Below are 55,329 nucleotides of genomic sequence, written 5' to 3'. Positions count from 1 at the left end.
CTCGGACACCCTGCCTGCCGGCCCCTGGTATTACCCGGAAGACCAGATCTCCGATCTGCCGATGCGTCAGCTGGCGGCCGAGATCACACGCGAAAAGCTCTATCTCAGGCTGCATCAGGAACTGCCCTATTCCTCCCACATCGAGACCGAGAAATGGGAAGAGAAGAAGGACGGTTCGGTGCGCATCGACCAGACCATCTATGTCGAACGCGACAGCCAAAAGAAGATCGTGCTCGGCCACAAGGGCGAGACGATCCGTGCCATCGGCCAGGCGGCACGCATGGAGATATCAGGTATCCTCGATCAGAAGGTGCACCTTTTCCTGTTCGTCAAAGTGCGTGAGAACTGGGGCGACGACCCCGAGCGCTACCGCGAGATGGGGTTGGAGTTTCCGCATTAGAGCATATTCCCGAAAAGTGGGAACCGGTTTTCGGAAAAGATCGTGCTCAAACAAGAAGTCACTATCGACACAGCTATCGTGAGCCGGTTGGTCGCCACGCAATTTCCCCGATGGAAAGATCTTGCTGTCAGGCCGGTAGCATCAGGCGGATGGGACAACAGGACCTTTCGTCTCGGAGACGACATGCTCGTGCGGCTGCCGAGTGCGGCGGACTATTCCTTGCAGGTGGAAAAGGAACAACGCTGGCTGCCAAGGCTGGCACCCCTGCTGCCGCTGCCTGTCCCGGATCCCCTGGCAATGGGGAAACCGGCCGACAATTATCCCTGGCATTGGTCCGTCTACCGCTGGATCGAAGGCGAGACGGCGACGCGGGAGCGTATTGCCAGCCTGCCGCAATTCGCGGCCAGCTTGGCCCGGTTCCTGGTCGCCCTGCAACGGATCGATCCCGCCGGCGGACCGGCGCCGGGCCAGCACAACTTTTTTCGCGGCGGACCACTGACCGTCTATGACGGTGAAACCCGGCAAGCAATTGCGGCCCTCGACGGCAAGATCGACACGGGCGCCGCGAGCGCGGTGTGGGAAGCAGCGCTTGCCGCGACATGGCATGGCGCGCCCGTCTGGTTCCACGGTGACGTCAGTTGGGGAAACCTGTTGGTCAGGCAAGGCCGGTTGAGCGCCGTGATCGACTTCGGGACTTCCGGCGTCGGCGATCCCTCATGCGATTTGGCGATTGCGTGGACGCTATTCGAAGGGAACAGCCGAGAGGTGTTCCGCGCCGGACTTCCCGCCGATGAAGCAATGTGGGCGCGAGGCCGTGGCTGGACGCTGTGGAAGGCGCTGATTACGCTCGCAGGACACATAGACGTCAATCCGGTCGAAGTTGAAAAATCGCGACGCGTGATCGATGAAGTGCTTGCCGATCACCAGCGCGCGGCATGATGACGCCGAATGTTAGTTCCGGCGTTGGGCGACTTCGAACGGGACACCAAGCGGAAGGCGGGCAAGTTTGTTCTTGCTTTGTGCCATCAGTTATGCTACTGATTTGGGCATGGTGCTGATTTGCGCCAGCGACCGCCGCCGAGGCGGTTTTTTTATTTCAGGCTTCGCCATTCGTCGGCGTGGCTGCCCAGAGGCACTTGGGCAATCCGAGTTCGGAGCCCTGGCATCCAAGGCTCCAACCTTGATTTCGCCACCGAAGCGGTGACAAGCTCCATTCATGGAATGGCGCGACGAGGGAATCATTCTCGGCACCCGCAAGCATGGCGAAACCAGTGCCATTCTTGAGGTCATGACCCGTGCGCATGGCCGCCACCTCGGCCTTGTGCGCGGCGGCCGCTCGCGCAAGCAGCAGCCGGTTCTGCAGCCCGGCAATCGCGTCGACCTGTTGTGGCGGGCGCGGCTCGACGAGCATCTTGGCACCTTCCAGGCCGAGGCGATCGAGATGAACGCCGCGCGGCTGATGGACAGCGCCGTCGCCATTTATGGGCTGCAGACCATGGCCGCACATCTGCGCCTGCTGCCGGAGCGCGACGCCCATGGCGGCCTCTACGAGACGTTGGCCGTGATGATTGCCCACCTCGACGATGTGGACGCCGCCGGCGAGCTGGTGGCGCGCTTCGAGCTGCTGATTCTCGACGAACTCGGCTTCGGCCTCGATCTCAGCCAATGTGCCGCAACCGGCGCCAGGCAGGACCTTGCCTATGTCTCGCCGAAATCCGGCCGCTCCGTATCGCGCGCCGCTGGCGAACCGTGGCGCGACAAGATGCTGCCGCTGCCAGCCTTCCTGCAGCGATCTGGCCTGCGCGCCGATCCGCCGGCAATCGAGGACGCGTTCCGGCTAACCGGCTTCTTTTTTACCCGCCATGTCTACGAGCCGCGCGGCATCGAGGCGCCCGGCGCCCGCGCCGGCTTCCTCGCCGCCTTGCGCAAGCACCACGCGCCCGGCAAGGCCCTGATCGAAGAACCCGCCGGAGAAATCACCAGATGAGCGAAGTGGAGCTCTATCCCGGCCGGGTCTCGCCGCTCGGCCTCGGCACCATTCCGCACGGCGACATCCTCGAATATACCGGCCTGGAGTTGCTCCAGCGCATTATCGACAACAAATACCCGGCGCCGCCGATTTCGTTCCAGCTCAGTTTCGACCTGACCGAAGTGTCGGAAGGCCGCGCGGTGTTCCGCGGCATGCCGAATGAGCGCTATCTCAATCCGCTGGGCGGTGTTCATGGCGGCTGGGCCGCGACGCTGTTGGATTCGGCCCTTGCCTGCGCGGTGCAGACGCTGCTCGACAAGGGCGAGGCCTATACGACGGCGGAGTTCAAGGTGAACCTGACGCGGCCGATCACGCCGAAGACCGGCGAGGTGGTGTGTGAGGGCAGGGTGGTACACAAGGGCCGCACATTGGCTGTTTCGGAGGCAACGCTGAAGGATGCCAACGGCAAGCTGCTGGCGTTCGGCACCGAAACATGCTCGATCTTTCCGGCCGCCAATCTGGCGGCGCGCTGACTCGGCTGGCCGTCTGGCCGCCGCATTTGTCGGTAATTACTGGCCTGGTTTGGGGGAACCGCCATGTTCGAAAGCCTGATCGGCCTGGTCGCGATTATCGCGCTGTTCGTCATTATCTCGCGCCAGCAGAGCCGCATCGGCCTGATCGAGCGCGAGCTTGGTGCGCTGCGCAGCCTGGTGCTTTCAGGCGTGGCGCCGCCACAGGCCAAGCCGGTAGAACCGGCCGCAAACGACAGCAAGCCAGCCGACGCGGCGGCAGCGACTGACATTGCACCGTCATCGGCGGGTGAGGCCGCGGAAAAACCGCCCACAGAGGTTGAAGCCGGCGAGATTACATCCGGACCGTGGGCTGCGGGCGAAGCGGCGCCGGCTGGATCTGCACCTGCGCAAGCGGCCGCAGCGACGGCGAAAGCGGCCCAAAAACCCGACATTGAAACGGCGCTCGGCACCCGCTGGGCAGTCTGGGTCGGCGGTATCGCGCTGGCGCTGGGTGGCTTGTTCCTGATCCGCTACACCATTGAGGCGGGTATCTTCGGTCCCGGCGTGCGGCTGAGCATGGCAGCAATGCTCGGGCTGGTTCTGGTGGCCGTCGGCGAGTTCATCCGCCGCACCGGCTTCAGGGTGCCGGTGCAGGGCGTCGCCGGCGCCTATATTCCGGCGATCCTGACGGCGGCCGGTGCTTTCATCCTGTTCGGCACGGTTTATGCTGCGCATGGCGTTTACGGCTTCATCGGGCCGGCGCTCGCCTTCACGCTGCTCGGCGCCATCGGCGTGGCGACGATCGCAGCCGCGCTCGTCCACGGCCAGGCGTTGGCCGGCATCGGCCTGCTCGGAGCGGTGGTGACGCCGATGCTGGTCGCCGCGCAGGCGCCCAATCCTTGGGCGCTGTTCGGCTATCTCGCGATCGTGCTTGCCGCCACCGCCACCATCGCACGCCTGCGCGACTGGAAATTCCTGATGGCGGCGGCATTCGTCGGCACCGGCCTCTGGACCGTTCTTTACATGACCGATGCCCCAGGCGCCAACCTGCCCGTCATCCTCTTTATCAATGCGGTGACCCTGGCCGTGCTTGCCTTCGTTTGGCTCGGCCGTCGCGGTGGCGAAGCAGAACCCGCCAGGGGCTTCGACTGGCCGTCGATCGCACCTGGCTTTTTCGTCGGTCTTTCGGCCATGGCGCTGTTCGTCGACCCCGCATACGCTGCCACCAGCGATGCTCTGTCGGGAGCAGCCCTTATTGCAGCCCTGGTCGCGGTAGCGCTCTACCGGCCGCTGGCTCTGGCGCTTCTGCACGCCGCAGGGCTGGCGACGGTGCTGGTCTATCTCGGCATCATTCCGCCAACCTCGATTGCTTCCGACCTTGCCAGTGGCGGCCTGAGTGTCGATGGACTGCCCGCCGTGGCATCCGATGCCCGGATGCTCAGGATCGGCATCGCACTCGGGCTTGTCTTCATCGGCACCGGCTTCTGGGCAGCGCGCAGATTTGCCGCATCGGCACAAATCCGCGCCGCCTCATGGGCGGCGTGGGGCGTCGTCGCGCCGCTGGTCATTCTGTTGGCGCTCTGGTTTACCTTCGGCAATCTCGACCGCGATCTTGTCTACGCGGCGGTGGCAGCCCTTCTGGTCGTGGTCTTCGCCGCCGGCGGCGAGTGGATCGCGCGCGGTGAAGAGCCGCCGCTGCAGGGCGGGGCGGCCGTCTCGTTCGCGCTCGGCGGGGCAGCAATCGCCGCCTTGCTGATGCTCTACATGGCCTTCGGGTCCGGCTGGACAACAATGCTTCTGGGTGCCGCGGCCATCGTGCCGGCGTTTGCCACCCGCTGGCGCGCCTATCCGGTGCTTGGCTGGATTTCGGTTGGCGCGGTCGTCGCGGTGCTCGGCCGTGTTGCCTTCGATCCGACAATCGTCGGCGCCGAGTTTCTGTCGAGGACGCCTGTCTTCAACTGGCTGCTGCCGGGATACGGCGTGCCGGCGCTCGCCTTTGGCTTTGCAGCGTGGCAACTCGCCCGCACCACAAATGGCCGCCCGCGCCTCGCAATGGAGGCGGGCGCTGCGCTGTTTGCGCTGCTCACCATTGCCATATTGGTGCGCCACGCCATGCATGACGGCGTCATCGACACGGGTGCTGCGACGCTCGCCGAACAGGCGATCTACACGCTGATCGCCCTCGGCGCCGGCGCCATCCTGGTCGCCATCGACATGCGCTCGCCAAGCTCGGTGCTGCGCTATGGTTCGCTTGCCGCGGGCGTGGTCTCGGTCGCCTTCATCCTCGTCCAGCATTTCCTGGCGCTGAACCCGCTGTTTACGGACGAATCGACCGGCCGGATCCCGGTGTTCAACCTGCTGTTCCTTGCCTATCTCCTACCGGCCATCGCCGCCGGGGGGCTCGCGCTCTATAGCAGAGACAAGCGGCCGAAATGGTACGCCGCGATGCTGGCGCTGGTGGCGGCACTGCTTGCCTTCGTCTATGCGTCACTGTCGGTGAGGCGGCTGTTCAAGGGCGAGTTCATCGGCCTGTGGAGCGGCCTCGGCCAACTCGAGACCTACAGCTATTCGGCGCTGTGGCTGATCATCGGTGTGGCGCTGCTCACCGCCGGCGTCTGGCTGAAGTCACAGGTGCTGCGCATCGCGTCGGCCGCGCTGATCTCGGTCGCCGTGCTGAAGGTCTTCCTCTTCGACATGTCGGAACTGGAAGGCGTTCTGAGGGCGCTGTCCTTCATCGGCCTCGGCGCGGTGCTGATCGGCATCGGCCTGTTCTACCAGCGGCTGCTGACAAGGGCGGCCAAATCCGAGCCCGGATAGTATTCAGGCCAGATCGGTCTGCAAAAAATCATTGCCCTTGTAGAGCAGGGGTACCCGGTGGGCCTTGGCACATGCATAGCTGAAACAGTCGCCGAAATTTAACTTGGCGGGATGGCCGACGTATCGACCGTAGTCGCGCGCAGCCTTGACTGCGAGTTCGCGAATGGCGGCATCCAGCGGAACTTCCACGGCCTTGAGTTCGGCCAAGAAGCCGATGACGATCGTTTGGCATTGATCTATTAGGGCAGGCGGTGTCGGAGCTTGATCGCCGCTTTCAGCTACAGATTTCCTGCGGGCTATCCCCAGGATCGCTTCAAAAGCGGAACTCGGCGAGAAGTAGAGCGTCTCGGCAGTTTCAATTCTTCTCAGCAGACGATCCGCATCTGCCTCTCTCAAAATCACCGCAATAATAGCGGAAGCATCAAGAAACATCGGGTTCCCCCCAGGCCTCGTCCATGAATTTCTTCATATCGAAGGTGGGGTCATCGGGACCAAGTGCGCTCGCGGCATCCTGATATTTTTTGATACGCTCGCTTAGCGGAAGGACAGAGTTCGCTCGTTCAAGCTCGCGCTTGAGAGCGATCCGCACGGCTTCAGTCTTCGTAGGGGCCTTAATTGCGGACTGTAACTGACGAGCCAGGGCGTCGACCTCGTTATCGCGGATGTACAGAGACATATCGATTTCTCCGGGCGTATATTCAAAGCAGAATATACCAGATATATATGTTTGAATATACATCCTTTACGGTGCGTTTTCAACCTCAGGCTTCTCATTCATGGCGCGCGGAGCCTTGACAGGTAACTGTCCAGTCCTGACCGGGAATAAATCGCCCGCCGGCCGCGTTATTTCATTGCTTGGGTGACCGGGGCGGCGGACCGCTTCGCGCTGGCCGCTTGCGCCGCGCCGTGAAGGCGCGTTCAATCGGTGAACAGAGGCGACCTCAGAACCAGCGGTCATGGAAGAAAAGAAGGCAGCAATCCTTGGCGAAATACCGCGCCTGCGCCGTTATGCGCGCTCGCTGCTGCGCGACCGCGATTCCGCCGACGACCTAGTTCAGGATTGTCTCGAACGGGCGCTGGTGCGGCTCGACAATTGGCAGACTGGAGAAAGTCCCAGGAGGTGGCTGTTTACGATCATGCATCATTTGTTCGTCGACCAGATGCGCAAGGTGAACCGGCGCGGCGACGCAGCCCTGCTGCCGCTGGAAGCGGGCGAAGCGCAGGCAACGCCCGCCGAGCAGGTGGAGAGCATCGCCTCGCGCGAGATTATCGACGCATTGCAGGCGATCAGCCCCGACCGGCGCGCGGCACTCGTCATGGTCGCCATCGAAGGCTTTTCCTATGCCGAGGCCGCGAGCATCCTCGGCGTGCCGGCCGGCACGCTGATGTCGCGCATCGCGCGCGGGCGTGAGGAGTTGCGCGGGCTGCTGGACGACGCCGCGCGCCGCCGGGCGATAAGGATCGTCGAGAAATGACCCGGCGCGATTTTTCCGAACGTGACATTCACATGGAGCTCGATGACGAGTTGCCGGGCGACGAGCGCGTGGCTTATGACGCCTGGCTCGATGCTAATCCTGAAATGAAGGCGAGGAGCGCCCGTTATGTCGCCGACCGCGCAGCACTTCGTGCCGCCTTCGCTGGCGTGCTCGATGAGCCGGTGCCGGCGCGGTTGCAGAAGATCGTGTTCGGCGAGGCGCCAGTCAGGGCGGCGGCATCACGCTCGCGCTGGTGGCTGGCGGCTGCGGCAGCGGCCGTGCTGGCCATCGGCGGTGTTGGCGGTTATGTCGCCGGCCTCGACCATTTTGGTCTGAAAGACCCGGCCGAGGACCAACTCGCCGAGCAGGCGATCGCTGCCCATGTCATCTATGCCGCCGAAAAACGGCATGCGGTGGAAGTGCCCGCCAGCGACAAAGATCATCTGCAGACCTGGCTGTCCAATCGGGTCGGCCTGAAATTAGTCGCACCGGATCTTGGGGCGGAAGGGTTCCATCTCGTCGGCGGCCGGCTGCTGCCGGCGGGTGAGAGCAAGGCCGCGATGCTGCTTTATGAAGACGACAAGGGCGAGCGCATCTCGCTGTTCGTCACGGCTGAATCGGCCGAGAAGACCAAGGGCACCTATGGGTCGGAAGAGAACGGCCCCGAGGCGATCTACTGGCTGGACAAGGGCTATGGCTGCGCCGTCGTTGGCTCGCTGCCGCGCGCGCAGCTGACTGCGGTGGCGAAGAGCGCCTACAGCCAGCTTCTGGCCGGACTGGCCGGCTGAACCGCGGCTGTTTTCCGAAGCTGGCGCCACGGGCGAAACAGCGATCCTGTTCAAGTCCTTGCACTGATCAGCAGTGCCACGTACCCTTATGCGCCGGGCCCAAACTGTCACAATTCGGCCCGAATCGAGGTGCGATAGCGCTTGACGGATGCTGGCGCTTCGGCTGGTGTTATCGACGTTTAGACCAGGGCCTTCTCCACACCCAATCGAGGTTTTCTGAGCCCGCATGCCTGCCGAGATTCGCACGGCCCGCGCGTCCGACGTCGATGACCTCGCGGCCATCGAGAAGGCTGTTTTCTCAAGCGACCGCATTTCTCGCCGTTCCTTTCGCCAATTGATCGAACGCGAGACCGCCGAGATGCTAGTCGCCGAAAGCGAGGGCCGCATCGCCGGCTATGCGGTCGTGCTGTTTCGCAAGGGCAGCGGCGTTGCGCGGCTCTATTCCATCGCCATCGATCCGTCTTTCGGCGGGCTCGGCATTGGCCGCATGCTGCTGGGGCGAGCCGAGGAGGTCGCCTTCGAGCACAACCGCATGATGCTGCGTCTCGAGGTGCGCGAGGACAACGGCCGGGCCATCCGCATCTATGAGCAGAGCGGCTACCGCAAGATCGGCCGCGAGCCGGGCTATTACGAGGACGGCGCCACGGCGCTGCGCTACGAGAAGACCTTGCGCGGCGACATTCCTATCGCCACCAGGGTGCCGTTCTACCAGCAGACCTGCGAATTCACCTGCGGCCCGTGCTGCCTGATGATGGCAATGGCCAATTTCGATCGCGGCTTCGTGCCCGACCCGGTCATGGAAATCCGCTTGTGGCGCGAGGCGACCACCGTTTTCATGATGTCGGGGCCGGGGGGCTGCGAGCCGTTTGGTCTTGCCGTTGCGGGCCACGAAAGCGGGCTCTCTGCCGAGATCTATGTATCCTTCCATGGCGCGCTGTTCCTGCAGTCGGTGCGCAGCCATGACAAGCGCCGGGTGATGGAGCTGGCGCAGGTCGACTTTCGCCGGCGCGCGGAACGTTACGGCATCCCGGTGAATTACCGTCCATTCGCCATTGACGACATCCGCACGGCGATCGCAGAAGGAAAACTCGTGTTGGTCCTGATCAGCGGCTTCCTGATGTTCGGCAAGAAGGTTCCGCACTGGGTGCTGGCCATCGGCGACGATGGCGATCATATCCTGATCCACGATCCCTGGGTCGAAGACGAGAGACAGGAAACCATCCTTGATGCCGCCAACATTCCGGTACCTTACGGCATCTTCATGAATATGGCGCAGTTCGGCCGCGACGGATTGCGTGCCGCCATCACCCTCGGAAAGCGCGACAGCCAATGACTTGGGTCATCCTTACCGGCAGGCAGAACGACCTCGATCAGGTGGCGACACCGCACAAGATCATCACCAATCGCGACTATCTTGCGCATCCGGCGCTGTTTCGCGGCCAGCGGCCGAAGGTCATCAACCTGTCGAACAATTATGGCTACCAGAGCCGCGGCTACTATGCCTCGCTGCTCGCCGGCTCGCGCGGCCACAAGGTCATTCCGACGGTCGAGACGATGATCGACCTGTCCGAGCGCAAGCTCTACGAGCATGCGCTGCCGGAGCTGGAGTTGGCGCTGAACAAGTGCCGCAAGGATCTCGGCGGCGCCTTTCCGCAAAAAGTCTGCATCTTCTTTGGCATCGGCCCGTCGAAGATATGGGATCGTTTCGCCAAGCTTCTGTTCGACTGGTTCCGAGCGCCGGCGCTGGAAGTCCACATCACGGACAGCGCCGAATGGGCGTCGATCCGCAAGATCGGCTTCCATCCGCTGGCCAGGATGACCGAGGAGGAAGAAAAGCGCTTCCTTCAGTGCCTCGAGACTTACACCAACCGCGAATGGCGCGACACCAAGGGCCGCACGCCGTCACGCTACACCTTCGCCACGCTGGTCGATCCGCATGAGGAACTGCCGCCGTCAGAGATCTCGTCGCTGCGCTACTGGGCCAAGATCGCCGAAAAGATGGGTGTCGAAATCGAGCCGATTACCAAGAAGGATCTGGCCAAGCTCGCCAATTACGACGCACTGTTCATCCGCGAGACCACCTCGATCTCCAACCACACTTACCGCTTCGCCCGCCGCGCCCAGCAGGAAGGCATGCCGGTCATCGACGATCCGCTGTCGATGATCCGCTGCACCAACAAGGTCTATCTCAACGAGCTGATGACCTACAACAAGGTGCCGGTGCCGCCGACGGTGATGATCGCCGGCATCTCGGACCTTGAAGTGGCGGCGCAGACGCTGGGCTTTCCGCTGGTGCTGAAGATCCCGGACTCGTCGTTTTCGCGCGGCGTCAAGAAATGCGCCACCCTCGAGGAGCTGAAGACGCTTGCCACCGAATGGCTTGAGGATTCCGACCTCCTGATCGCGCAGAAATTCATTCCGACCGAATATGACTGGCGCGTCGGCGTGCTCGGCGGCCAGCCTCTGTTTGCCGTGCACTATCTGATGGCCAAGAAGCATTGGCAGATCGTCAACCACAAGGCGAACGGCAAGCCCGACCAGGGCGGCATAAAGACCTTCACCCTGAAGGAGGCGCCGGCCCATGTCGTCGAGACGGCGGTAAGGGCGGCGCGCTGCATTGGCGACGGCCTTTACGGCGTCGATCTCAAGGAGACCAAGGACGGTGTCTTCGTCATCGAGGTAAACGACAATCCCAATCTCGACCATGGCTGGGAGGATTCCGGCGAAAAGGACGAGGTCTGGGTACGGCTGACGCAGTGGTTCCTGGAGCGGCTCGACCGGCCGGGACGATAATCAGAGTAGGGGGCAGAGGTGCTGTTTTTCGTGACCGAGGATTTTCGCGGCTGTGACCGCAAGGAGATCTACCGTCGCTTCCGCGACCAGGGCCGCCTCAAGCCTGATGCGCTCGTCGTGCATCACAGCTGGATCGCAGCGGATATGAGCCGCTGCTTCCTGCTGGTGGAGGCCGATGACGTCACGCTCCTGCAGCGCTGGGTCGTCGAATGGGCGGATCTGGTCGAATTCGAGATCGTTCCCGTGGCGACGAACAGGGACATGGTAGAGGCATTGAGCGGCCACCTCTGAGCGAACAACCGCCGTCATCGGCTCTCGGATGGCCGAGCGATCAACGCCGGCGAACCCACCGAGCGCAGGCATTCCTCGACCAGCCACGCCTTGAACGCCGCCACCACGTCGCGCCTCAAGCTTCGTTGCGGGATCGTCAGGCAATAGGGTTGGCGCAACCCCAGCGCCTGTGCGACGGGCCTGACCAGCCTGCCTTCCTCCACCGCCTCGGCGCAGAAGACACCCTGCGCCAGCGCCACACCAAGGCCTGAGATGGCCAGATCGAGCGCCGCCCGCGACGAGTTCGCCGACAGACCGTGCTGGCTGGCGCGGCCGGGTTCGATGCCGGCCGTCTCGAACCAGTTGTGCCAGGACGGGAAGGAGGCGCCTGTCGGTCCCCAATCCGTGTGGATCAACGGCAGGCTGGCAAGGGCGGCGCCGTCAAGGCCGCCGATCCCCCTTGCCATCCCAGGTGCGCAAACGGGATAGACGGCATCGCTCACGATCTCTTCCGTTGACTGGTCGCGATAGTGGGAGCGCCCATAGGAAAGACGTATATCGATCAGGTCACGGTCGAACGACACCGGATCGTCTTCGCCTCTCAGCGATATGTCGACCGCGCCGTGGCTGGCGACAAAGCTCTTCAGACGCGTCGAGAGCCAGCCCATCGCCATCGACGGCGGCACCGAGACGACGAGCCGCGATCGAAACTCCGCGCCGCCGAGCTCGCGCGACACGCTGCCGATCTCCTCGAAGGCCGTTGTCAGTCGAGGCAGCATCTCCCGGCCCGCATCGGTCAGAACGGCGCGACGGTTGACCCGGTGGAACAACTTGCGGCCCATCTGGTCCTCGATGGTCCGGATCAACTGGCTGACCGCGGCCGCCGAAATCGATAGCTCTTCGGCTGCGGCGGCAAAGCTGCCGCAGCGCGCCGCGGCCTCGAAAGCCTGGAGTCCCCGCAAGGATGGAAGTGCGACCATGACGACCAATAGATAAGTTGACCTTATCTAAATCGCAGAAATCCTCGTTTTGCGAAAGCTGTTTTGGCGATTAGGCTCCTCTGATCGACAGTGCGGGATCAAACCAATGGACCATCGCGACGTGATCGCATCGCTGACGCAGCAACAGCGCGATCGGCTGACCGCCAAGTCGGATCGCCTCGGGCTGCTGCAGCTTGCCGGTCATTGGGGAGCGATCACCGTCATTGGTGCGCTGATCATCGCCAAGGTGCCGTACTGGCCGCTGCTGATGCTGCCGCAAGGCATCCTGATCGTTTTCCTGTTCACGCTTCTGCACGAGACGGTCCATCGCACGGCTTTCGAAACACAGCGGCTGAACGATTTCGTGGCGCGCGTCTGCAGTCTGGCGATCGCGCTGCCGGCCGACTGGTTCCGCTTTTTCCATTTCGCCCATCACCGCTTCACCCAGGATCCGGAAAACGATCCGGAACTGGCCTTTCCCAAGCCAGAAACCTGGCGTCAGTATCTGATCCACGTCTCAGGCATTCCGGTGTGGTGGGGTCACTTCAAGACGCTCTACACCAATGCCACCGGCCGATGCCGGGACAGTTACGTGCCGCCAAAGGGCCGGCCCAAGGTGCGCGCCGAGGCCCGCGCCATGATTGCCTTCTATGCCTTCCTGCTGGTGCTGGCCGTCTGGTTCCGGGCAACCACGCTGCTCTATGTCTGGATCGTGCCGGCGCTTCTCGGACAACCGTTCCTGCGCCTCTATCTGCTGGCCGAGCACGGCCGTTGTCCGCTTGTCGCCAACATGCTGGAAAACACCCGGACCACGCTGACCAACTGGTTTGTCCGCAAGCTCGCCTGGAACATGCCCTTCCACGCCGAGCATCATGCCTATCCGGGTGTGCCGTTCCATCAACTGCCGGCGTTTCACGCCCTGATCGAGCGTCATCTCAAGGAGATCGAAGCCGGTTACGTGCGTTTCCATGAAAAATACATCGAGACGCTGCGCTGATAGCAGATGTCTAGGGTTGACCCGATGTTTGGCTCAGTGGCCGTCGCATTCAGCTTGATCGCCCGATCGCAGCTCTTGTCTTCAGCAGGCGGTTGATGTCGGTCGCCTTCGACGGCACGCCGATCAAATAGCCCTGGGCCTCGACGCAGCCTTCGCTGCGCAGGAACTCAAGTTGTCCTTCGGTTTCGACGCCCTCGGCGGTGACGGTGATGCCAAGCTGCGCACCGAGCCCGATGACCGTCCGCACGATCGCGGCCGTGTCGCGGTTGTCGATGTCGCGGATAAAGGAGCGGTCGATCTTGATCTTGTCGACCGGAAAGCGGTGGAGATATCCAAGCGAGGAGTAACCGATGCCGAAATCGTCCAGTGCGATACGGATGCCAAGGTCGCGCAACTGCCTGAGCGTTCTGAGCACTGTCTCGCTCTCGTCCATCAGCACTGTTTCGGTGATTTCCAGTTCAAGCCGATCCGCCGGCACGCCGGAAAATGCCAGCGCCGAGATGACGCTGCGGGCAAAGGTGCCGCTTTTGATCTGCACTGCCGAGACGTTGACTGCGATACGCAGCCCATGCGGCCAGCCCGCTGCAACCGTGCAGGCTTTCCTCAGCGCCCATTCTCCCAGCGGCACGATCAGCCCAATTTCTTCGGCAACCGGGATGAAGTCGTCTGGCGGCACCAAGCCGCGTGCCGGCGAACGCCACCGCATCAAGGCTTCGGCGCCGACGATTTCGCTGGAAGCGATGTTCATGATGGGTTGGAAATCCAACTCGAATTCCCGCTGCTGCAGCGCTGTCTCCAGATCGGTTTCAAGTGCGCGGCGCGCCCGCACCATCGCATCCATGCCTGGCTCGAAGAAGCGATAGACATTGCGTCCTTCGCTTTTTGCCCTGTAGAGGGCCATGTCGGCATTTTTCAGCAGCGTGTCGGCATCCCTGCCGTCGTCGGGAAAAAGGGCGATGCCGAGGCTGATGCCGACATGCATATCGCGGCTTTTGTCGCGAAATGGATGATGACGAACTCGTCGCCGCCGAAACGAGCGACTACGTCCGTTTCGCTGCGTAAACACCGTTGCAGCCGTTCGGCCACGCATTTCAGCAGCCAGTCGCCGGCCGGATGCCCCCAGGTGTCGTTGACGGCCTTGAAGCGGTCGAGGTCGAGCGAGAATATCGCCAGGTCCGTGGCCTCGCCCAAGGCCCGGTCGAGCCGTTCGCGGAACATCGATCGATTGGGCAGGTTGGTCAGCGTGTCGTGGTGCGCAAGATGCGTCATGCGCTCTTCGACGCGCCTACGCTCGGTGACGTCGTCGAAGGTCGCCACCCAGCCTCCGCCACTCATCGGCCGCCGTACGACCAGAAGCGTTCTGCCGTCGCCAAGATGGCGGTCGGTCGATCGCATTTCCCCGGCTTGAAGGCTGGCCACGGTGTTCGAGATTTCATTGTCAATATCGATCCCCGTATAGATGGCCAGGCGTACGAGCTGCTCGAGCAGATCGCGGTGGCTCATGCCAAGCGGAAAGTCGGCCGGCGTCACGCGGTATAGTTCCAGAAAACGTCCGTTGCGCACGATCAGCCTGCCATCGGCATCGAACATCAAAAGCCCTTGCGACATGTTAGCCAATGCCGCGTCGAAGCGCCGATGCTGCTCCTTCAGCTCCTGCTCGGCACGCCGTTGCTCGGTGATGTCTTCATAGATCGATACCCAGCCACCCGAATCCAGCGGCCGGTGCGAGATGTTGATGATGCGGCCATCGGACAATGTTTCCTCGTAGGTCGAGGGTTTCGCCCGGTCGATATAGGGCTTGCGGATAGCGTAGAGTTCTTCGGCGCTGTGCGAGGCGACACCGATGTCGACGCTGTGCTGGAGAATGTCGAAAAACCGGATGCCCGGCTGCACGATCTCGGCGTCGAGGCAGAAGATGCTGATGTAATTGCCGTTGCATATGATCATGCGCTCGTCGGCATCGAACATGCCCAGGCCATGTGACATGTTCTCGACGGCGGCCGAGAAACGATCATTCTGTTTGCGCAGCTCGTCCTCGATCCGCGGCAGGCTCACGCCTTCGGCCCTCCGTCCGCGGACGGGCAAACCAGCCTTGGCATGAGCGACGGACATGAGGCGTGCCTGCAGACCGTGATCGAACACGGCACTGTTGCCCTTTCCGGTTAATTTAACGTTTTTCGGTCGGCGGGCTGCACCATTTAGCGCCGCGATTTCTCGATCGCCGCATAGCGTTCGAGGAACGCGTTTTGCGCCCAGGTCACCGAACGCGGGGTGAAATCGAAGCGGTCGGCATCGAAGCCGCATGGCCGGCCGAAGAATTCGGTCGCCTCGGCGGTCGAAAAGCCGGCAAGCAGCGTCGCCTCGAAATAGGCGGCGATCTGGTCGGCGCGCTTGATCTCTTTGCGCAGGCCAGCACCGAGCTCGACCGGCAGCGAAAAGCGCTGGTGGATGGCACGCTGGAGTCGAAGCTCGCAATCCTTGTAGCTGCCGCCCATCACCGATTTGAACGGTGAGATCATGTCGCCGATCACATATTCCGGCGCGTCGTGCAGCAAAGCGGCCAGCCGCGCGTCGGCCGGGGCGTCCGGTACCAGCTCGCCGAAAAGCGTCTCGACCAGCAGCGAATGCTGGGCGACGGAAAAGGCGTGGTCGCCGCTGGTCTGGCCGTTCCAGCGGGCGACGCGGGCAAGCCCATGCGCGATGTCTGAAATCTCGATGTCGAGCGGCGAGGGGTCGAGCAGATCGAGCCGCCGGCCCGACAGCATGCGCTGCCAGGCGCGCGGCGGCGCGCCGGCACGGTCGGCCGCCATCAGGCCTCCTCCGCGCCGACGGATTCCTGCGGGCCAACGGTTTCCAGCGGAAAAGTGAATTTCGCCCAGGCGGGGATGGTGAGCGAGACAGTGACGTCTTCCGCCATGATCGGCTGGCCGTCGTCGAGCGCCGCCTTGACGCGGTCGATACGGGCTATGGCCAAGCCTGTCGCGCCGGCGGTGGAGCCAAGCGTGCCGACCGGTCGCCCGGCCACGGTCAGTTCGGTGCCGGGAGCCGGCAGGGGCCGTTCGGCCGAAGCGATCAGCACCCGCCGTCTGGCAGTACCGCGATGCTGCATGCGCGAGACCACCTCCTGGCCGACATAGCAGCCCTTCCTGAAGCCAACGCCGGCAATCTCATCGAGCAGCACATCATGCGGGAAGGCCTCACCAAGCTGATAGTCGCTGCCACTTTCGGCAATACCATGGGCGATGCGCAGGGTCTCCCATGCCGCCGGGTCGCCGCCCGCGGTAGTGGCGCCATAAAAGCGGCTGACGGCTGCGTCGAGGAACCGTGCATCGGCAACCCCGTTTGCCTCAAATTGTGAAGCCGCTGAATCATCTCCCCATGCAACAGTGACAAGACCCTGATCGGCCTCGACAATCTCGACTTTGGCGCGCAATTTGTAGAGCATCAGCCGGCGCATGAAATCGCTTGATATATCGGCTCGGCATTCGAGCCGGAAGGAATTCTCGCCAGCCCGCGAGATCAGGAAGTCGAACAGAATCTTGCCTTGCGGCGTCAGCAAGGCGCCGGGCTTTGCTTCGCCGGCAGCCAGTGCGTCGACTTCGGTGGTCAGAATGTTCTGCAAAAAGCCCTCCGCATCCGGGCCTGACACGGAAACGAGTGCGCGGTCTTTCAATTGGGCAAAGGGCATGGGTGGAAAGAACCTGATCTTGCAAAACGGTCGGCCATTACGTAAGCCGCTGGCACTCCCCCCGCAAGAGACCGGATCAGCATGGCCATGACCTACGACCTCATCCTGACAGGCGGAATGGTGGTCAACCACGATGGCGAGGGCCGGCGCGACATCGGCATCAACGGCGGGCGCATCGCCGCCATTGGCGATCTAGGCCGGGCTTCCGCCGGCGAGACGGTCGACTGCCGCGGCCTGCACGTCCTGCCGGGCGTCGTCGACAGCCAGGTGCATTTCCGCGAGCCGGGGCTGGAGCACAAGGAAGATTTGGAGACAGGCTCGCGGGCAGCGGTGCTAGGCGGCGTCACCGCAGTCTTCGAGATGCCCAACACCAACCCGCTGACCACCAGCGAGGCAGCCCTTGCCGACAAAGTGCGGCGCGCTTCCGGCCGCATGCATTGCGACTTCGCCTTCTGGGTCGGCGGCACCCGCGAAAATGCCAGGGATGTTGGCGACCTCGAACGGCTGCCGGGAACGGCCGGCATAAAAGTTTTCATGGGCTCGTCCACCGGCGACCTTTTGGTCGAGGACGATGAGGGCGTCGCCTCGATCCTGAGGAACACCCGCCGCCGCGCCGCTTTCCATTCCGAGGACGAATTCCGGCTGCGCGAGCGGCTTGGCGAACGTATCGAGGGCGACCCGTCCTCGCATCCGGTCTGGCGCGACGAGATCGCGGCACTTCGCTGCACCGAGCGACTGGTGCGCATCGCGCGACAGGCCCGCGCGCGCATCCATGTCCTGCACATCTCGACCGCCGAGGAAATCGCCTTCCTCGAGCAGCATAAGGATGTCGCGACCTGCGAGGCGACGCCGCATCATCTGACGCTGAGCGCGGATGATTACGCACGGCTTGGCACGCTGATCCAGATGAACCCGCCGGTGCGCGCATCGCGCCATCGCGACGGCATCTGGCACGGCATTCAGCAAGGTATCGTCGATGTGCTGGGTTCCGACCATGCCCCGCACACGCTGGGCGAGAAGGCAAAACCCTATCCGGCCTCGCCATCGGGCATGACTGGCGTGCAGACGCTGGTGCCGATCATGCTCGATCACGTCAATGCCGGGCGGCTGACGTTGCAACGTTTCGTCGATCTGTCGAGTCACGGCCCGCAGCGCATCTTCGGCATGGCCAGGAAAGGCCGCATCGCCGCTGGCTACGACGCCGACTTCACGATTGTCGATCTGAAGCGTCGCGAGATCATCACCATCGCGCAGGCAGGCTCGAAGTCCGGCTGGACCCCGTATGACGGAAGGAAGGTGACCGGCTGGCCTGTCGGCACAGTTGTGCGCGGCCGGCGCGTGATGTGGGAAGGCGAGATCGTCACGTCAGGACAGGGCAGGGCGGTGGAATTTTCCGAGGCTCTGTCGGTCTAGCCGGGCTTGTGAGCCAGGAAGGGTAATGCAGCTCAATCCCCGGCGACGAAGAAAGTCCACTGTCCCGCGGGCGTGATGCCGACGCGGTAGAAGATGTAGGCGCCGAACTGCTTCATGCTGTCATAGTCGCCGGCGGTGACGATCTTGAACAGCTCGACCCGCTGTCTGGCGTCGAGCTTGTCCAGCGGCAGCGCGAAGAAATAGGGCCAGACATAGAGCTCCTGCGGCGTGCCGACATCGACATGGACGTAGCCGGCACTGAGCACCTCTTCCAGGATGGCGAGGATCTCCTGGCCTTCCGTGTCGCCCGAAAGACCTTTTAGGAAGGTGATCGGGTCGCCTTCGATCTCGCTCAGCGACAATTGGGTCATCGTGTCGCCTTTGCCGATCAGCGGCCGGAGCCTTTCGATGTCGCCGCTCTTGCAGGCCTCGATCATCAGATTGTGCATGCGCCTGACCGGCTCCGGCAGCTTGCCGAGATCGTAGAGGACTTCGGGCAAGGGTTCATCCGGATCGACATGCGGATTGGCCAGGCCGCCATCGTCCGCTGGGCCCTTTGGTTCGACCTGTTCCGGCTCATCGGGCGTCGTTGGCTGACTGGCCGCGGGCGGCGTCGTGCCGAGCGGGTCGGGCATCGGCACTGTAGTTTCGTCGTCGGCGGGTGGCGCGACCGGTGAAGGAAGATCCTCGCGCTTGATCTCACTCAGCGCGTAAGCGGGGTTGAGGCAGAGCGCCAGCGGAACCGCGGCGAAAAAAGCGGCGAGCCAGATGCTGAGGACCAAGCCACGCGGCTGGCCTGACATCAAAGAATTCACCGCCTGCCTCTCCATGACTTTCTGGACCCTTGCCGGCCCAGGCCTTTACAGATGCCAAGCCCCGTAGGTGCCCTGGGCATGATGCCCAAGCGGCACGTCGTCGTCAAAGAGCTTGATGCCGGTTTAGTGCCGCAGACGTTCTGGTTCGAAAGCTCCGGCTATCACCTTTTCACGCATGCGGTCGAGCAGGGCAAGGGCCGAGGTCTCGCCATTGGCGCGCAGCATTTCACCGAACGCGGTTTCAAGGGCGGCCTCCGCGATGATTTCCGGCTCGATTCCGGCCGAAAGCCCTTCCGCCCAGGCCTCGCTGTGGCTTTCCACGGCGGTCAGGCGCTTTTCTTCCCTGACCAGCGCGTCGATGTCGTTGACGCCATGTTCCATTTGCGATGTCCACCCTTTTCAAGCGGCGATCCGACAGATGCGGATCAGGCTTGGGCTGTCCCTTTGTTACATGCAGGTCAAGTAAGTACTTGTAAATACGACATTTCTAGGGTCGCCTCTGACAAATCTCGTCGCGTCTCGTAAACCTGCGTTCGATCCGATTCAAAACTTAGCCGATTAGGCCGGCGAGCGGGATGAAAACCTTCAGTTTGAGTTAATTCCACATCCACGCGGTAACGTTTCGTTAATACCGTTGCAGAAGTGCAACACAAGGATTGCACTAAGATGCCGCCGGACACAAGCAGGGAGATGTCAAGGTCAGTTGCCGTAGCGTGAGGCGATGTCGCGCGACAGCGTCTCGCCTTCCTTCATGTAGCGGCTGATCGCTTCGGTCGCCGAGGCGGTGCATTGCGTGTAGGTGCCGCCGAAGGAGCGATAGCCGCGGTTGAAGCTGGCAATGAAGCGGGCGCGCCGCTCCGGGTCCGGGTTTTCCGAAGCAATCAGCTTCTCCATCTCGACCCGCCACTGGTCGCCCTTCTCGCCGCACAGATTACGCAGGAAATGCAGCGATCCAAGCACCTCCGCCAGTCGCATCAGCCCAGGCTCGAATGGGGCTTCGGCTGCCAGCGCCGGCCGCATCGCCGTGCTGGCGGCGAGGCATACGGCAAGGAACAGCGAGGCACGGGTCATAAGGCTTTGTGGCGAAACAATTTGCCGTCTGCAAGGCGATTTTGAAGGTTTACGCCCCCGCATTCCTGAGCAATTCGTCGGCAACGGCAAACACCGAGCCGGCAAGCGGCATCGCCGTCATTTCGCTGAGCGTATAGAAGGCGGCAGTCTCGGCGTCGTCGCTGGCCAGCGCCTCGCCATCGGCATAGGTCGCGCCGAACACCGTCAACCGGTAATCGACCGGATGGTTCTCGTCGCTTCCGTCGATGTGGATTTCGCGCAGCGGCCGATAGCCGTCCGCGCGCAGGCCGGTTTCCTCCAGCAGTTCGCGGGCCGCTGCTTCCTCCAGCGTCTCGCCGGCCTCGACCTTGCCGCCTGGGAAAGCATAGAGGCCTTGCGAGGGCGGCCTTGCCCGCTTGACCAGCAGCACAGTGTTCCCACGCACGACGGCGACCGAGACTGCCGGAATGATCCTGCGTGTTTCCATGAGTTCCCGCTTGATAGACATAGCCCATTGTGGACCGGCCGTCGGTGAACAGCTTTAGCGGTTGCGAAAGGCATGTTCCATCGCCACTTTCACATGTCATCAGTCGAAAGTTGATTTCATGTGCGGACGCTTTGCCCTGACCGCCACCCCGGACCAGACCGCTGCCTTCCTCGGGCTGACGGAACTGGAGGACTTTCCGGCCCGCTACAACATCGCGCCGACGCAGCCGGTGCTGATGACGCTCGCCGGCCCACCACTTGCGCCGGGTTCGAACCTGCCCGACCGACAGGCGATGCTGGTGCGTTGGGGGCTGATCCCCACTTGGGTGAAAGACACCAGGGAGTTTCCGCTGCTGTTCAACGCGCGCTCGGAAGGAGCGGTGGAAAAGGCCTCGTTTCGCACCGCCATGCGCCATCGTCGCGCTTTGGTGCCGGCCTCGGGGTTCTACGAATGGCAGCAAACTGGTGGCAAGAGGGGGCAACCGTACTGGATCAGGCCCAGGCATGGCGGGCTGGTCGCTTTTGCCGGGTTGATCGAGACCTATGCCGAGCCGGGCGGCTCGGAAATGGACACCGGTGCCATCCTGACCGTCCATGCCAATGCCGACATCGCACACATCCATGACCGGATGCCGGTGGTGATCCACCCGCAGGATTTTGCCCGCTGGCTGGACTGCCGCTCGCTCGAGCCGCGCGACGTGGCCGACCTACTCAGACCGGCACAGCTCGATTTCTTCGAGGCTGTCCCGATTTCCGACCTTGTCAACAAGGTCGCCAACACTGGACCGGAGATTCAGGAAAGGGGCATCGTGGGGCCGGAGTCCGAGAAGGCCAGGCGCCAGAAGACTGGCGCGGACGACGGGCAGATGACTTTGTTTTAACAGTAGCGGCTGTTTGTTGGGCCGCTTCAACGCCCTCATTGCCGGCGCCCCATTTACTGGCGGCCGGCACGTCACATCAGGCAGCGCGAGGCGATGTGATCTTTTGCGCCGGCTTTTTCTTCTTCGCGGTATGGAGAAGGGCGGCGACGATCGCGGCCGGGCCGATCGCCCGGTATTGGCTGGCAAGCGCTGGTTGCTTGGCGCTGGAGTCCTGCTTGGTTCGGGGCATTTTTCTCTTCCCTGGGTAACGTCTTCGTGTCCGGGTTTGCTGGTCGAATCCGACCAAATCGTGACATCTGGTGATCTAGCCGGCGAATGTTTCATGACTGTGCCGACATGTTTAATAAAATGTTTCACTGCGTCATTACCTGTGATCCAGCGACTCTTTTGCCGAAAGTTGCGACTTGACGGCAACACTGGGTGAGGCGATAAAGCCGCTCATGAGAACGTCTTTCGCCATTTGTGGCATTTGCATTATTGGCTAGCCTCGCGCTGGTCTGGACGTTTTCGCCTATCTTCCTTCTAGAGTGGACAAACGCCCCGGCCAGCAGGCTGGAATCTGACTGGCGTCTCGGCGCGAGAATGACTCCCAGCCCAAACAAAAGTACCGGACTGGGAAGGCATGAATGTCTGACGCATCGAAGGGCCTGCGCCTCTACAACACGCTGACGCGGACGAAGGAGGATTTTACTCCGATCGATCCGCTGAGTGTGCGCATGTATGTCTGCGGCCCGACGGTCTACGACTTTGCCCATATCGGCAATGCGCGGCCGGTGATCGTCTTCGATGTGCTCTTCCGTCTATTGCGCCAACTCTACGGCGAAAAGCACGTCACGTATGTGCGCAACATCACGGATGTCGACGACAAGATCAACGATCGCGCCCTGCGCGATTTCGGCGGCGAGATTGCCGCGGGAAAACTGTCGCTGAACGAGGCGATCCGTCGGGTCACGGAAAAGACCGCCGACCAGTTCCATAGGGATGTGGCGACACTCGGCTGCCTGGAGCCGACGGTCGAGCCGCGCGCCACCGAGTTCGTCGAGCCTAGGCCAGACGGCAAGACCGACATGATCTCCTTGATTCAACGCTTGATCGAACGCAGCCATGCCTATGTTGCGGCAGGCGAAGTTCTGTTCGACACCGCCTCGATGCCGGACTATGGCCAGTTGTCGAAGCGCAATCTCGATGAACAGCAGGCTGGCGCCCGCGTCGCCGTCGATGCGCACAAGAAGAACCCTGGCGATTTCGTGCTGTGGAAGCTGTCCTCGCCGGAAGAGCCGGGCTGGGACAGCCCGTGGGGCAGGGGCCGGCCGGGCTGGCACATCGAGTGCTCGGCGATGTCGGCTGCCTATCTCGGCGAGGTCTTCGACATCCACGGCGGCGGGCTCGACCTGATCTTCCCTCACCACGAGAACGAGATCGCCCAGTCGCGCTGCGCCCACGGCACTGAAACGATGGCCAAGGTATGGATGCACAACGGCTTTCTGCAGGTCGAGGGACAGAAGATGTCCAAGAGCCTGGGCAATTTCTACTCGATCAATGAATTGCTGGAGACGGATACCTTTGGCGGCCGCAAATGGCCGGGGGAGGTGCTCAGGCTGGCGATGCTGATGACGCATTATCGCGAGCCGATCGACTTTTCCGTGCGCAAGCTGGAAGAGGCAGAAAATACGCTGCGCAAGTGGAAACGGGCGGCGGATCTGGCCCCAGCGGCGGCGACGCAATTGCCGGTGGAAGTCGTGGATGCTCTGTCGGACGATCTGGCAACCTATGCCGCGTTTCAGGTGATGACCCGGCTTGCTGGTGAAGCGGCAGAGGCCAACGATGCCGCCGCTTCGCTGAAGGCGTCGCTATCGTTCCTCGGCTTCGATGTTGGCGCGGCTAAGGTCGATGAAGACGGGATCGCCAAGACGATCGCCAGGCGTCTGGAATTGATCGCCGCCAAGAACTGGGCCGAGGCCGACCGCATCCGCGACGAGTTGCTGGTGCAAGGCGTGCAGTTGAAGGACGGTAAGGACCCCGTCACTAGCGCCCGCATCACCACTTGGGAGGTGAAAAGATGATCGACCACCTCGGCATCACCGTCACCGATTTCGACGTGTCGAAAGCCTTCTACGACAAGGCAATGGCGCCGCTCGGTGCCTCGCTGCTCTACATGGTGCCGCAGGAATATACCGGTGGCGCCAAGGTCGGCGGCTATGGCCGTGACCGGCCGGTGTTCTGGCTGCATCAAGGCAAGGATAAGCCGAAGGACCGCCAGCACGTCGCCTTCACTGCGCGTAGCCGAGCCGAGGTCGATGCCTTCCACGCCGCGGCAATCGCCGCCGGCGGCAAGGACAATGGCGGGCCGGGCCTGCGTCCGCACTATCATGCGAACTACTATGGCGCCTTTGTCTTCGACCCAGACGGCAACAATGTCGAAGCCGTCTGCCATGCTTCGGAGTGAAGCGATGAGCCTGGACAACAGACCGGTCTACACAGGCGGCTGCCAGTGCGGCGCCGTGCGCTTCCGTATCGAAGGCGCGCTGGGTGACGCCTCCGTCTGCCATTGCCGCATGTGCCAGAAGGCAAGCGGCAATTTCTACCTGCCGCTGGTGTCAGTGCGCGGCGCAAAACTCGACTGGACACGCGGCGAACCCAAACGCTTCCGCTCCTCCAACGCTGCATTGCGCGGTTTTTGTGCCGATTGCGGCACGCCGCTAACCTTCGAGGCGCCCGACGGCATCGCACTCGCCATCGCGGCCTTCGATGACCCGGAGGAGATCGCGCCGACGATCCAGTGGGGCACCGAAGCAAAACTCCCCTATGTCGATCACATCCACGAATTGCCCGGCGAGGACACGATGGCCGATATTTCGTCGGCGTCCTATCTTGCCGATCTCGTCTCTTACCAGCATCCCGACCACGACACCGAACAATGGCCGCCGGAGGAAAGATCATGACCGAAACCGTTCGAACCGGCGGCTGCCAGTGCGGCGCCGTGCGTTTCCGCATTCGTGGGGCGCTCGGGCGCGCTTCCATCTGCCATTGCCGCATGTGCCAGAAACAATTCGGTTCCTTTTTCGGCGCGCTGGTGACGGTGCCGAAGGACGGCGTCGAATGGGTGCGCGAGGAGCCGAGCTATTTCCAGTCTTCGGTCAACATCGATCGTGGCTTTTGCAGCCGCTGCGGCACGCCGTTGACCTATCGGCAGCCCGGCGGGCTCGAGATCGCCATCGGCGCTTTTGACGACCGTTCCGACCTGGCGCCGCAGATCCAGGTCAACTACGCCGCCCGGCTGCCCTGGGTGGAGAAGATATTCGAGGCACCGGTCCATCACGATCCTGACTATTACAACCGGCAGGAATCGATCATCTCCTTCCAGCATCCGGATCACGAGACGGCCAATTGGCCGCAGCAGGGTCTGAAATTATGAGCCCAGAATCCGTGAGCAACGAACTCCGCACCCTCTATCCGGAGATCGAGGCCTTCGAGTCCGGTATGCTGGATGTTGGCGATGGCCATCAGGTCTATTGGGAGCGTTCCGGCACCAGGGGCGCGAAACCGGCTGTGTTCCTGCATGGCGGACCGGGCGGCACCATTTCGCCGAAGCACCGGCGGTTGTTCGATCCGAAGCTTTACGATGTCATCCTGTTCGACCAGCGCGGCTGCGGAAAGTCGACGCCCAATGCCTCGCTCGAGGCCAACACCACCTGGCACCTGGTCGCCGACATCGAGCGCCTGCGGGAGATGTGCGGCTTCGACAAATGGCTGGTGTTCGGCGGCTCGTGGGGCTCGACACTGGCGTTGGCCTATGCCGAGACGCACCCCGAGCGCGTCAGCGAGCTCGTCGTGCGCGGCATCTACACGCTGACGCGCGCGGAACTCGAATGGTATTACCAGTTCGGCGTCTCGGAAATGTTCCCCGACAAATGGGAGCGCTTCCTGGCGCCGATCCCTGAGGCCGAACGCGGCGACATGATGGCCGCTTATCGCAAGCGGCTGGTCGGCAGCGACCGCAAGGCGCAGCTTGAGGCCGCTCGCGCCTGGAGCCTTTGGGAAGGCGAGACGATCACGCTGTTGCCCGAGCCGGAAACCAGTGGCCCGTTTGGCGAGGACGACTATGCCGTCGCTTTCGCTCGCATCGAGAACCACTATTTCGTCCATGCCGGCTGGCTGGAGGAGGGGCAGCTGCTGCGCGACGCGTGGAAGCTGAAGGACATCCCCGGCACCATCATCCATGGCCGCTACGACATGCCGTGCCCGGCGCGCTACGCCTGGGCGCTGCACAAGGCGTGGCCGAAGGCGGATTTCCACCTGATCGAGGGCGCCGGCCATGCCTATTCGGAGCCGGGGATTCTCGATCGGCTGATCCGGGCGACGGATAAGTTTGCGGAGAAATGATCATGGGCCGCGAGCGCCTCTATCTCTTCGACACCACACTGCGCGATGGCCAGCAGACGCCGGGCATCGACTTTTCCGTCGAGGACAAGATCGCCATCGCCAAGCTGCTCGACGAGTTCGGCATCGACTATGTCGAGGGCGGCTATCCCGGCGCCAACCCGACCGACACCGCCTTCTTTGCCGAGCACCGCACGACTAGCGCCAAATTCGTCGCCTTCGGCATGACCAAGCGGGCAGGGGTTTCGGCTTCGAACGATCCCGGCCTTGCCGCACTGGTCCAGTCGAAGGCAGATGCCATCTGCTTTGTCGCCAAGAGCTGGGACTACCATGTCCGCGTCGCGCTAGGCTGCACCAACGAGGAAAACCTCGAGGCGATCAAAGCCTCGGTCGAGGCGGCGGTTGCCTCGGGCAAGGAAGCACTGGTCGACTGCGAGCATTTCTTCGACGGCTTCAAAGCCAATCCGGACTACGCGCTGGCCTGCGCCAGGAGCGCTTACGACGCCGGCGCGCGCTGGGTGGTGCTGTGTGACACCAATGGCGGCACGCAGCCGTCGGAAATCCGCGCCATCGTCGAGAAGGTCATCGCCTCAGGCATTCCCGGAGGCCACCTCGGCATCCATGCCCATGACGACACCGGCCAGGCCGTGGCGAATTCGCTGGCCGCCGTCGAGGCTGGCGTGCGCCAGATCCAGGGTACGCTGAACGGCATCGGCGAGCGCTGCGGCAACGCCAATCTGATCTCGATCGTGCCGACACTGGCGCTGAAGCCGGCCTTTTCCAGCCGCTTCGAGACAGGCATTTCGGCCGAAGCGCTGGCCGGGATATCGCGCCTGTCCCGCGCCTTCGACGAATTGCTGAACCGCGCGCCGGAAGCGCAGGCGCCCTATGTCGGCGCATCCGCCTTCGCCACCAAGGCAGGCATCCATGCCTCGGCGTTGGCCAAGGAGCCCGCCACCTACGAGCATGTGCCGCCGGAAGCAATCGGCAACCGCCGCCGCGTCATGGTCTCGGACCAGGGCGGCAAGGCCAATTTCCTCGCCGAGTTGAAACGACGCGGCATCGATATGCCGAAGGACGACCACCGGCTCGACGCGCTGATCTCTGTGGTCAAGGAGCGCGAGGCCGAGGGTTACGCCTATGAAGGCGCCGACGCCAGCTTCGAGTTGCTGGCGCGCAAGATGCTGCACGGACTGCCGGAATTCTTCAGCGTCACCTCGTTCCGCTGCATGGTCGAGCGCCGCTTCGACGCCAACGGCCAGTTGAAGACGGTCTCCGAGGCGATCGTCAAAGTGTTGGTCGACGGCGAGGAGAAGATGTCGGTGGCCGAAGGGCACGGCCCGGTCAATGCGCTCGACATCGCGCTGCGCAAGGATCTCGGAAAATTCCAGAACGAGATCGCCGACCTCGAGCTTGCAGACTTCAAAGTGCGTATCCTCAATGGCGGCACCGAGGCGATCACCCGCGTGCTGGTCGAATCGCACGACGGCACCGGCGCCCGCTGGTGGACGGTCGGCGTCTCAGAAAACATCATCGACGCTTCGTTCCAGGCGCTGATGGATTCGATCGTCTATAAGCTGATGAAGAACCGCGAGATGGCCGGGCTGGTCGCAGCAGAGTGAAATTGAGCCATCAGCGAAAGTCCATTGATCCATCAGAACTTTGCGATGGTCTTGGCACGGCGGCTGGCGCATAGCGTTGGGCCATGGCCACTGACGCAATTCAGATCGAGGCAGCAGACGCAAAGGCCCGGCGTGGCTTCCTGCTGGCCCTTGGCGCTTATCTCCTGTGGGGGCTGCTGCCCTTCTACAGGAAGGCGGTCGCACATCTGCCGTTGGCCGAAGTCATCGCGCATCGCATCGTTTGGTCGGTGCCGATCGCAGGGGCCGTTTTGATTTGGGCCGGCCGTACGGCCGATTTCAAGGCCGCGTTACGTTCGCCGCGCATCATTTCGATGGCGGGGCTGACGGCGGCGCTGATTTCGGTCAACTGGGGCATCTATGTCTGGGCGATCGCGGTCGACCGCACCATCGAGACTGCGCTCGGCTACTACATCAACCCGCTTGTCAGCGTCGTTGTCGGCGCGCTGCTGCTCGGCGAACGGCTCGACCGGCTGCAGATCGCGGCGGTGTTGCTGGCGGCCATCGCGGTCGCGGTGCTGACGATCGACGCCGGCAAGCTGCCCTGGGTGTCGCTGGTGCTGGCGTTTTCCTTTGCCGCTTATGCCTTCTTCCGCAAGACGCTGCCAATTGGTCCGAGCCAAGGCTTTCTGCTTGAAGTGCTTTTGCTGTCGGTGCCGGCGCTCGGCTACGTCGTCTTCCTCGTCGTCACCGGGCAGGACCATTTCGTCTCCAGCTCCCTGAGCGATACAGCGCTGCTGATCGGCTGCGGCCCGGTCACCGCCATACCGCTGCTGCTGTTTGCCTTCGGAGCCAAGCTGTTGCGCCTCTCCACCATCGGCATCATGCAGTATATCGCGCCGACCATTGTGTTCCTGATCGCCGTGCTGATTTTCGGCGAACCCTTCGGCAGCACCCAGGCCATCGCCTTCGGGCTGATCTGGACGGCGCTGGCGGTCTACTCCTGGTCGATGTTTTCTTCGGCGCGCAAGGCCAGCGCTACATCCCGCGCCCCAGCCGCCTGACGAACAGGTAGACGACTGCCGCGACGGTCAGCGATAGCAACGACACCACCCAAAACCCCATCGGCGTGTCGACCAGCGGCAGGCCGCCGACATTCATGCCGAACAGGCTTGAGATGATCGTCATCGGCAACAGCACCGCCGTCATCACCGACAGCATGTAGAGCAACTGGTTCGACTGCGTCGTCAGCTTGGCCATCAGCTCGTCCTGCAAGAGCCGGGCGCGCGCCTGCAATTGCTCGCCGTCATGATGCAATGTGTGGGCGCGGTGCGAAAGCCGGGCCGCCATGTCGTTGATTGGGTCGGGCAAATCGTTGCGATGCGAATGGTCAAGATGGCGGAACAGGCTGGTCAACGCCGCCATCTGCCGGTGGATCACCACCAATTGCCGGCGCGCATCGACCAGCGCCTGCCGCTCATTGTGCCATGCATCGCAGACGATGCGGTCCTCGATGCCGTCGAGCGTGTCGCCAAGGCTGCCGAGTTCCGTTGCCATCCCGTCGAGTGACTGGCCCATGACAGCCTCGATCAGTTCGGCGGGAGAGCGGAATTTACGCGACCCGTTGTCGATCGTTTTGCGGATATTGTCGACCGACCGGAGCGGTTGCTTGCGGCCGCCGATCAGCGTCGTGTCGTTGAAGGCGAAGCGGAAATGACCGAGCCCGCGCGCCTCCGCCGAATAGTCGTGGCGCAGGTCCGGCAGATCGCCATGGAGCCAGTCGCCTTCGAGGTCGATGTGGCAGCCATGGCCGGCCGACAGGAAGGCATCGCGCACCGATGGCGGCAAAGCCTGATCGGCGGCGATCTCGTGGCGGGCGCGCATGTCGGAAAGCTGATAGCTGCGCCACGTCCAGTGTGCTGCGGCCGGGTCTTTGGTTCGGGCGCCTTCGGCGGTGAAATGGTAGATGAAGAACAGCCCGTGCTCGTCGGGCAGATAAGGTGACAGGTCGCTGCCTTCCGGATTGAGAGCGATGTTCATGGTCGCTTCGCCAGGTTATCGAATACGCCCCGCGCGATGGCGGCCGGGCGATGATCCCTAGCACGGGCGAACCCGGTTTCGTGTGACGGTTTCTTGACAGCCGATCACAGGCAGTAGGGCAGTAGGGCAGTAGGGCAGTAGGGCAGTAGGGCAGTAGGGCAGTAGGGCAGTAGGGCAGTAGGGCAGTAGGGCAGTAGGGAAGGTCGTTCTCGGCAATTCACTTACTGCCCTACTGCCTTATTCCCCTACATTTTGTCGATCACCGACTGCACACCCTCGGTCGGCGCATCGACTGACGATCCAGTGACCATGATGGCGGCGACGATCGCTTCCGGATCATCGACCACCAGCGGCTTGACCCGCTGCGCGGTGTGGATGAAACCTTCCGCCATCATATGGTCGAGCAGTGCCAGCATCGGGTCCCAGAAACCCCCGACATTGCCGAAGACGATCGGCTTGCGATGATGGCCGAGCTGCGCCCAGGTCATGATCTCGATGATTTCCTCCACCGTGCCGATGCCGCCCGGCAACGCCACAAAGGCGTCGGATTTCTCGAACATCGTATGTTTGCGCTCGTGCATATTTTCGGTGATGACGAGCTCGTCAAGCCGGTCAAGCGCGGATTCGGTTGCCTCCCTGTTGATCAGGAAGCGCGGAATGATGCCTGTCACCTTGCCGCCAGCCCGTAATGCGCCTTCGGCAACCGCTCCCATGATGCCCTTGGTGCCGCCGCCATAGATCAGACGCAGACCGGACTTGGCAATCGAGCGCCCGAGCAGGTGTCCGGCCTTGGCATAGGTTTCATCGCGGCCCGGCGATGAGCCGCAATAGACGCAGATGGATCGAATCGTGTTCATGAGATGATTGGTGATTGGGTCTTTATTCGTGGTCAAGCCCGGCGCGGGCTTTTTCTTGTCGGCCCGTTTTCTTGTCGGCCCGTTTTTCTTGTCGGTCTGGGCAAAACAGGCTAGACCGGCATTAGGTGGCTAAGGGCAGGGAAATATGGCAATTAATCCATTAAAGGCGTTTTTGTTCGCCGCTGGCGGTTCCGTCGCTGCGGCGGGAACAGCCTATGTGTCGGGCGCGCTAGACCCGTATCTCAACCGCACGCCACCGTCGGAAGTGGCATCGCTGACGTCGCCGGTGGAGAAGCCGGCCAAGCCGGGGACCACGGGGCGGCTTCCCTCCGCACCGGCCATGGATACGATGGCGCCGGCAACGCCGGCTGAGACGCCGGCATCAGCCGAGGTGGCTGCTCCAAGTTTCGATGTTGTGCGGGTCGAAAGCAATGGCTCCATCGTCGTCGCCGGTAATGCGGCGCCCAACGCCAAGGTCGAAATCCTCAACGGCTCGACGGTCCTCGGTGCGACGGTTGCCGGTGCCGATGGCGCCTTTGCCATTGTTCTCGACGATCCGCTGAAGCCCGGCGACTACACGATCACACTGCGTTCGACGACGCCCGACAACGTCGTGAACCCCTCGGCACAGACCGCCGTCGTCTCAATTCCCCAGAATTCGGCCGGCCAGGTGCTGGCGATGGTCGAAGAACCCGGCAAGCCCTCCGAATTGCTCACCGTTCCTGCGCCCGAGAACCAGCCTGAATCGCCGCCTGCCGGGGACAAGGCGGCCGCTCCGGCTGCCGAGGACCCCGCTGCCGCCGCGCCGGCCCCAGCCGCACCGGCTGCTACGGCGCCGGCCACTGTCGAAGCCGCCCCCGCGGCTCCGGAAGTGCAGGTCGCACCCGCAACACCGGCCGCAGGGCCAAAAATCGTCGTTGAAGCCGTCGAGATCGACGGCAGCAAGATCTTCGTCGCCGGTTCGGCCGAGCCCGGCCGCAAAGTGCGTGCCTATGCCAATGACATCTTGCTCGGCGACGCAAAAACCTCGCCCGACGGCCATTTCCTAGTCGAGGCGACGCGCGACATTCCTGTTGGCACCTACACTATCCATGTCGACGCGCTCGATGCCGACGGGGTCAAGGTGGTGGCCCGTGCCGCCGTGCCGTTCGAGCGCGAGCCGGGAGAGACGGTCGCCGCCGTGGCGCCTGCCGAGCCAAAGCCGGCCGCGCCGGCAACCGAACCTGCCACGCCGCCTGCGGCCGCTGATGCGACGACGCCTGCCGCTCCTGCAGCCGAGGCTCCGGCCGGTGTAGCGGCTGCGACGCCCCCGGCTGAAGTGCCCGAGACCGCGGCACCGAAGCTCGAACACGCCGACAGCGCCGTCATCATCCGCCGCCACGATACGCTGTGGCGGATTTCACGGCGCGTCTACGGCCAGGGTGTTCGCTATTCGACGATCTATCTCGCCAATCAGGACCAGATCAGCAATCCCGACCGCATCTGGCCGGGGCAGGTTTTCAAGGTCCCGGAAAAATCGAAAGAAGGCGAGCCCGCCGACCTCAAGGCGATGGGCGACCAGATCACGGCGGCGCCGATCAAGACTGAGTAGAAATCTTTTCTTTCTTTTGCTGTCTTGCGGAAAGTTTGTTCATCGTCTATCGGCGATGGACGATGAATGCTCCCCTGATCGAGACGACCTGCGGCTTCGCCGATAGCCAGGCCGTGGCTGCGAAGCTCGCCGCGCTTTCGCACCCGGCGCGGATCGAGATCCTTAGGCATCTTTCGGCCAGCCGCTCCTGCTGCTGCCGGGAGGTCGTCGACCATCTCGACCTGGCACAGTCCACCGTCTCCCAGCATCTGAAGATATTGGTCGACGCCGGGCTCGTCCGCTACGAGCCGGACCGGCAACGCTCGCGCTATCAGGTCGACGGCGATGCGCTCGCCGATGTTTCCGCGTCGCTGGCCGCGCTCGTCAATTCCTGCTGCTCTGGCCGCTAGACCATGATCCCGAAAAGTGGAAGCCGGTTTTCGGAAAAGATCATGGTCAAACAATAAGAATACGAAGGCAATAAAATGGCCGAAAAAACCGTCTCTGCCGATTCCGGCTCGACCTTCAGAACATTACGCAACCTCTGGCCCTACATGTGGCCGGCCGACCGTGCCGACCTCCGGGCGCGGGTGGTGTGGGCGACCGTGCTTCTGGTCGTCGCCAAGCTGACCCTGGTTGCCGGTCCCTATTTCTTCAAATGGGCGACCGATGCGCTGGCCGGCGATGCCAAGTCGGTGCCGCCGCTGCCGGCCTTCCTGCTGGCGCCGGTCATGCTGGTCGTCGCCTATAATGTCGTGCGGCTGGTGCAGCTCGGTTTCAACCAGCTGCGCGACGCGCTGTTTGCCCGCGTCGGACAATATGCGGTGCGCCAACTCGCCTTCCGAACTTTCGTCCACATGCATCAGCTGTCGCTGCGCTTCCATCTCGAGCGGCGCACCGGCGGTCTGTCGCGCATCATCGAACGCGGCACCAAGGGCATCGAGACGATCGTCCGCTTCACCGTCCTCAACACCTTGCCGACCATCCTCGAATTCGCGCTGACAGCCGGCATCTTCGCCGTCACCTATGGCTGGAAATACGTGGCTGTGGTGGCGGTGACGGTCTGGCTCTACATCTGGTTCACGATCAGGGCGAGCGACTGGCGCATCGTCATTCGCCGCGACATGAACGACAGCGACACCGATGCCAGCACCAAGGCGATCGACTCGCTGCTCAATTTCGAGACGGTCAAATATTTCAACAACGAAAGCATGGAAGCCGAGCGTTTCGACCGGTCGATGGCGCGCTACGAGACCGCCGCCACCAGGATCTGGACCTCGCTCGGCTGGCTGAACTTCGGCCAGGGCATCATCTTCGGTCTCGGCACGGTCGTCGTCATGTGCCTTTCGGCGCTGGAGGTCCAGGCTGGCACGCAGACGGTTGGCGACTTCGTCTTCATCAACGCCATGCTGGTGCAGCTTTCGGTGCCGCTCAACTTCATCGGCTTCATCTATCGCGAAATCCGCCAGGGGCTGACCGACATCGAGCAGATGTTCGATCTGCTCGATGTGCGGCAGGAGATCGTCGACAAACCGGGTGCCAAGCCGTTGGTCGTTGACGCCGGCAAGGTCGAGTTCCGCGACGTGCACTTTTCCTACGATCCCAACCGCAAGATACTGAAAGGCATCAGCTTCGAGGTGCCCGCCGGCAAGACGGTTGCCATTGTCGGGCCGTCGGGCGCCGGCAAGTCGACCATTTCGCGGCTTCTGTTTCGCTTCTATGACATCCAGGGCGGCAAGATATTGATCGACGGCCAGGATATTCGCGACGTGACGCAGGAGAGCCTGCGCGCGGCGATCGGCATGGTGCCGCAGGACACTGTGCTGTTCAACGACACCATCGCCTACAACATCCGCTACGGCCGCGTCGATGCCAGCGAGGAGGATGTCCGTAAGGCAGCCGAACTCGCCCAGATCGGGCCGTTCATAGAGCGGCTGCCCGATGGCTACCGTTCGATGGTCGGCGAGCGTGGGCTGAAACTGTCCGGCGGCGAGAAGCAGCGCGTAGCGATCGCCCGCACAATCCTGAAGGCGCCGCCGATCCTGATGCTCGACGAGGCGACCTCGGCGCTCGACAGCCATACCGAACAGGAGATCCAGGCGGCGCTCGATCTCGTCAGCCAGGGCCGCACCACCATCGTCATCGCCCACCGGCTGTCGACGGTGATTTCGGCCGACGAGATCATCGTGCTGCAGGACGGCCAGATCGCCGAGCGCGGCACACATGCCGCCTTGATGCGCAAGGCCGGCCTCTACGCCTCGATGTGGGACCGCCAGCGCGAGGCAACCGAGGCCGAGGAACGGCTGCGTATAGCGCGCGAAAGCGACGAGCTCGGCGTCGTCGTCCGCCGCCGCCCCTCTGAGGTAAATTGAGGTGTCGAGAATGAGTTGATTTTTCCGCTTGACCTCAACCTAAGTTGAGATCGTAGACCGCCAATCGAAGGTGCACGGTGCGCCTGTTCGCGGTCGGAGAGCGGAAATGGATCAGCTAAGTCAACAACATGGCAATGATAGCGTGTTCAGGGTCGACAAGTTCGTCGTCCCTAGCGAAGCCCGCGAAGAAATCATCGCCAAGGTCAGGATGACGCACGAATTGCTGCGCCAGCAGAAAGGCTTCGTACGGGATTTTCTGCTCGAGCAATTCTCCGGGCCGGGCGAGTTCAACCTCGTGACCATTGTCGAATGGGAAAGCCAGGCAGCTGTCGACAATGTGGTGCCGATCGTCAAGGCCGCGCATGAGTATATTGCCTTCAACCCGCAAGAGACGATCGCCCGGCTCGGCGTCAGGGCCGACATCGCCAACTATCATCGGATTCCTGGCGTCTAACCTCACGGCCATTCGGCACCCGTTCGTTCTGCGGCTTCGCATTGCGATCCTTCGCGCCCCCTCTATCCTGTCAGCAGGACATAGGGGGCGCTGTCCCATCGACGTCAGATGCCCCGCGGCCCGCAGTGCGGCGGCCGGCCCGATTGCCGCGTTGCGGCCAAAGGGGCTTTCCGCTATTGAGGCCGAACCTGAAACAAGGGCTGCCCCCATCCCCATGGACCTCGTCGACACGATCAAGAAAACGTTGGTTCCGATCCATCGCGAAGGCTATCCGTTTATCGCCGCCTTCGCAGCGGTGACGCTTTTCCTCGGCTATTTCTCTTCGATCCTGTTCTGGATCTGCCTCATCCTGACGGCATGGTGCGTCTATTTCTTCCGCGATCCCGAGCGCGTCACGCCTGTCGACGACCGGCTGGTGGTGAGCCCGGCCGATGGCATCATCACTGCAGTCGGTCCCGCCGTGCCGCCGCGCGAACTTGGCCTCGGCGGTGCCGAAATGACCCGCATCTCGGTGTTCATGGACGTCTTCTCCTGTCATGTGAACCGCTCCCCTGTGCGCGGCCGCATCACAAGGATCGAGCATCGGCCGGGCCAATTCCTCAACGCCGCGCTCGACAAGGCGAGTGCCGACAACGAGCGCAACGGCTTGGTCATAGATAGCCCCAACGGCACGGTGGCCGCGGTGCAGATCGCCGGGCTGGTGGCGCGGCGCATCGTCTGCTGGGCCGAGACCGGCGGCACGATCGGCATCGGCGAGCGCTTCGGGCTGATCCGCTTCGGCTCGCGCGTCGACGTGTTCCTGCCCTCGACCGCGACGCCGCGTGTCGCCGTCGGCCAGACCGCGGTTGGCGGTGAAACCATACTGGCCGAATTCGGCGGCATTGCCGCAACGCCGCTCGTGCGGGTGTCCTGAGCCGTGGGCGCGCCGTTCAAGAAATTCGAGGCGCATGGCAGCGGCGGCCCGCGCATCCATGAAATCCCGATGCGCATGGTGCTGCCCAACCTCGTCACCGTGCTCGCCATCTGCGCTGGCCTCTCCGGCATCCGCTTCGGCTTCGAGGGCCGTTTCGAGCCGGCAGTGGTGATGGTGCTGCTCGCCGCCTTCCTCGATGGCATCGATGGCCGCCTGGCGCGGATGTTGAAGGCGACGTCCAAATTCGGCGCCCAGATGGATTCGCTGGCCGACATCGTCAATTTCGGCGTAGCCCCCGCGCTGGTGCTGTATGCCTTTCTGCTGGACCAGGCCGGCTCGCCTGGCTGGATCGCCGCGCTCCTGTTCACTATCGCCTGCGGGCTGAGACTTGCTCGCTTCAACGTGCTCGACGAAGAAACAGATCGCCCGAAGTGGCAGACCGACTATTTCGTCGGCGTGCCGGCGCCGGCGGGCGCCGTATTGGTGATGCTGCCGCTTTATCTGTCCTTCCTGCGGCTTGGCCTGGAGCCATCCCGCCCTGCCGCCTTCATCGCCACTGGTTTCACCATTCTGGTTGCCTTCCTGCTGGTCAGCCGCCTGCCAGTCTATTCCGGCAAGAGCCTGAAGGTCCCGGGCGACAAGGTGCTGCCGATCATCCTCGGCGTCGTCCTCTACGTCCTGCTTTTGATGACCTATCCCTGGTACACGCTGACGGCGTCGGTTGCCGGATATCTGCTCTTCCTGCCGTTCAGTGTCCGCGCCTATTCCAGGCGCGCCAAACGCGAAGGCGAGAAGGTGCCGCCTTCAGACATCGGCTAACGGACACCTGGCCGGGAACCTGCAGGCATCTTGACCGTTCTGACTCAGTGGCGAGGCGAGTGATCTCACGAACGCCTCGCGACCGATCTCTGCTGTGCCAGGCGCAATACCAGGAGGAGAGCGAGAAAGAATGGCCGTCGTCCTCATCGGTGCGTTGCTCTTCGTCGCTGGCGTTGTGTACATGGCCGGCGCAGCACTAAGGCGTGGGCGGCTCAGCGATCCGGCGCCTGTTCGCGCGGCGCCGGATCGCTCGAAGCTGGCAACGCCAGGCCCGACACTCGAACCGCAGCGGCGCGGGCTCGCTTTCCTCGGCCTGTCGCAGAATTGGCCGGGCCTGCTGATGATGGCGGCCGGCGTCATCCTGCTGTTGTCGGTGATGGTTCTCTAAGGCGTCAAGCTGCCGCGCTGAGCCCCAGCCGGTCGATCGCCAGTTTGCGGGTCGAAACATAATCGGTCTTGCCTGAACCCAGCACCGGGATTTCCTCGACCTTGACGATGTCATTCGGCACCATCAGATCGGCGGCACCTGCTTGTCTGCCGAATTTGCGCAATTCATCGGGGTCGGCCTCGACAGCGGTGGTGACCAGCACGATGCGTTCGCCGCGGCGCTTGTCCGGCACTGCCACCACCGCGTGGTGCTCTTCCGGCCATAGCGACTGCACCAGCATCTCGACTGCGCCCAGCGAGACCATCTCGCCGGCGATCTTGGCGAAGCGTTTGGCCCGGCCGCGAATGGTGATGAAACCTTCACGGTCGACGGAAACGATGTCGCCGGTGTCGTGCCAGCCGTCGAGCGGTTGCAGTTCGCCGGGCCGATCCGATGTCATGTAGCCCATCATCAGGTTTGGCCCGTCGAGCCACAACCGTCCTGCGCCGCTAATGCCCTCGATCGGTTCGAGTTTCATGCGCATGGCCGGCAACAGCCGCCCGACGGTGCCGTCGCGACCGTGGATGGCCGTGTTGACGGCAACGACGGGCGCCGCCTCGGTCAGTCCGAAACCCTCGATGATCTCGGCTTGGAAGCGCTCACGGTAAACGCGGCGGGTCTCCGGCTTCACGGCCTCGGCGCCGGCGACGATGAAGCGCAGGCTGGAAAAATCGCCGTCCTTGGCGGTGCGCGCATAATTGGCGAGGAACGTGTCGGTGCCGAACATGACGGTCGGCCTCGCCTTGCGTGCGACTTCGGGGATCAGTTTGTAGTGGAGCGGCGAAGGATAAAGGAACAGCTTCACTCCGGTGACCAGCGGCAGGATGGTGCCGCCCGTCAACCCGAACGAGTGGAACACCGGCAGCACGTTGAGCAGGATGTCGGCCGGCGAGATGGTGATGCGGGCCTCGGCCTGCATGGCGTTGGCGAGAAGGTTCCTATGCGACAGCACCACTGCCTTGGGCGTGCCCTCCGAGCCTGAGGTGAACAGGATCACCGCCGGTTTGGCTGCATTCTGCGGCTGCAATGGCCAGCGCCACAGCAAGGTGGCGGCGAGCTTGTCCAGCGCGGTCACGCTGGTCCGCACATCCTCCAGCCACAGCAGCTTGGCGCCGCCTTCTTCCACCGCAGCGACGATGTCGGCGAGGCTGGCCTTGTCGATAAAGGCCCGCGACGAGATCACGGTGCGGATTTCCGCCGTGCGCACGGCGGCGGTGACGCTGGCCGGACCTGCGGTGTAGTTGATCATCGCCGTCACCCGGCTCGCAGACAACAGGCCAACGAGCGACAGCACAACGCCGTTGGCATTGGGCAGCAGCAATCCAACCGCTTCACCCGGCGCCGTCACAGCCTCGAAGCGGCGGCCTAGCACCCGCGCGCCTATGAACAGCTTTCTGTAATTCAGCGCGCCGCTGATTACGTCTTCGATAATAGGGTGCGAGGCACCGACACGGTCGGCGGCATCGCGTATGGCGAGAAACAGGCCGCGGTTAAGATCGCTGCCGAAAATCCGGGCTTCGGCGAAACGGTCGAACAGCGCATTGGTGTTCGAGGACTGGTCAGGATTTCGCGCCACCAGCTCGGCGATGGTCATCGGCTCCAGCACGCTGATCGACAGGCGCGGAAACCAGCGCCGCGGCGCCTTGTCGGCCGGCGTCAGTGACAGTGGCAGAGCGCGCGCGCCAGCGACGAAGATCGGCACGATGCGGGCATCGGCCTGCATGGCGATACGGGTGACGGCGCGAAACAGGCGAAATGTCTTGATATCGGGTTCGACTGCATCCGGCAGATATACGGCAAGCCGGCCCTTGCCCTTCAGCACCCGCACCAGCCGGCGGCTGACGAAGACATGCTCGGCGTTGAAAGCGATGGTGCGGCCAAGCTCGCGCCACGGTTCGAACCAGGGCGACCGCGCCGAGACCTCGTCGAGGATGTGCAGCGTGTCTTCCGGCAGCAGAGACAGCATCAGCGCCGGTTCAAGGCGCGACTGGTGCGAAATGACGTATATGACCGGGGCGGCTGCGTTGCGGGCAATCTTGATGCGGTCGTCGGCAAGCCGGTAGGCGAGCTTGAATGGCACGTAAAGCAGCGCCTGCATCAAGCGCAGGCCGAGACGGAATTTTTCCACCACGCCGATCAGCAGCCAGGCCGCAATGAGGCCCGCAAGCAGCGTCAGTGTCAGGATCATGCCGCATCTCTCCCAACGATCACGTCGCGGCTCTTCCGACCGCTTCGGTGAGAACCTAGACGAAGTGGGGTCAAGGTCAATGCGGCTTCATTTCTGCCTTCTCCATCGGGAGAAGCGAAGGCAGCGGCTCACGCCGTCTTCAATCTCCCGCTGATGAAACGGAATTCCTGCGTCTTGCCGCCATAGCCATAGGCGGCGGCCGGCACTTCATGCACGAAGGCGTAGCTTTCTTCGTGCACCTTGCCCAGCAGGCTGCCAAAGACTGCGAAGATCGCCTTGAGATAGGCTTCCAGCTCAACCTTGGTGTTGGTACCGTCGACCACCTTGATGTCGAGCCAGAAGGTCTTGGTGCCATGCTCGGCCAGCGACTTGCCACCGGCGAACCAGTGCTCGGGGTCATGATAGGAAATGGCTACCGCTGTGATCGTTGCATCCTTGCGCAGATGCGTAGCGGTCAGTTCGGTCACCTGCTCGGCGATAGCGGCGGACAAAGCGGCATCCGGGTTGCCGGTGACGCTGACATTGATGATCGGCACAATTTTCTCCTCGGGTTACGCGGCATCTCTTCGCCGTCGGAAATCTTTGCCATCGCTCTTCCATTATGAAAATCGAATTGTTTTTGACATACACTTTGATACTATCGAATCATGCAAACGCTCGACCCCGACCTCCTCAAAACCTTTCTCGCCTTCGTCGATGGCGGCTCGTTGGCGCAGGCGGCGTCAATTGTCGGCCGCTCGGCGTCGGCGGTGACGACGCAGATGCAACGGCTTGAGGATATTGTCGGCGAACCGCTTCTGGTGCCGCAGGGTCGAGGTCGCGGCTTGACGCCGGCCGGCGAGGATCTGGTCGGCCATGCCAGGCGTATCCTGGCAGTGCATCGAGAGGCGTGGCTGGCACTCAAGGGCGTGCGGGCCGACGGTCGCGTCGCCATAGGCACGACGCAAGATTTCGCCGACAGCGGCCTACCGGAGCTGCTCAGGGCCTTTGCCACGAGCCATCCGCGCGTCAGGATCGAACTGCGCGTCGGCCGCTCCGCCGAATTGGCGCAGGCGCTGCAAACCGGCTTCCTCGATCTGATGATCGCCATGCGACAGGCTCCGGCGCCGGACGAAGTCGGCGTGCTCCGCGAACCGATGATGTGGCTCTGTTCGCAAAGAGGTTTGGCCGCACGCCAGGACGAGCTGCCGCTGGCACTGCTCGATCCATATTGCGGCTTTCGTGAAGCGGCGATCGCGGCACTCGACAAGGCCGGCCGTCGCTACCGCATCGCCGCCGGCAGTGCCAGCCTGGCCGGGCTGCGCACGGCGGTAAACGCCGGCATTGCTCTGACGCTGCGGACGGCGCGCTTTGCCCATTCCGGCATCGTCGAGGCACCGCGCGACCTTGGGCTGCCGCCGGTTCCCATCGCCGAGTTCGCGATCCGGCTGCGCCAGGATGCCGAGCCCCCAGCGCAGGATCTGGCTGCGCTTCTCAGCGATAACCTTGTCTTGGAGGGCCTACCAAGCTGAAGCGCGCAAAGAAAAAGCCGACCTTGCGGTCGGCTATAGGTTAGACGGGCCGAGGGGTTTGGGGGACTTGGGGGTGACCCGTCGAACCACCAATGTCTGAACTCGATAATGGTTCCACGACTTTGTAAATTTATTTCGGAGGTCAGAGCGCCGCCTCGCGCTGCCTTGCCGCATGCCAGTCGCGCCCGGCATGAGCGAATACCGCGCAGAGCACGATGGCGCCGCCGATCATGCTGGCGGCCGGCGGGATCTCGGCCAGGAACAGGAAGGCGAACAGGATCGCGAACGGCACTTCAGCCGAACCCAGCAGGCCGGATTCGGCCGCTGGAATGAGCCGCGCGCCCTCCGTCCACAAGATCGAGGCCAGCGCGAAAGACGCACCGAAGGCGATGAGCAGCACTGCATCTCTGGTCGAGACGGCTAGCGGGTCGGTGACGAACCAGCCGAGCACGAACAGGAGGAATGCCGACACCGCACCGGCCCACACCACAGGCGTGTCGCGGAAAGCGCGCACCATGATCATGTAGAGCGCGGCGCCGACCGTCATCAGCAGCGCCAGCCCGTCGCCGAACAGATTACCGGTGCCGAAGCCGGACCATACCATGATCGCCACACCGCTGAGCGACACGGCGGCGGCGGCAAGCGTCTGCAGTCGGAAGCGCTCACGAACCAGCGCGAACGCCAGCAGCGCGGTGACGAAGGGTGCGGTAGCGTAGATGATCGCGACATTGGCGACGAAGGTGAATTTGAACGCCGAAATGAAGGCGATGCTGGCCAGCGCTCCTTCCACTGCCAGAAGCCAGCCGCGCCAGCCGAGGCGCAGGCTTTCACGCCTGCCGGAGCGGCGGCGGCGCCAAAGTACATAGAGGGTAATCAGGATCGAGCCGACGAAGCCGCGCCAGCAGGTGATGGTCAGCGGGTCTGCATGGATCGACTTGGTCAACACGCCGGTGAGGCCGAAGACAGCTGCCGACGCCGAAACCAGGACGATGCCAAGGGTACGCTCGGCGGCAGTGTCGATGGTGCCTGGCATGCTTAGAGATCCCGTCATGTCACCCAGACTACGCTGCCTTGTCCTGATACCGTATTGTCAGCAGGAGGATTCCCGCATCCTACAACCGCTTGCGGAAATGTTCGTTGCCGATGATCAGCAGGCCGGCCGCAAAGATGAGCGCTGCGCCGAGGAACACTTCGTGACGCGGCATGTCGCCCCATATCGCGAAGCCGAGCGCGAAAGCCCAGACCAGCGAAGTGTATTCGAACGGCGCCACAATGGAGACCGGCGCGCGTTTCATGCCTTCGAAGAGCAGGCATTGCGCGACGCCGCCGAGTGCGCCGACGCTGATCAGAAGCAGCACCTGACCCCAGTCGGGCATCTGCCATAAGAGCAGGGCCGGCAGCATCGAAAAGACCAGGAAGTAGAAGTTGTTGAGGATGAGCTGGATCATCGTACGCTCTGCCATCGCCGTCTTGCGCATGAGCACGATGGCGATGCCCCACAGCAAGGCGGCGGCCAGCACCAGCAGCACCGGCATCGACAGGCCGAGACGGGCCGGGTCGCAGGCGACGAAGACGCCGGCAAAGCCGATCAGAACTGCCAGCCAGCGCAACAGCGGCACTTTCTCGCCAAGCATGATCACCGAAAGCACGGTGACGATGATCGGCGCTGCGTAATAGATGGTGGTGAGCTCGGCCAGTTGCAGATGTCGGGCGGCGTTGTAGTAGCAGAGCCACGCCGCCAGGGTGAAGGCGCTGCGCACGAACATCGACTTGACGATGGGCGAGCGCGCGGTGTCCTCGAACAGGCGGCGCCCACCAACTGCCGCGCAGGCGATCAGGATGGTCACGCTGCGAAAGAACATGATCTGCCAGACGGACATGCCGACGACCAGGAGTTTGATCGACGCGTCCTGCATCGAAAACATCAGGTAGGCAGCCCCCGTGAACAGGATGCCGGCGAGCACCCTTTCACGGGTTTCCAGGATGGCGATGTCGGCCATTGGTTATGTCCGGCGGTTGTCGCGGTAAAACGAGAATGTGGAGCCTGCCGGGCAGCAGGCATCCTACACGCTATACGGGCGAAACCCTGCGCGGCGCTGCGCCAGCGGCAGGCTTGCATTGGGGCAGGGCGGGCGGAAGCCGATAGGGTCGGTCGAGTGGGCTTGGCCGAGTGGGCTTGGCAATGACAAGAGCTGCCGCAAACATCCCTGTTGACTCGGCCCTTGGGGCAGGCCCGATAGAAAGGCGGTCAACAGCAACAAGGTGATTCATGAGCTCTTCCGCCCAGTTCCTGAACGCTTCCGAGGCCGCCGGCCGGCTCGGGGTTTCGGCCAAAGCCCTGCGGCTCTATGAGCAGCATGGCCTGATCGCTCCGATCCGCACCGCTGCGGGATGGCGGGCCTACGGTCCCGTCGAGATGGGCCGAGCCGCCGAGATCGCGGCGCTGCGCGCGCTTGGTTTCAGCCTGGCTCAGGTAGCGCGGGTCTCGAAAGGCGATTCTCAGGGCATGGAGCCGGCCTTGGCCGCGCACCAGGCAGTACTCGAAGACCGGCTACGCAAGCTTGTCGGCATCATAGAGAAGATCGCCGGCCTACGGGATGGCCTCGCTCGAGGCGAGGCGCCCACAGCCGGGGAACTGGCGCGCCTGATGGTGCCAGACGCCACGCTCAGCGTCGCTTTCGACCTTCCCTGGCCTTGGGGCGGCGAGCGCTTCGAGCTGCGACATGTCCGGCCGCTGAACTACATCGTCGGTCCGCTGGGCAGCGGGAAGAGCCGGCTGGCGCAGCGCCTGGCCGAGACCCTGCCCGACGCCGCCTTCCTTGGCTTGGAGCGGCTGGCGAATGGCTGTGCGGCGGCTCTGGCTCGCGTCGATGCCGACCCAGCTCTCAGGTCGCGGGTTGATCGGACGCTGGGCTGGCTCATTGAGGACGGCGCCACCGTGTCGGACGCACTGATCGCTCTGCTCGCTGGATTGGAAGCCGAAGGTCCTGCTATCCTGGTCGTCGACATGATCGAGCGGGGACTGGACCAGGCCTCCCAAGAGGCTCTGATTGCCCATCTGCGCCGCCGTGGGCCCGGTGGTCGATCGCTTTTTCTGCTCACACGCTCCTGCGCGATACTGGACCTGGCGGCTGTCGGCAGCGACGAAGCGATCATCCTCTGCCCCGCCAATCACAGCCCGCCAACCCATGTCGCCCCATATCCCGGCACGCCCGGCTACGAGGCCGTCGCCACCTGCCTGGCCACCCCAGAGGTACGGGCTCGAACGGATGGCATCATCGCGTGGCGGCCCGAGGTCGCATGAGAGGCACAAGGACAAATGACGCAGCAATGCCCGGATCGCTTGTCACTCTGATCCAAATGTCGTGAAATGAAGGTTTGGGTTGTCTCGGTTCTATTCGAGTATCGTGACGAGCGATGAAGATGCTGTCGAAAAGAGTTGCACATGGACGCCACCGGATTGAAGGCCATGCAGGCCCCGCTCAAGGAGGCCTATCGCGACGACGCGTCGAGCGCGCTGGTCACGCTTAGGGCCAGAGGCTCGATCGACGACCAATCGATCGCCTGCAAGGTGGAGACGGGCCGGGCGCTGGCCGTTGCCGGTCTCCATCCAGCTACCGGCGGTTCGGGGCTCGAACTGTGTTCGGGCGACATGTTGCTGGAGGCGCTGGTCGCTTGCGCCGGCGTGACGTTGAAGGCGGTGGCAACGGCGCTGGAATTCAAGCTCGGCACTGCGACGGTGGAGGCCGAAGGTGATCTCGATTTTCGCGGCACTTTAGGTGTAGCAAGAGATGCGCCGGTCGGCTTCCGCGCCATCCGGCTGAATTTCAACCTCGACAGCGATGAACCGCAAGAACGCATCGATGCGCTGCTCAAACTGACTGAACGCTACTGCGTGGTATTCCAGACCATCAACGCCAGGCCGGAACTGACGGTGAGCGCGCGCCGCTGAAGCGCGCGGCCAGTTACTCGCTTTCGCCCTCGTCAGCGAAGGGCGAGGCGCTAGGCACACACTGCACCGACCAGCCGGCAGGGGTTGGTTGCTTCTGATATTCAGCGACTGCGGAAGTGCATTGTTCGCGGGTGTCGAACGTGCTGGGCAGCACCACCATACCGCCTTGCGGTCCGGCAATCACCAGATACCAGACCAATGCTACGCTCGAAGCCATAGGAAATTCCTCGTTTCTGTGGGATTCGGGCGATCCTATCAACTCCGGGCGATAGACGAAAGCGCGGTTGGGCGCCACGGCGCCGCCGCGTTAGTCTACGTTTGTTTTGAACAGCTCAGTTCGCGGCAAAGCAGTAGAACAGGCCGTCGCCACCAGTGCTCTTCAACGCTTCCTGACTGCAGCCGCCGCGTGAAGCGTGCGAGGAATTCCACGATTTGGCGGCGGCCGAATCGTCGAGACCGGCGCGATCGTGATGGCCCGTCATCGCTGCGCCTTCCGCTCCGCTCAGCGTCCAGTCGCCGCAGGTCTGGTCGGCAATTTTCGTGCCGTCGGACTTGGAGCCGGTCAGCACGTCGTGCCGGTTGGGCTTGTCGCCGCGGCCGTTGATCACTACGCCCTTTTCGTCGAGTGCCGTCTGCTTGGTGATGGCGTTGGCATCGCTATGCAACGAAGCGACATCATCGGCGATCTTGACGCCCTTGGCGTTGAACCACGGTCCGTTGCCGATGCGATCGCGCGCATCGGTGTCGCTGGTCGAGAGATAGGCGCGCCATGTCTTGCCGGTAACGCCGGCAGCTTCGGCGAGCGACCCGCAATGCGCATCGGCGCCCGCTAAGCCGCCGAGATCGGCGCCCTTGCCCGAGCCGACGCTGGTGACGAAGAAGCTCATTGTCGTGTCCTGTGAGGATGCGACGCCAACGGCTGCAAGCGATGCGGCGGCGGTGACGAGAAGCAGTCTGCGCATGGTGTTCCTCCGTTTGCGAATATTTGCATTCCAACAACGTCGGTGGCGGCGCAATTCTTCCGCCAAAATGCGCGATGCGCCTACTCCGGCTGCCGGTAGGCGACAAAGCGGTTGTGCTTGGCCTGGAAGATCAGCCCGGTTTCCTTCAGATGCGGGCTGGCCAGCGGCACGATGCGCTTGGCGATCTCCTGGGGATGCGGCAGGGTTTCCGGATCCTCGCCGGGCACCGCCTGCGCCCGCATGGCGGTGCGGGTGGCGCCCGGATCGGCGGCATTGACCCTGAGGGCCAAGTTTTCCGTCTCATGCGCCCAGGAACGCATCATGGTCTCGACCGCCGCCTTCGACGCCGCATAGGGCGCCCAGAAGGCCCGTGCCGAATGGGCGGCGTTGGAGGAAAGCACGATGGCACGGCCGGCATCGGAGAGCCTGAGCAGCGGATCGACCGAGCGGATCAGCCGCCATGTCGAGGTGACGTTGATGGTCATCACCTTTTCGAAGGTCTTGGCCTCGACATGGCCGATCGGCGAGATGACACCGAGCACCGCCGCATTGGCGACGAGGACATCGAGCTTGCCCCACCGCTCGTGGATGGCGCCGCCCAGCCGGTCGATGCCGGCCATATCGGCAAGGTCGAGCGGCACCAGTGTGGCTTGTCCACCGGCCGCCTTGATCTGGTCGTCGAGTTCCTCCAGCCCACCGACGGTGCGCGCAACCGCGATGACATGCGCTCCGGCAGCGGCAAGCTCCAGGGCGATGAAGTAGCCGATGCCGCGCGAGGCGCCGGTGACGACCGCAACACGGCCGGAGAGGTCGAGGGCAGGGGTCACCGGCAGCTCCGAAGGTTAGCGCTCTATGATCACAGGCAGGACGGAGGGGACGCGATACAGCAATCGCGATGAAATTTGCAAACCGGCGAAATTCGCGGGTTGCAGCAAGACCCTACGACCCGCCCGCAGCCAAGAGCGACAGCGTGCGCACATTGTCTGAGCCCTCGAAGTCGGCAAGCCGGGTCGGATATTGCCCGGTGAAGCAGGCGTCGCAGAATTGCGGCTGCTCACTGTCGCGGCCAGCCTCGCCGACGGCGCGGTACAGCCCGTCGATACTGAGGAAACCGAGCGAGTCGACGCGGATGAACTCGGCCATCTCTTCCACCGACATGCGCGATGCCAAGAGCTTCGACTTCTCCGGCGTATCAACGCCGTAGAAGCAGGAGGCGCGCGTCGGCGGCGAGGCGATGCGCATATGCACTTCCTTGGCGCCGGCATCGCGCACCATCTGCACAATCTTCTGGCTAGTGGTGCCGCGCACGATCGAATCGTCGACCAGCACCACGCGCTTGCCTTCGATCATGCGGCGGTTGGCGTTATGCTTGAGCTTGACGCCCATGTGGCGGATCGAATCGCCAGGCTGGATGAAGGTTCGGCCGACATAGTGATTGCGGATGATGCCGAGCTCGAACGGGATGCCCGCTGCTTGCGAAAAGCCGATCGCCGCCGGAGTGCCGCTGTCCGGCACCGGCACGACGATATCGGCCTCGACCGGGCTTTCCAGCGCCAGCTCGGCCCCGATGCGCTTGCGCACCTCGTAGACATTGCGGCCTTCGACCGAGGAATCGGGACGCGCGAAATAGACATATTCGAAGATACAGAAGCGGGTCTTCTGCGGCTCGAAAGGAAACAGGCTCTCAATGCCCTTGCTGGTGACGACGACCATCTCACCGGGCTTCAGGTCGCGCACGAAACGCGCGCCGATAATGTCGAGCGCGCAGGTTTCGGAAGCCAGAATCCAGGCGCCGTCGAGATCGCCGAGCACCAGCGGGCGGATGCCGAGCGGATCGCGGCAGCCGATCATTTTCTTTGCCGTCATCGCCACCAGTGAGAAGGCGCCCTCGACCTGGCGCACCGCATCGATGAAGCGCGAGTTGAGATCGCGTTCCCTGCTGGTGGCGACCAGATGCAGCAGCGTCTCGGTGTCGGAAGTCGACGAGAAGATCGCGCCTTGTTTCTGCAACGCGCGCTGCACGGTCATGGCGTTGGTGAGGTTGCCGTTGTGGGCGACGGCGAAGCCGCCATCGGCGAGCTCGGCGAAAAACGGCTGGATGTTGCGCTGGCCGGCGCCGCCCGTAGTGGCGTAGCGCGTGTGACCGATGGCGCGGTTGCCTTGCAGGCTGTCGATGACGCGCTGCTTGGTAAAGGTGTCGCCGATCAGGCCGACATGATGTTCGACATGGAACTGGCTGCCGTCATAAGAAACGATGCCGGCCGCTTCCTGGCCGCGATGCTGCAACGCATGCAGGCCAAGCGTGACGATAGCCGCGGCGTCCTGCCGGCCGAAAATACCGAACACACCGCATTCATCATGGAAATGATCGTCGGCTTCGGCGGAAAGCACGTCGTCTGCGTCTGCCATCTTCAGCTCCGCTAAAGTCGCTATATAGTGTGATGACTGCTTGAGAGCAACGTAGAGTTTGCGGCTTTCACATGATCGTCAGTTTGCCGGCGCCGGGTTGGCCGGTGCATTGTCGGCCGGTGGCGCGTCGGTTCCGCTGTTGTCGGGCGCCGGAGCATCGTCGCCGGTTGCCGGCGCGTCTGCCGCGGGTGCGTCGGCCGCCGGGGGCGTCTCGGCGCCGGTCTCGGGTACCGGCTGGCTAGGATTGAGCCTGTTGAGGATCGCGTTTTCCGGATCCTCGGGCAGCAGGCTTTCGAGCTTGGCTCCGACCGATTCGAGCAGCGGCCGCGACTTGGCGTTAGCGATCCAGCCGGGAGCCTTGGCGCCGGCCAGCCAGTTGAAGAACAGCAGCGCCACCGCGACGACCAGAATGCCGCGCGCTGCGCCATAAAGGAAACCGAGTGTGCGGTCGAGCGCACCGATCCTGGAATCGATGATCCAGTCGGCCAGCTTCATGGTGATGACGGAAACCACGATCAGCGCGATGATGAAGACGATGCCGGCGGCGGCCACCATGGCGATCTTCTCATTATCGACATAGGGCTGAACGTAAGGCAGGACCGGTTTGTAGAGGAAGAACGCCGCCGCCGCTGCCGCTATCCAGGAGATGATGGAGAGGACCTCGCGCGAAAAGCCGCGAACCATGGCGAGCATCGCCGAAACCAAGGTGAAGCCGACGAGAATTCCGTCAAGCAGCGTAATCGGCATGTCTTTTTGCCCCACTTCATGAGCCGCGTCACTCTTGCTCGTCGGCACGGCTGCGCCGTGAGCCGGCTATGCGCGCCACGAGATCGGCAAGCTCGGTGGGCTGGAAAGCGCCGGCCCCTATCCCCCCGGCAAGTTCCTCGCTGCCCAAGGGCAGAACCGCGCTTCCAAAACCCAGCTTTTCGGCTTCCTTTAGGCGCTGCTGCGCGTGTGCAACCGGCCTCACGGCGCCCGAAAGGCTGATTTCGCCGAAATAGACGCAATCGGCCGGAAGGGCAAGACCGGTGAGCGATGAAACCAGTGCGGCCGCTACCGCCAGATCGGCGGCCGGCTCCGAGATGCGGTAGCCGCCAGCAACATTGAGATAAACGTCGTGGGTACCAAAGCGGACCCCGCAATGGGCTTCGAGAACGGCGAGGATCATCGACAGCCGGGCGCCGTCCCAGCCGACGACGGCGCGGCGAGGCGTGCCAAGCGACGACGGCGCCACCAGCGCCTGGATTTCGACCAGCACCGGACGGGTGCCTTCCATGCCGGCGAAAACCGCCGCGCCCGGCGCTTTCGCATGGCGTTCGCCGAGAAAAAGCTCGGACGGGTTGGCGACCTCGCGCAGGCCCATATCAGACATTTCGAAGACACCGATCTCGTCGGTCGGCCCGAAGCGGTTCTTGACCGTGCGCAGGATGCGGTAGTGGTGACCGCCTTCGCCTTCGAAATAGAGCACGGCGTCGACCATATGCTCGACGACGCGCGGCCCGGCGATCTGGCCTTCCTTGGTGACGTGGCCGACGAGCACGATCGCCGCCCCTGTGGATTTCGCATAGCGGATCATCGCCTGGGCGGCGGCGCGCACCTGGGTGACGGTGCCGGGCGCCGAATCGGCCATGTCGGTCCACAAGGTCTGGATCGAATCGAGGATCACCAGGTCCGGCCGCTTGCCGTCGGCAATTGTGGCCAGGATGTCCTCGACATTGGTCTCGGCCGCCAGTTCCACCGGCGTGTCGGCGACGCCGAGCCGTTGAGCGCGCAGCCTGATCTGGGCGATGGCCTCTTCGCCCGAGACATAGACGATGCGGTGGCCCTTTGCGGCGAGGGCCGCGGCCGCCTGGGTCAACAGCGTCGACTTGCCGATCCCCGGATCGCCGCCGACCAGCAGGGCCGAGCCGCGCACGAAGCCGCCGCCGGTGGCGCGGTCGAGTTCACCGATGCCGGAGACGATGCGCGGCGCATCCTCGATATCGCCGGACAAAGTCGTGAGCACCACGGCGCGGCCCTTGCGTGCATTGCGCGTGTTGGCCGGACCCGAGCCGATACCGCCGGACGTGCCTTCCTCGACCAGCGTATTCCACTCGCCGCAAGCATCGCATTTGCCGGCCCAGCGCTGATGCACCGAACCGCAATTTTGGCAGATGAACTGGACGCGGGACTTGGCCATCAGGCTGATGCCGTTTGATGTTTGGCCGGGGTAAACGGCAGGTAGCTTGGCGAGATGAGGCGGAGTGAGACCTGTATCAAGAGGTCACTCAAACCTGTCCGGCAGATGATGCTCCTCGGCGAGGTCGGAGAAGCGGGTGAATTCGCCCTGGAAGGCAAGGCTGACAGTGCCGGTCGGCCCGTGGCGCTGCTTGGCGATGATCACTTCGGCCTTGCCTTGAACCTCGGCCATCTTGGCTTCCCAGGTAAGATGCTCTGGCGTGCCTTTCTCCGGCTCCTTGTTTTTTATGTAATATTCCTCGCGGTAAACGAACAGCACCACGTCGGCGTCCTGTTCGATCGAGCCCGATTCGCGCAAGTCGGACAGCTGAGGATGCTTGTCGTCGCGGCTTTCGACCTGACGCGAGAGCTGGGAAAGCGCGATGATCGGCACCGACAGTTCCTTGCCAAGCGCCTTCAGCCCGGTGGTGATCTCGGTGATTTCCTGGACACGATTCTGCGACGCTTTGGCGGACGAGCCCTGCATGAGCTGGATGTAGTCGATGACCATTAAATCCAGCCCGCGCTGGCGCTTGAGGCGACGAGCGCGAGCCGCAAGCTGGGCAATCGATATACCGCCTGTCTGGTCGATATACAGCGGACGCTTGTGGTTCTCCTGGGTGTACGCGACAAGCTTTCCGAAATCGGCTTCGGTCAAATCGCCACGTCGGATCTTCGACGATGGGATTTCTGTCTGCTCGGAGATGATGCGGGTGGCCAACTGCTCCGACGACATTTCGAGCGAGAAGAAGCCGACCACACCACCATTGGCCGCCCTGACGGAGCCGTCGGCCTGCTGTGCAGGTTCATAGGCGGCAGCGATGTTATACGCGATGTTGGTGGCCAGCGACGTCTTGCCCATGCCCGGGCGGCCGGCGATGATGATCAAATCCGATGGCTGCAAGCCGCCCATGCGGTTATCGAGATCGCGCAGGCCGGTGGCAATTCCCGACAGGTGACCGTCGCGCATATAGGCGGCACTGGCCATGTCGACGGCATTCTTCAACGCATCGGAAAAACTCTCAAAACCACCATCGTAGCGGCCGTTTTCAGCCAGTTCGAACAGGCGCCGCTCGGCGTCCTCGATCTGTTCGCCCGGCGACATGTCGACCGGCGCGTCATAGGCGATATTGACCATGTCTTCGCCGACGGTGATCAGTGCGCGTCGCGTAGCGAGATCGTAGATTGCGCGACCGTAATCGGCGGCGTTGACGACGGTGACCGCCTCGACGGCCAGCCGCACGACATACTGCGCAACCGTCATGTCGCCGACCTTCTCGTCCGCGGGCAGGAAGGTCTTCAGCGTGATCGGCGTCGCCACCTTGCCCATGCGAATGAGCTCGGCGGCGACCTCGAATATCTTTCTATGCAAAGGCTCGTAGAAATGGCCTGACTTGAGGAAGTCGGAGACGCGGTAGAAGGCGTCGTTGTTGACCAGGATGGCGCCAAGCAGCGCCTGCTCGGCTTCGATGTTGTTCGGCGCCTCGCGATAGAGCGGTGTTTCCGCTACGCCGAATTTTCGCGCTGCTTCTGCCATGATGTCCCCGATTTCGATCCCGGCCTCTCGATAACAGAACGAGGAAAAGCCGGTGCTGACTTATATGCATCACTCGCGCTCAAACAGCGTTGATGCCCGCTGTTCACAGGAACGGCAAACCGTCCACAGGACAGAATTCCCGGGCTCTGATTCCATTTGACACGGCAAGGTTGCGATTCTACGCGACGCGTTGAACAAAGCAAGAACAAAATCGAAGAGGAGGAAGCTGCATCAGGAATCGACGCGAGATTAGATTGTGTCCCCCCAGTCCAGTCGCCGCGCCACCTTGAACATCTCGCCGTCGCGCTTGGTGAACAGTTTTTCACCGGCGCGCCCGTCCTTTTCGCAGAGTTTCAGCAAAACCTTGCCGGAACCCGATTTCGGCGGCGCGATCACGCGCGCCGAGCGGGAAGGGGCGGGCTGCCGCGAGGCGGCGACATAGATGAATTTTTCGTCCTCCCATGGCACGTCGGCATCCTTGGCCAGTCGGTGCAGGCGCGAACGCGCGACACGGCGCGAAAAATGGCACCAGTCGGGCGCCGCGAGCGGGCAGGGCGCCTCATGCGGGCAAGGCGCAAGCACATGCGCGCCCGCCTCGATCAGGTGCCGGCGCACTGCAAGGATGCGCTGCCATCCGGCCGGCGTACCCGGCTCGACGACCAGCAGCGTGTCGTCGGTCAGATGCCAGAGCCGGTCGATGAGTTTTGGCAGCGACGCCGGAGCGATCTCGTCCAGCACGTAGGCGCAGGTGACCAGATCGGCCGGCTTGAGATCGGCAAGGTCGACTGTGACATCGCCGGCCCGCCAGGCAATCCTGGCCGTCATCGCCTCAGCGGCAAGAACCTCGCCGACCCGGCGCACTGCGGCGCTCGCCTCGATCAGCACCGCCTGCTCGAGGTCAGGCCAGAGATCGAGCGCGGCCCAAATCACCGTACCAGGGCCGGCTCCGACGTCGAGCAGGGTTTTCGGCGCATAATCGGGCCTCGCCTCGCTGACCGCATCCAGACTGGCACGGACGGCGGCGTAGGTTGCCGGCAGCCGCGTTGCCAGGTAGGCCTTGACCGCCATCTCCTCGGCCATGTGCAGCCGGCCGTCGCGCAGCTCGGCGCGGTAGCGGTCCGACAGCGTTCTTGCCGCTTGCTTCAGCGCCGGCAGCGGCACTTTCTCGAGGAGGCGCTCGACGCCCTGTCGAAGCGGGATAGGCAGTTCCATGGCTCATGCCCCCCGAGGCGCGAGCAGGATGACCCACGCACCAACGATGCAGAGCGCTGCACCGGCGAGGTCCCAGCGATCGGGGCGCACGCCCTCCACCAGCCACAGCCATCCGAGCGAGGCGGCGATGTAAATGCCGCCATAAGCGGCATAAGCGCGGCCCGCCGCACCGATGTCGACCAGCGCCAGCAGGAAGCCGAACAGGGCGAGCGAGGCCAAGCCTGGCGCTAGCCACAGCGCAGACTTTTCCAGCCGCCACCACGCCCAGATCGAAAAGCAGCCGGCGATCTCGGCAAGGGCTGCAACGATGTAGATGAGATAGGTCATGAAAAAAGGTCTCGCGGCGACAGCGAGACCTTTTTCAGCGTGCGGGCCAGCGATGGCAAGCGGCAATGGCGAAAATCGCCGGAAGTCTATTCCGTATCCGCCACCTTGCGGCGCCGCGCGGGCTTGGCGGCAGGGGCTTTTGGGCGATGCCCCATGTCGCGCATCTCCAGCGCCTTCTCGCATTTGGCCATGTAGTCGCGCGTCATCGGCAAAGTATCGTTCTTCTTGGCAATCTGGATCTGGAAGATCACCAGGTCCTGCCAGCGGAAGGCGGCTTCAGAGGCCGCCAGATAGAACTCCCACATGCGGCAGAAACGCTCGTCGTATATCACCTTGGCCTTGTCGCGATTGGCAGCGAAGCGCTCGCCCCAATGCTTAAGCGTGTCGGCATAATGCAGCCGCAGGATTTCGATGTCGGTGACGACGAGGCCCGACTTCTCGATCGCCGGCATCACTTCGGATAGCGCAGGGATGTAGCCGCCCGGGAAGATATACTTGCGGATGAAGGCGCTGGTTGCCCACGGCACGCCGGAGCGGCCGATCGTGTGCAGCAGCATGACGCCGTCCGGCTTCAACAGCGTCGCCGATTTGTCGAAGAAGGTGCGGAAGTGGTTGACGCCGACATGCTCGAACATGCCGACCGAGACGATCCGGTCGAAGCGCTCGTTGAGCTCGCGATAATCCCTCAATTCGAAATGCACGCGGTTTTCCAGACCTTGCGCATGTGCCCGGTCGGTGGCGACGCCATGCTGCTCGGTCGACAACGTCACGCCTTGCACGTCCACGTCGAAGGACTTGGCGAGATAGAGACCGAGCCCGCCCCAGCCGGAACCGATGTCGAGCACGGTTTGGCCGGCCTTCAGCCTGAGCTTGGCGGCGATGTGGCGCTTTTTGGCGGCCTGCGCCTCATCGAGCGTCATGTCCGGCTGCTCGAAATAGGCGCAGGAGTACTGCATGTCCTCGTCGAGGAAGAGCCGGTAGAGGTCGCCCGACAGATCGTAGTGGCGCTGCACGTTACGGCGCGCGCGCGCCGCCGTGTTGATCTGCTGCAGGCGGCGGAAGGCGTGGCGCAGGCCCTCGATCGCTTTCGACCAGGTGGCATCGATGCCGCCGCTACCCATGTTCTGGAAGGCGATGCGCATGACCCCCAGCACGCCGCCCTCGAGTATGTCGAGTTCACCGTCCATATAGGCTTCCGGCACTGCAAGCATCGGATCGAAGGTGATGGCGCGCTCGGCATGCGCCGTCTTGATGTGCATGTGCACTGGCTCGCCGCTGCCGTCGCCGAACATCACCGAGTAGCCCTTCGGTCCCGTGACTTTGAGATTGCCGGTGCGCACCAGCCGGTCGAGAACGCGTTTCAACAGAATATTCATGACCAATTGTCCCCTCTCGGTCAGACAAGCTGTCCTATTCTGCATCAACATATAGGGTTTCGAAAAGTTCCTGTTGGCACAAAAATGCCCGGGCGAGGCGCCCGGGCATTGGTCCAGAAATGACTGGAGCCGACGAAATTGTTTAGGGCGTCGCGCCGACGCCCTATGAGGTGCAATCAGCCGTTGTCTTCGCCGCCTTCGAACTCGGCATTGGGGTCGAAGAAGTTATCCGGGCGCGCATTGTCGTTGATGTCTTCGCCATAGATAGCTTCGGCGGTGGTCAGCGTCTCGCCCTTGGCCTGGCGCTCGGCTTCATCGGCCGTGCGGGCGATGTTGAGCGTGATGGTGACCTCAACTTCGGGATGTAGCGCGATCGCCACATTGGTAAGGCCGATGGTTTTGATCGGCTGGTTAAGCAGGATCTGGTTGCGGTTAACCGAGAAGCCTTCCGCGGTCAGCAGCTCGGCGATGTCGCGGGTCGATACCGAGCCGTAGAGCTGGCCGGTCTCGCCTGCCGAACGCACGGCGATGAAGCTCTTGCCGTCGAGCTTTTCCGAAACCTGCGTGGCCTCGGACTTGCGCTCGAGGTTACGGGCTTCGAGCTGGGCGCGCTGGCCTTCGAACTTCTTTTTGTTGGCTTCGTTGGCGCGCAGCGCCTTGCCCTGCGGCAGCAGGAAGTTGCGGGCGAATCCATCCTTGACCTTGACGGTATCGCCCATCTGGCCGAGGCGGGATACACGCTCGAGAAGAATGACGTCCATGGTTTTGTTCCTTCGTCTGGGCGCCAATCACTGGCATCGACGCCGAATTGTCTGGAACAGGTCAGGAAGCTGAGGGCGTCGCCGCCTATGTCGCTGTCCTGCCTGTCGCGGCAGTTAGAGGTATCACCTCA

Annotated in this window: 57 protein-coding genes and 1 pseudogene (1 of these 58 running past the window's edge); 30 read left to right on the top strand and 28 right to left on the bottom strand. The window is 63.1% G+C overall.

The features are described from left to right. The 5 genes from era to NKH73_RS05775 form a co-directional block, all read left to right on the top strand. Positions 1 to 400 carry the 3' portion of a GTPase Era gene (era, locus tag NKH73_RS05795; protein WP_352928975.1) on the top strand. It extends 533 nt beyond the left edge of the window, so 400 of the gene's 933 nt are visible here — the last part of the coding sequence; its start codon lies beyond the left edge, outside the window; the stop codon is at positions 398 to 400. 39 nt (positions 401 to 439) lie between these two features. Continuing rightward, positions 440 to 1,339, top strand: coding sequence for an aminoglycoside phosphotransferase family protein (locus tag NKH73_RS05790; protein ID WP_352929826.1), 900 nt, complete (start codon positions 440 to 442; stop codon positions 1,337 to 1,339). Between the two features lie 277 nt (positions 1,340 to 1,616). Next, entirely contained in the window at positions 1,617 to 2,387 is a 771-nt protein-coding gene (gene recO / locus NKH73_RS05785; RefSeq protein ID WP_352928974.1) for a DNA repair protein RecO, read from the top strand. Continuing rightward, positions 2,384 to 2,902 (top strand): PaaI family thioesterase, encoded by a 519-nt coding sequence (locus tag NKH73_RS05780; protein WP_352928972.1) that lies wholly within the window; start codon positions 2,384 to 2,386, stop codon positions 2,900 to 2,902. Before recO ends, NKH73_RS05780 begins: the two co-directional genes overlap by 4 nt. 63 nt (positions 2,903 to 2,965) lie before the next feature. Further along, complete coding sequence (locus NKH73_RS05775; protein ID WP_352928970.1) at positions 2,966 to 5,698, top strand: DUF2339 domain-containing protein; 2,733 nt, start codon at positions 2,966 to 2,968, stop codon at positions 5,696 to 5,698. Between the two features lie 3 nt (positions 5,699 to 5,701). Here NKH73_RS05775 and NKH73_RS05770 read toward each other — a convergent pair whose 3' ends face one another. Beyond that, positions 5,702 to 6,130 carry a type II toxin-antitoxin system VapC family toxin gene (locus NKH73_RS05770; RefSeq protein ID WP_352928968.1) on the bottom strand — a complete coding sequence of 143 codons (429 nt, stop codon included), beginning with the start codon at positions 6,128 to 6,130 and terminating at the stop codon, positions 5,702 to 5,704. Next, entirely contained in the window at positions 6,120 to 6,374 is a 255-nt protein-coding gene (locus NKH73_RS05765; protein WP_292216872.1) for a type II toxin-antitoxin system VapB family antitoxin, read from the bottom strand. Before NKH73_RS05765 ends, NKH73_RS05770 begins: the two co-directional genes overlap by 11 nt. A 280-nt stretch (positions 6,375 to 6,654) precedes the next feature. On the opposite strand from NKH73_RS05765, the gene NKH73_RS05760 reads away from it, so the two are divergent. The 5 genes from NKH73_RS05760 to NKH73_RS05740 all read left to right on the top strand — a co-directional run bounded on the left by NKH73_RS05760 (position 6,655) and on the right by NKH73_RS05740 (position 11,045). Further along, the gene (locus tag NKH73_RS05760) at positions 6,655 to 7,173 is read left to right on the top strand and encodes a sigma-70 family RNA polymerase sigma factor (RefSeq protein ID WP_352928966.1); all 519 of its coding nucleotides are present in this window, start codon (positions 6,655 to 6,657) and stop codon (positions 7,171 to 7,173) included. Continuing rightward, complete coding sequence (locus NKH73_RS05755) at positions 7,170 to 7,961, top strand: anti-sigma factor family protein (protein ID WP_352928964.1); 792 nt, start codon at positions 7,170 to 7,172, stop codon at positions 7,959 to 7,961. The genes NKH73_RS05760 and NKH73_RS05755 overlap by 4 nt, the downstream gene beginning before the upstream one ends. A 226-nt stretch (positions 7,962 to 8,187) precedes the next feature. Beyond that, positions 8,188 to 9,294, top strand: coding sequence for a peptidase C39 family protein (locus NKH73_RS05750; RefSeq protein WP_352928962.1), 1,107 nt, complete (start codon positions 8,188 to 8,190; stop codon positions 9,292 to 9,294). Further along, positions 9,291 to 10,754, top strand: coding sequence for a RimK family ATP-grasp domain-containing protein (locus NKH73_RS05745; protein WP_352928960.1), 1,464 nt, complete (start codon positions 9,291 to 9,293; stop codon positions 10,752 to 10,754). The genes NKH73_RS05750 and NKH73_RS05745 overlap by 4 nt, the downstream gene beginning before the upstream one ends. A 30-nt stretch (positions 10,755 to 10,784) precedes the next feature. Then, positions 10,785 to 11,045: a DUF3303 domain-containing protein gene (locus NKH73_RS05740; RefSeq protein WP_352928958.1), complete on the top strand. Its 261-nt coding sequence runs from the start codon at positions 10,785 to 10,787 to the stop codon at positions 11,043 to 11,045. A gap of 14 nt (positions 11,046 to 11,059) precedes the next feature. On the opposite strand, the gene NKH73_RS05735 is transcribed toward NKH73_RS05740, so the two are convergent. Next, positions 11,060 to 12,004: a LysR substrate-binding domain-containing protein gene (locus tag NKH73_RS05735; protein ID WP_352928956.1), complete on the bottom strand. Its 945-nt coding sequence runs from the start codon at positions 12,002 to 12,004 to the stop codon at positions 11,060 to 11,062. A gap of 106 nt (positions 12,005 to 12,110) precedes the next feature. Between NKH73_RS05735 and NKH73_RS05730 the strand changes: the two genes are divergently transcribed. Continuing rightward, a complete protein-coding gene (locus NKH73_RS05730; RefSeq protein WP_352928954.1) occupies positions 12,111 to 13,001 on the top strand; it encodes a fatty acid desaturase family protein in 891 nt (296 codons plus the stop codon). 52 nt (positions 13,002 to 13,053) lie between these two features. Here the strand turns inward: NKH73_RS05730 and NKH73_RS05725 are convergent. The 3 genes and pseudogenes from NKH73_RS05725 to ygfZ form a co-directional block, all read right to left on the bottom strand. Beyond that, positions 13,054 to 14,940: pseudogene (locus NKH73_RS05725) on the bottom strand (PAS-domain containing protein); the annotation flags it as partial. A 259-nt stretch (positions 14,941 to 15,199) separates the two neighbouring features. Further along, on the bottom strand, positions 15,200 to 15,811 hold the full coding sequence (locus tag NKH73_RS05720) for an HD domain-containing protein (RefSeq protein ID WP_352928953.1): 612 nt from the start codon (positions 15,809 to 15,811) through the stop codon (positions 15,200 to 15,202). Continuing rightward, positions 15,811 to 16,689, bottom strand: a complete 879-nt coding sequence (gene ygfZ, locus NKH73_RS05715) for a CAF17-like 4Fe-4S cluster assembly/insertion protein YgfZ (protein WP_352928951.1) — start codon at positions 16,687 to 16,689, stop codon at positions 15,811 to 15,813. Before ygfZ ends, NKH73_RS05720 begins: the two co-directional genes overlap by 1 nt. 81 nt (positions 16,690 to 16,770) lie before the next feature. Here ygfZ and NKH73_RS05710 point away from each other — a divergent pair, with 81 nt between their 5' ends. Continuing rightward, positions 16,771 to 18,102, top strand: coding sequence for a dihydroorotase (locus tag NKH73_RS05710; protein WP_352928949.1), 1,332 nt, complete (start codon positions 16,771 to 16,773; stop codon positions 18,100 to 18,102). 32 nt (positions 18,103 to 18,134) lie between these two features. Here NKH73_RS05710 and NKH73_RS05705 read toward each other — a convergent pair whose 3' ends face one another. The 4 genes from NKH73_RS05705 to NKH73_RS05690 form a co-directional block, all read right to left on the bottom strand. Next, a complete protein-coding gene (locus NKH73_RS05705) occupies positions 18,135 to 18,917 on the bottom strand; it encodes a hypothetical protein (protein ID WP_352928947.1) in 783 nt (260 codons plus the stop codon). A gap of 123 nt (positions 18,918 to 19,040) precedes the next feature. Further along, complete coding sequence (locus NKH73_RS05700) at positions 19,041 to 19,298, bottom strand: hypothetical protein (RefSeq protein ID WP_008874920.1); 258 nt, start codon at positions 19,296 to 19,298, stop codon at positions 19,041 to 19,043. 318 nt (positions 19,299 to 19,616) lie between these two features. Beyond that, a complete protein-coding gene (locus NKH73_RS05695; RefSeq protein WP_352928945.1) occupies positions 19,617 to 19,988 on the bottom strand; it encodes a TIGR02301 family protein in 372 nt (123 codons plus the stop codon). 49 nt (positions 19,989 to 20,037) lie between these two features. Continuing rightward, positions 20,038 to 20,454, bottom strand: coding sequence for an NUDIX hydrolase (locus NKH73_RS05690; protein WP_352928943.1), 417 nt, complete (start codon positions 20,452 to 20,454; stop codon positions 20,038 to 20,040). 118 nt (positions 20,455 to 20,572) lie between these two features. Between NKH73_RS05690 and NKH73_RS05685 the strand changes: the two genes are divergently transcribed. Further along, on the top strand, positions 20,573 to 21,334 hold the full coding sequence (locus NKH73_RS05685; RefSeq protein ID WP_352928941.1) for an SOS response-associated peptidase: 762 nt from the start codon (positions 20,573 to 20,575) through the stop codon (positions 21,332 to 21,334). A 76-nt stretch (positions 21,335 to 21,410) separates the two neighbouring features. On the opposite strand, the gene NKH73_RS05680 is transcribed toward NKH73_RS05685, so the two are convergent. Further along, positions 21,411 to 21,563 (bottom strand): hypothetical protein, encoded by a 153-nt coding sequence (locus NKH73_RS05680; RefSeq protein ID WP_352928940.1) that lies wholly within the window; start codon positions 21,561 to 21,563, stop codon positions 21,411 to 21,413. A 397-nt stretch (positions 21,564 to 21,960) separates the two neighbouring features. Here NKH73_RS05680 and cysS point away from each other — a divergent pair, with 397 nt between their 5' ends. From cysS to rarD, 7 genes are all read left to right on the top strand, one after another. Beyond that, positions 21,961 to 23,397 (top strand): cysteine--tRNA ligase, encoded by a 1,437-nt coding sequence (gene cysS, locus NKH73_RS05675; protein ID WP_352928939.1) that lies wholly within the window; start codon positions 21,961 to 21,963, stop codon positions 23,395 to 23,397. Next, entirely contained in the window at positions 23,394 to 23,780 is a 387-nt protein-coding gene (locus NKH73_RS05670) for a VOC family protein (RefSeq protein ID WP_352928938.1), read from the top strand. Before cysS ends, NKH73_RS05670 begins: the two co-directional genes overlap by 4 nt. Positions 23,781 to 23,784: 4 nt before the next feature. After that, positions 23,785 to 24,276: a GFA family protein gene (locus NKH73_RS05665; RefSeq protein WP_352928936.1), complete on the top strand. Its 492-nt coding sequence runs from the start codon at positions 23,785 to 23,787 to the stop codon at positions 24,274 to 24,276. Continuing rightward, positions 24,273 to 24,749 carry a GFA family protein gene (locus NKH73_RS05660; RefSeq protein WP_352928934.1) on the top strand — a complete coding sequence of 159 codons (477 nt, stop codon included), beginning with the start codon at positions 24,273 to 24,275 and terminating at the stop codon, positions 24,747 to 24,749. Before NKH73_RS05665 ends, NKH73_RS05660 begins: the two co-directional genes overlap by 4 nt. Further along, complete coding sequence (pip, locus tag NKH73_RS05655) at positions 24,746 to 25,717, top strand: prolyl aminopeptidase (RefSeq protein WP_352928933.1); 972 nt, start codon at positions 24,746 to 24,748, stop codon at positions 25,715 to 25,717. Before NKH73_RS05660 ends, pip begins: the two co-directional genes overlap by 4 nt. 2 nt (positions 25,718 to 25,719) lie before the next feature. After that, positions 25,720 to 27,336, top strand: coding sequence for a citramalate synthase (gene cimA, locus NKH73_RS05650; protein WP_352928932.1), 1,617 nt, complete (start codon positions 25,720 to 25,722; stop codon positions 27,334 to 27,336). A gap of 83 nt (positions 27,337 to 27,419) precedes the next feature. Beyond that, positions 27,420 to 28,358 carry an EamA family transporter RarD gene (gene rarD / locus NKH73_RS05645; RefSeq protein WP_352928930.1) on the top strand — a complete coding sequence of 313 codons (939 nt, stop codon included), beginning with the start codon at positions 27,420 to 27,422 and terminating at the stop codon, positions 28,356 to 28,358. Here rarD and NKH73_RS05640 read toward each other — a convergent pair. Both NKH73_RS05640 and NKH73_RS05635 read right to left on the bottom strand, forming a co-directional pair. Continuing rightward, positions 28,333 to 29,334, bottom strand: coding sequence for a transporter (locus NKH73_RS05640; RefSeq protein WP_352928929.1), 1,002 nt, complete (start codon positions 29,332 to 29,334; stop codon positions 28,333 to 28,335). The genes rarD and NKH73_RS05640 overlap by 26 nt on opposite strands. A 245-nt stretch (positions 29,335 to 29,579) precedes the next feature. Then, on the bottom strand, positions 29,580 to 30,191 hold the full coding sequence (locus NKH73_RS05635) for an LOG family protein (protein WP_352928928.1): 612 nt from the start codon (positions 30,189 to 30,191) through the stop codon (positions 29,580 to 29,582). Positions 30,192 to 30,336: 145 nt separating this feature from the next. Between NKH73_RS05635 and NKH73_RS05630 the strand changes: the two genes are divergently transcribed. From NKH73_RS05630 to NKH73_RS05600, 7 genes are all read left to right on the top strand, one after another. Then, complete coding sequence (locus NKH73_RS05630) at positions 30,337 to 31,782, top strand: LysM peptidoglycan-binding domain-containing protein (RefSeq protein ID WP_352928927.1); 1,446 nt, start codon at positions 30,337 to 30,339, stop codon at positions 31,780 to 31,782. 62 nt (positions 31,783 to 31,844) lie between these two features. Beyond that, complete coding sequence (locus NKH73_RS05625; RefSeq protein WP_352928926.1) at positions 31,845 to 32,171, top strand: ArsR/SmtB family transcription factor; 327 nt, start codon at positions 31,845 to 31,847, stop codon at positions 32,169 to 32,171. Between the two features lie 75 nt (positions 32,172 to 32,246). After that, positions 32,247 to 34,133, top strand: a complete 1,887-nt coding sequence (locus NKH73_RS05620) for an ABCB family ABC transporter ATP-binding protein/permease (protein ID WP_352928924.1) — start codon at positions 32,247 to 32,249, stop codon at positions 34,131 to 34,133. 106 nt (positions 34,134 to 34,239) lie between these two features. Next, positions 34,240 to 34,587: an antibiotic biosynthesis monooxygenase gene (locus NKH73_RS05615; protein ID WP_352928922.1), complete on the top strand. Its 348-nt coding sequence runs from the start codon at positions 34,240 to 34,242 to the stop codon at positions 34,585 to 34,587. Beyond that, positions 34,469 to 35,500 (top strand): phosphatidylserine decarboxylase, encoded by a 1,032-nt coding sequence (locus tag NKH73_RS05610; RefSeq protein WP_352928920.1) that lies wholly within the window; start codon positions 34,469 to 34,471, stop codon positions 35,498 to 35,500. Before NKH73_RS05615 ends, NKH73_RS05610 begins: the two co-directional genes overlap by 119 nt. A gap of 3 nt (positions 35,501 to 35,503) precedes the next feature. Next, entirely contained in the window at positions 35,504 to 36,319 is an 816-nt protein-coding gene (gene pssA, locus NKH73_RS05605) for a CDP-diacylglycerol--serine O-phosphatidyltransferase (RefSeq protein ID WP_352928919.1), read from the top strand. A 130-nt stretch (positions 36,320 to 36,449) separates the two neighbouring features. After that, on the top strand, positions 36,450 to 36,707 hold the full coding sequence (locus NKH73_RS05600; protein WP_352928918.1) for a hypothetical protein: 258 nt from the start codon (positions 36,450 to 36,452) through the stop codon (positions 36,705 to 36,707). Between the two features lie 4 nt (positions 36,708 to 36,711). Here the strand turns inward: NKH73_RS05600 and NKH73_RS05595 are convergent, their stop codons facing one another. Further along, positions 36,712 to 38,934 (bottom strand): AMP-binding protein, encoded by a 2,223-nt coding sequence (locus NKH73_RS05595; protein ID WP_352928916.1) that lies wholly within the window; start codon positions 38,932 to 38,934, stop codon positions 36,712 to 36,714. Between the two features lie 128 nt (positions 38,935 to 39,062). Further along, complete coding sequence (locus NKH73_RS05590; RefSeq protein WP_352928915.1) at positions 39,063 to 39,470, bottom strand: tautomerase family protein; 408 nt, start codon at positions 39,468 to 39,470, stop codon at positions 39,063 to 39,065. 111 nt (positions 39,471 to 39,581) lie between these two features. Between NKH73_RS05590 and NKH73_RS05585 the strand changes: the two genes are divergently transcribed. Further along, complete coding sequence (locus NKH73_RS05585; RefSeq protein ID WP_352928913.1) at positions 39,582 to 40,445, top strand: LysR substrate-binding domain-containing protein; 864 nt, start codon at positions 39,582 to 39,584, stop codon at positions 40,443 to 40,445. A gap of 142 nt (positions 40,446 to 40,587) precedes the next feature. Here NKH73_RS05585 and NKH73_RS05580 read toward each other — a convergent pair whose 3' ends face one another. Then, entirely contained in the window at positions 40,588 to 41,478 is an 891-nt protein-coding gene (locus NKH73_RS05580) for a DMT family transporter (protein ID WP_352928912.1), read from the bottom strand. 79 nt (positions 41,479 to 41,557) lie between these two features. Then, positions 41,558 to 42,445 (bottom strand): DMT family transporter, encoded by an 888-nt coding sequence (locus NKH73_RS05575; protein ID WP_352928910.1) that lies wholly within the window; start codon positions 42,443 to 42,445, stop codon positions 41,558 to 41,560. A gap of 269 nt (positions 42,446 to 42,714) precedes the next feature. On the opposite strand from NKH73_RS05575, the gene NKH73_RS05570 reads away from it, so the two are divergent. Both NKH73_RS05570 and NKH73_RS05565 read left to right on the top strand, forming a co-directional pair. Continuing rightward, positions 42,715 to 43,749, top strand: a complete 1,035-nt coding sequence (locus tag NKH73_RS05570) for a MerR family transcriptional regulator (protein ID WP_352928908.1) — start codon at positions 42,715 to 42,717, stop codon at positions 43,747 to 43,749. 141 nt (positions 43,750 to 43,890) lie between these two features. Continuing rightward, entirely contained in the window at positions 43,891 to 44,397 is a 507-nt protein-coding gene (locus tag NKH73_RS05565) for an OsmC family protein (RefSeq protein ID WP_352928906.1), read from the top strand. Between the two features lie 13 nt (positions 44,398 to 44,410). On the opposite strand, the gene NKH73_RS05560 is transcribed toward NKH73_RS05565, so the two are convergent. From NKH73_RS05560 to rplI, 11 genes are all read right to left on the bottom strand, one after another. Then, the gene (locus NKH73_RS05560; RefSeq protein WP_352928904.1) at positions 44,411 to 44,614 is read right to left on the bottom strand and encodes a hypothetical protein; all 204 of its coding nucleotides are present in this window, start codon (positions 44,612 to 44,614) and stop codon (positions 44,411 to 44,413) included. 115 nt (positions 44,615 to 44,729) lie between these two features. Beyond that, positions 44,730 to 45,359, bottom strand: a complete 630-nt coding sequence (locus tag NKH73_RS05555) for a hypothetical protein (RefSeq protein WP_352928902.1) — start codon at positions 45,357 to 45,359, stop codon at positions 44,730 to 44,732. A gap of 80 nt (positions 45,360 to 45,439) precedes the next feature. Beyond that, on the bottom strand, positions 45,440 to 46,186 hold the full coding sequence (locus NKH73_RS05550; RefSeq protein WP_352928900.1) for an SDR family NAD(P)-dependent oxidoreductase: 747 nt from the start codon (positions 46,184 to 46,186) through the stop codon (positions 45,440 to 45,442). 112 nt (positions 46,187 to 46,298) lie between these two features. Then, positions 46,299 to 47,768 carry an amidophosphoribosyltransferase gene (gene purF / locus NKH73_RS05545; protein ID WP_352928898.1) on the bottom strand — a complete coding sequence of 490 codons (1,470 nt, stop codon included), beginning with the start codon at positions 47,766 to 47,768 and terminating at the stop codon, positions 46,299 to 46,301. Positions 47,769 to 47,846: 78 nt separating this feature from the next. Continuing rightward, positions 47,847 to 48,515: a CvpA family protein gene (locus tag NKH73_RS05540; protein WP_352928896.1), complete on the bottom strand. Its 669-nt coding sequence runs from the start codon at positions 48,513 to 48,515 to the stop codon at positions 47,847 to 47,849. Positions 48,516 to 48,543: 28 nt separating this feature from the next. Then, positions 48,544 to 49,947, bottom strand: coding sequence for a DNA repair protein RadA (gene radA / locus NKH73_RS05535; RefSeq protein ID WP_352928894.1), 1,404 nt, complete (start codon positions 49,945 to 49,947; stop codon positions 48,544 to 48,546). Between the two features lie 84 nt (positions 49,948 to 50,031). Next, positions 50,032 to 51,522 carry a replicative DNA helicase gene (locus NKH73_RS05530; protein ID WP_352928892.1) on the bottom strand — a complete coding sequence of 497 codons (1,491 nt, stop codon included), beginning with the start codon at positions 51,520 to 51,522 and terminating at the stop codon, positions 50,032 to 50,034. 249 nt (positions 51,523 to 51,771) lie between these two features. Further along, positions 51,772 to 52,734, bottom strand: coding sequence for a small ribosomal subunit Rsm22 family protein (locus NKH73_RS05525; RefSeq protein ID WP_352928890.1), 963 nt, complete (start codon positions 52,732 to 52,734; stop codon positions 51,772 to 51,774). Between the two features lie 3 nt (positions 52,735 to 52,737). Beyond that, complete coding sequence (locus tag NKH73_RS05520; RefSeq protein ID WP_352928888.1) at positions 52,738 to 53,061, bottom strand: YnfA family protein; 324 nt, start codon at positions 53,059 to 53,061, stop codon at positions 52,738 to 52,740. Between the two features lie 86 nt (positions 53,062 to 53,147). After that, on the bottom strand, positions 53,148 to 54,437 hold the full coding sequence (locus NKH73_RS05515; RefSeq protein WP_352928886.1) for a cyclopropane fatty acid synthase: 1,290 nt from the start codon (positions 54,435 to 54,437) through the stop codon (positions 53,148 to 53,150). A gap of 176 nt (positions 54,438 to 54,613) precedes the next feature. Beyond that, on the bottom strand, positions 54,614 to 55,198 hold the full coding sequence (gene rplI, locus NKH73_RS05510) for a 50S ribosomal protein L9 (protein ID WP_352928884.1): 585 nt from the start codon (positions 55,196 to 55,198) through the stop codon (positions 54,614 to 54,616). Positions 55,199 to 55,329: the final 131 nt, after the last annotated feature.

Source organism: Mesorhizobium sp. M0938 (assembly GCF_040319125.1).
Lineage (GTDB): Bacteria > Pseudomonadota > Alphaproteobacteria > Rhizobiales > Rhizobiaceae > Mesorhizobium > Mesorhizobium robiniae.
This window is presented reverse-complemented; position numbering and strand designations above follow the sequence as displayed.

Excerpts from the sequence above, each read along its gene's own strand:
- recO (WP_352928974.1), top strand. The coding sequence starts at position 1,617 with ATGGAATGGCGCGACGAGGGAATCATTCTCGGCACCCGCAAGCATGGC.
- NKH73_RS05780 (WP_352928972.1), top strand. The coding sequence starts at position 2,384 with ATGAGCGAAGTGGAGCTCTATCCCGGCCGGGTCTCGCCGCTCGGCCTC.
- NKH73_RS05775 (WP_352928970.1), top strand. The coding sequence starts at position 2,966 with ATGTTCGAAAGCCTGATCGGCCTGGTCGCGATTATCGCGCTGTTCGTC.
- NKH73_RS05770 (WP_352928968.1), bottom strand. The coding sequence starts at position 6,130 with ATGTTTCTTGATGCTTCCGCTATTATTGCGGTGATTTTGAGAGAGGCA.
- NKH73_RS05765 (WP_292216872.1), bottom strand. The coding sequence starts at position 6,374 with ATGTCTCTGTACATCCGCGATAACGAGGTCGACGCCCTGGCTCGTCAG.
- NKH73_RS05760 (WP_352928966.1), top strand. The coding sequence starts at position 6,655 with ATGGAAGAAAAGAAGGCAGCAATCCTTGGCGAAATACCGCGCCTGCGC.
- NKH73_RS05755 (WP_352928964.1), top strand. The coding sequence starts at position 7,170 with ATGACCCGGCGCGATTTTTCCGAACGTGACATTCACATGGAGCTCGAT.
- NKH73_RS05750 (WP_352928962.1), top strand. The coding sequence starts at position 8,188 with ATGCCTGCCGAGATTCGCACGGCCCGCGCGTCCGACGTCGATGACCTC.
- NKH73_RS05745 (WP_352928960.1), top strand. The coding sequence starts at position 9,291 with ATGACTTGGGTCATCCTTACCGGCAGGCAGAACGACCTCGATCAGGTG.
- NKH73_RS05735 (WP_352928956.1), bottom strand. The coding sequence starts at position 12,004 with ATGGTCGCACTTCCATCCTTGCGGGGACTCCAGGCTTTCGAGGCCGCG.
- NKH73_RS05730 (WP_352928954.1), top strand. The coding sequence starts at position 12,111 with ATGGACCATCGCGACGTGATCGCATCGCTGACGCAGCAACAGCGCGAT.
- NKH73_RS05720 (WP_352928953.1), bottom strand. The coding sequence starts at position 15,811 with ATGGCGGCCGACCGTGCCGGCGCGCCGCCGCGCGCCTGGCAGCGCATG.
- ygfZ (WP_352928951.1), bottom strand. The coding sequence starts at position 16,689 with ATGCCCTTTGCCCAATTGAAAGACCGCGCACTCGTTTCCGTGTCAGGC.
- NKH73_RS05710 (WP_352928949.1), top strand. The coding sequence starts at position 16,771 with ATGGCCATGACCTACGACCTCATCCTGACAGGCGGAATGGTGGTCAAC.
- NKH73_RS05700 (WP_008874920.1), bottom strand. The coding sequence starts at position 19,298 with ATGGAACATGGCGTCAACGACATCGACGCGCTGGTCAGGGAAGAAAAG.
- NKH73_RS05695 (WP_352928945.1), bottom strand. The coding sequence starts at position 19,988 with ATGACCCGTGCCTCGCTGTTCCTTGCCGTATGCCTCGCCGCCAGCACG.
- NKH73_RS05690 (WP_352928943.1), bottom strand. The coding sequence starts at position 20,454 with ATGGAAACACGCAGGATCATTCCGGCAGTCTCGGTCGCCGTCGTGCGT.
- NKH73_RS05685 (WP_352928941.1), top strand. The coding sequence starts at position 20,573 with ATGTGCGGACGCTTTGCCCTGACCGCCACCCCGGACCAGACCGCTGCC.
- NKH73_RS05680 (WP_352928940.1), bottom strand. The coding sequence starts at position 21,563 with ATGCCCCGAACCAAGCAGGACTCCAGCGCCAAGCAACCAGCGCTTGCC.
- cysS (WP_352928939.1), top strand. The coding sequence starts at position 21,961 with ATGTCTGACGCATCGAAGGGCCTGCGCCTCTACAACACGCTGACGCGG.
- NKH73_RS05670 (WP_352928938.1), top strand. The coding sequence starts at position 23,394 with ATGATCGACCACCTCGGCATCACCGTCACCGATTTCGACGTGTCGAAA.
- NKH73_RS05665 (WP_352928936.1), top strand. The coding sequence starts at position 23,785 with ATGAGCCTGGACAACAGACCGGTCTACACAGGCGGCTGCCAGTGCGGC.
- NKH73_RS05660 (WP_352928934.1), top strand. The coding sequence starts at position 24,273 with ATGACCGAAACCGTTCGAACCGGCGGCTGCCAGTGCGGCGCCGTGCGT.
- pip (WP_352928933.1), top strand. The coding sequence starts at position 24,746 with ATGAGCCCAGAATCCGTGAGCAACGAACTCCGCACCCTCTATCCGGAG.
- cimA (WP_352928932.1), top strand. The coding sequence starts at position 25,720 with ATGGGCCGCGAGCGCCTCTATCTCTTCGACACCACACTGCGCGATGGC.
- rarD (WP_352928930.1), top strand. The coding sequence starts at position 27,420 with ATGGCCACTGACGCAATTCAGATCGAGGCAGCAGACGCAAAGGCCCGG.
- NKH73_RS05640 (WP_352928929.1), bottom strand. The coding sequence starts at position 29,334 with ATGAACATCGCTCTCAATCCGGAAGGCAGCGACCTGTCACCTTATCTG.
- NKH73_RS05635 (WP_352928928.1), bottom strand. The coding sequence starts at position 30,191 with ATGAACACGATTCGATCCATCTGCGTCTATTGCGGCTCATCGCCGGGC.
- NKH73_RS05630 (WP_352928927.1), top strand. The coding sequence starts at position 30,337 with ATGGCAATTAATCCATTAAAGGCGTTTTTGTTCGCCGCTGGCGGTTCC.
- NKH73_RS05625 (WP_352928926.1), top strand. The coding sequence starts at position 31,845 with ATGAATGCTCCCCTGATCGAGACGACCTGCGGCTTCGCCGATAGCCAG.
- NKH73_RS05620 (WP_352928924.1), top strand. The coding sequence starts at position 32,247 with ATGGCCGAAAAAACCGTCTCTGCCGATTCCGGCTCGACCTTCAGAACA.
- NKH73_RS05615 (WP_352928922.1), top strand. The coding sequence starts at position 34,240 with ATGGATCAGCTAAGTCAACAACATGGCAATGATAGCGTGTTCAGGGTC.
- NKH73_RS05610 (WP_352928920.1), top strand. The coding sequence starts at position 34,469 with ATGTGGTGCCGATCGTCAAGGCCGCGCATGAGTATATTGCCTTCAACC.
- NKH73_RS05600 (WP_352928918.1), top strand. The coding sequence starts at position 36,450 with ATGGCCGTCGTCCTCATCGGTGCGTTGCTCTTCGTCGCTGGCGTTGTG.
- NKH73_RS05595 (WP_352928916.1), bottom strand. The coding sequence starts at position 38,934 with ATGATCCTGACACTGACGCTGCTTGCGGGCCTCATTGCGGCCTGGCTG.
- NKH73_RS05585 (WP_352928913.1), top strand. The coding sequence starts at position 39,582 with ATGCAAACGCTCGACCCCGACCTCCTCAAAACCTTTCTCGCCTTCGTC.
- NKH73_RS05580 (WP_352928912.1), bottom strand. The coding sequence starts at position 41,478 with ATGCCAGGCACCATCGACACTGCCGCCGAGCGTACCCTTGGCATCGTC.
- NKH73_RS05575 (WP_352928910.1), bottom strand. The coding sequence starts at position 42,445 with ATGGCCGACATCGCCATCCTGGAAACCCGTGAAAGGGTGCTCGCCGGC.
- NKH73_RS05570 (WP_352928908.1), top strand. The coding sequence starts at position 42,715 with ATGAGCTCTTCCGCCCAGTTCCTGAACGCTTCCGAGGCCGCCGGCCGG.
- NKH73_RS05565 (WP_352928906.1), top strand. The coding sequence starts at position 43,891 with ATGGACGCCACCGGATTGAAGGCCATGCAGGCCCCGCTCAAGGAGGCC.
- NKH73_RS05560 (WP_352928904.1), bottom strand. The coding sequence starts at position 44,614 with ATGGCTTCGAGCGTAGCATTGGTCTGGTATCTGGTGATTGCCGGACCG.
- NKH73_RS05555 (WP_352928902.1), bottom strand. The coding sequence starts at position 45,359 with ATGCGCAGACTGCTTCTCGTCACCGCCGCCGCATCGCTTGCAGCCGTT.
- purF (WP_352928898.1), bottom strand. The coding sequence starts at position 47,768 with ATGGCAGACGCAGACGACGTGCTTTCCGCCGAAGCCGACGATCATTTC.
- NKH73_RS05540 (WP_352928896.1), bottom strand. The coding sequence starts at position 48,515 with ATGCCGATTACGCTGCTTGACGGAATTCTCGTCGGCTTCACCTTGGTT.
- radA (WP_352928894.1), bottom strand. The coding sequence starts at position 49,947 with ATGGCCAAGTCCCGCGTCCAGTTCATCTGCCAAAATTGCGGTTCGGTG.
- NKH73_RS05530 (WP_352928892.1), bottom strand. The coding sequence starts at position 51,522 with ATGGCAGAAGCAGCGCGAAAATTCGGCGTAGCGGAAACACCGCTCTAT.
- NKH73_RS05525 (WP_352928890.1), bottom strand. The coding sequence starts at position 52,734 with ATGGAACTGCCTATCCCGCTTCGACAGGGCGTCGAGCGCCTCCTCGAG.
- NKH73_RS05520 (WP_352928888.1), bottom strand. The coding sequence starts at position 53,061 with ATGACCTATCTCATCTACATCGTTGCAGCCCTTGCCGAGATCGCCGGC.
- NKH73_RS05515 (WP_352928886.1), bottom strand. The coding sequence starts at position 54,437 with ATGAATATTCTGTTGAAACGCGTTCTCGACCGGCTGGTGCGCACCGGC.
- rplI (WP_352928884.1), bottom strand. The coding sequence starts at position 55,198 with ATGGACGTCATTCTTCTCGAGCGTGTATCCCGCCTCGGCCAGATGGGC.